General features: G+C 57.0%; 28 protein-coding genes (2 of these 28 only partly in view). 25 read left to right on the forward strand and 3 right to left on the reverse strand.

The genetic code is table 11. The annotated features are described in order from the left end of the window. The 3 genes from V8J88_RS01230 to V8J88_RS01240 all read left to right on the forward strand — a co-directional run. Positions 1 to 3399, forward strand: the 3' portion of a protein-coding gene (locus tag V8J88_RS01230; RefSeq protein WP_338847323.1) for a response regulator. It extends 933 nt beyond the left edge of the window; only the last 3399 of its 4332 coding nucleotides appear in the window; the start codon falls outside the window, past its left edge; it ends in the stop codon at positions 3397 to 3399. Then, a complete protein-coding gene (locus tag V8J88_RS01235) occupies positions 3396 to 10835 on the forward strand; it encodes an AAA family ATPase (RefSeq protein WP_338847324.1) in 7440 nt (2479 codons plus the stop codon). Before V8J88_RS01230 ends, V8J88_RS01235 begins: the two co-directional genes overlap by 4 nt. 207 nt (positions 10836 to 11042) lie before the next feature. Continuing rightward, complete coding sequence (locus V8J88_RS01240; protein WP_338847325.1) at positions 11043 to 11924, forward strand: DUF2071 domain-containing protein; 882 nt, start codon at positions 11043 to 11045, stop codon at positions 11922 to 11924. Here the strand turns inward: V8J88_RS01240 and V8J88_RS01245 are convergent. Beyond that, a complete protein-coding gene (locus V8J88_RS01245; RefSeq protein WP_338847326.1) occupies positions 11911 to 13173 on the reverse strand; it encodes an MFS transporter in 1263 nt (420 codons plus the stop codon). The two genes, V8J88_RS01240 and V8J88_RS01245, sit on opposite strands and share 14 nt — an antisense overlap. A 439-nt stretch (positions 13174 to 13612) precedes the next feature. On the opposite strand from V8J88_RS01245, the gene V8J88_RS01250 reads away from it, so the two are divergent. Then, entirely contained in the window at positions 13613 to 14323 is a 711-nt protein-coding gene (locus tag V8J88_RS01250; RefSeq protein ID WP_338847327.1) for a transposase, read from the forward strand. A 168-nt stretch (positions 14324 to 14491) separates the two neighbouring features. Beyond that, positions 14492 to 15493 carry an alpha/beta hydrolase gene (locus tag V8J88_RS01255; RefSeq protein ID WP_338847328.1) on the forward strand — a complete coding sequence of 334 codons (1002 nt, stop codon included), beginning with the start codon at positions 14492 to 14494 and terminating at the stop codon, positions 15491 to 15493. A 47-nt stretch (positions 15494 to 15540) separates the two neighbouring features. Here V8J88_RS01255 and V8J88_RS01260 read toward each other — a convergent pair whose 3' ends face one another. Beyond that, positions 15541 to 16683: a glycerophosphodiester phosphodiesterase gene (locus tag V8J88_RS01260; protein WP_338847329.1), complete on the reverse strand. Its 1143-nt coding sequence runs from the start codon at positions 16681 to 16683 to the stop codon at positions 15541 to 15543. Between the two features lie 252 nt (positions 16684 to 16935). Between V8J88_RS01260 and V8J88_RS01265 the strand changes: the two genes are divergently transcribed. The 5 genes from V8J88_RS01265 to V8J88_RS01285 all read left to right on the forward strand — a co-directional run bounded on the left by V8J88_RS01265 (position 16936) and on the right by V8J88_RS01285 (position 22312). Further along, positions 16936 to 18726, forward strand: a complete 1791-nt coding sequence (locus tag V8J88_RS01265) for a metallophosphoesterase family protein (protein WP_338847330.1) — start codon at positions 16936 to 16938, stop codon at positions 18724 to 18726. Beyond that, entirely contained in the window at positions 18723 to 20267 is a 1545-nt protein-coding gene (locus V8J88_RS01270) for an ethylbenzene dehydrogenase-related protein (RefSeq protein WP_338847331.1), read from the forward strand. Before V8J88_RS01265 ends, V8J88_RS01270 begins: the two co-directional genes overlap by 4 nt. Further along, the gene (locus tag V8J88_RS01275; RefSeq protein WP_338847332.1) at positions 20264 to 20893 is read left to right on the forward strand and encodes a DUF1566 domain-containing protein; all 630 of its coding nucleotides are present in this window, start codon (positions 20264 to 20266) and stop codon (positions 20891 to 20893) included. Before V8J88_RS01270 ends, V8J88_RS01275 begins: the two co-directional genes overlap by 4 nt. A gap of 238 nt (positions 20894 to 21131) precedes the next feature. Further along, a complete protein-coding gene (locus V8J88_RS01280) occupies positions 21132 to 21539 on the forward strand; it encodes a hypothetical protein (protein WP_338847333.1) in 408 nt (135 codons plus the stop codon). 17 nt (positions 21540 to 21556) lie between these two features. Further along, on the forward strand, positions 21557 to 22312 hold the full coding sequence (locus V8J88_RS01285) for a zeta toxin family protein (RefSeq protein WP_338847334.1): 756 nt from the start codon (positions 21557 to 21559) through the stop codon (positions 22310 to 22312). On the opposite strand, the gene V8J88_RS01290 is transcribed toward V8J88_RS01285, so the two are convergent. Beyond that, entirely contained in the window at positions 22278 to 22919 is a 642-nt protein-coding gene (locus tag V8J88_RS01290) for a trimeric intracellular cation channel family protein (protein ID WP_338847335.1), read from the reverse strand. The two genes, V8J88_RS01285 and V8J88_RS01290, sit on opposite strands and share 35 nt — an antisense overlap. 278 nt (positions 22920 to 23197) lie before the next feature. On the opposite strand from V8J88_RS01290, the gene V8J88_RS01295 reads away from it, so the two are divergent. From V8J88_RS01295 to V8J88_RS01365, 15 genes are all read left to right on the forward strand, one after another. Further along, complete coding sequence (locus V8J88_RS01295) at positions 23198 to 26098, forward strand: hypothetical protein (RefSeq protein WP_338847336.1); 2901 nt, start codon at positions 23198 to 23200, stop codon at positions 26096 to 26098. Between the two features lie 72 nt (positions 26099 to 26170). After that, positions 26171 to 27298, forward strand: coding sequence for a hypothetical protein (locus V8J88_RS01300; RefSeq protein WP_338847337.1), 1128 nt, complete (start codon positions 26171 to 26173; stop codon positions 27296 to 27298). A gap of 300 nt (positions 27299 to 27598) precedes the next feature. Beyond that, positions 27599 to 28330 carry an AzlC family ABC transporter permease gene (locus tag V8J88_RS01305; RefSeq protein ID WP_338847338.1) on the forward strand — a complete coding sequence of 244 codons (732 nt, stop codon included), beginning with the start codon at positions 27599 to 27601 and terminating at the stop codon, positions 28328 to 28330. Next, entirely contained in the window at positions 28323 to 28649 is a 327-nt protein-coding gene (locus tag V8J88_RS01310) for an AzlD domain-containing protein (RefSeq protein WP_338847339.1), read from the forward strand. The genes V8J88_RS01305 and V8J88_RS01310 overlap by 8 nt, the downstream gene beginning before the upstream one ends. Before the next feature lie 76 nt (positions 28650 to 28725). Next, the gene (locus V8J88_RS01315) at positions 28726 to 29934 is read left to right on the forward strand and encodes a phosphoglycerate kinase (protein ID WP_338847340.1); all 1209 of its coding nucleotides are present in this window, start codon (positions 28726 to 28728) and stop codon (positions 29932 to 29934) included. A 70-nt stretch (positions 29935 to 30004) separates the two neighbouring features. Continuing rightward, positions 30005 to 31450, forward strand: coding sequence for a pyruvate kinase (gene pyk / locus V8J88_RS01320; RefSeq protein ID WP_338847341.1), 1446 nt, complete (start codon positions 30005 to 30007; stop codon positions 31448 to 31450). Positions 31451 to 31525: 75 nt separating this feature from the next. Further along, positions 31526 to 32590 (forward strand): class II fructose-bisphosphate aldolase, encoded by a 1065-nt coding sequence (fba, locus tag V8J88_RS01325; protein ID WP_338847342.1) that lies wholly within the window; start codon positions 31526 to 31528, stop codon positions 32588 to 32590. A gap of 78 nt (positions 32591 to 32668) precedes the next feature. After that, a complete protein-coding gene (locus V8J88_RS01330; RefSeq protein ID WP_338847343.1) occupies positions 32669 to 33547 on the forward strand; it encodes a phosphoribosylaminoimidazolesuccinocarboxamide synthase in 879 nt (292 codons plus the stop codon). Next, the gene (locus V8J88_RS01335) at positions 33544 to 34593 is read left to right on the forward strand and encodes an L-threonylcarbamoyladenylate synthase (RefSeq protein WP_338847344.1); all 1050 of its coding nucleotides are present in this window, start codon (positions 33544 to 33546) and stop codon (positions 34591 to 34593) included. The genes V8J88_RS01330 and V8J88_RS01335 overlap by 4 nt, the downstream gene beginning before the upstream one ends. A gap of 167 nt (positions 34594 to 34760) precedes the next feature. After that, a complete protein-coding gene (locus V8J88_RS01340) occupies positions 34761 to 36149 on the forward strand; it encodes an SGNH/GDSL hydrolase family protein (protein ID WP_338847345.1) in 1389 nt (462 codons plus the stop codon). Positions 36150 to 36182: 33 nt separating this feature from the next. Continuing rightward, complete coding sequence (locus V8J88_RS01345; RefSeq protein WP_338847346.1) at positions 36183 to 36857, forward strand: OmpW family outer membrane protein; 675 nt, start codon at positions 36183 to 36185, stop codon at positions 36855 to 36857. Positions 36858 to 37130: 273 nt separating this feature from the next. Further along, positions 37131 to 37412: a hypothetical protein gene (locus tag V8J88_RS01350; protein ID WP_338847347.1), complete on the forward strand. Its 282-nt coding sequence runs from the start codon at positions 37131 to 37133 to the stop codon at positions 37410 to 37412. A 323-nt stretch (positions 37413 to 37735) separates the two neighbouring features. Beyond that, positions 37736 to 46009 carry a calcium-binding protein gene (locus V8J88_RS01355; protein WP_338847348.1) on the forward strand — a complete coding sequence of 2758 codons (8274 nt, stop codon included), beginning with the start codon at positions 37736 to 37738 and terminating at the stop codon, positions 46007 to 46009. Positions 46010 to 46352: 343 nt separating this feature from the next. Further along, the gene (locus V8J88_RS01360; protein WP_338847349.1) at positions 46353 to 55967 is read left to right on the forward strand and encodes a calcium-binding protein; all 9615 of its coding nucleotides are present in this window, start codon (positions 46353 to 46355) and stop codon (positions 55965 to 55967) included. A gap of 386 nt (positions 55968 to 56353) precedes the next feature. Beyond that, positions 56354 to 57671, forward strand: partial view of a calcium-binding protein gene (locus V8J88_RS01365; protein ID WP_338847350.1) — the start only. The gene runs 9671 nt beyond the window's last position; the window shows 1318 of its 10989 coding nt (coding positions 1-1318); it begins with the start codon at positions 56354 to 56356; its stop codon lies off the right edge, out of view.

Raw genomic sequence — 57671 nt, forward strand, 5'->3', positions numbered from 1 at the left:
CTGGCATTGAACTATGCCGGGCAACTCGCGCTGGATCGTAAAAACTGGCAGGGCGCACATGAATATTTTTGCCAATTGCTGACCCGCGCCACCGCGCTCTCGCAGCGCGATTTTATTTGTGAAGCCTGGCGCGGTCAGGCCCGCGCGCTGTCACATCTGGCGCGGCCTGAAGACGCCTTGAAGGCGGCGCGCGAAGCGCTGGCGATTGCGCGCCAGCAAAATGCGGCGATGCGTCAGGTGCTCGCATTGTGGGGCATGGCGGAATTGCATGCGGCCTGGCCTTTGCCGCCGGATGAGCCGATCAGCGCGCCCAGTCCGGCCTTGCACTATTTGCAACTGGCCTTGCAAGACGCCGCCAAAATCGACGGCTTTTTGCCGCCGGCGGAACTGTATGAGGATCTGGGGCGGGCCTGGGCTGCCGTCGGCGCGTGGAAAGAAGCATATGAAGCCGGCTTGCTGGCGATTCAAGCGCGCCAGAAAATGCAAAGCCAGTACGCCAGCAAACGCGCGCTGGCGATTCAGATACGGCAGCAGACCGAGCGCGAGCGCACCGAAAGCGTGCACCACAAGCAATTGGCGCAAGCCGAGGCGCGCCGCGCCGAAGTGCTGCAGCAAACCAACGCCACCCTGGCCAATCTGGGCGCGATCGGACAGGAAATCACGGCCCAGCTGAATTTGAATGCGGTGCTCGATGCGCTCAACCGCCATGTGCACAGCCTGCTGGACGCCACCGCATTCGCGATTTATCTGATGGAGCCGGATGGCGAACGCTTGGTCAGCGCAATTGATATTGAAGCCGGCGAAACCCTGGCCGCCTCGATTTTGCAATTAAGCCATCCCACTTCGCTCACCGTGCGCTGTGTGCGCGAGCGCAGCGAGATTTTGATTGACGCCGACAGCATGCAGGAAACCCATATTCCGGGCACCCTGATTTGCCTGTCCGCCCTGTTTGCGCCGCTGATGGTGGGCGAACGCGTGCTGGGCGTGATGACGATTCAATCACCGCGCCGGCATGCTTATGGCGAACGGGAACGCATGATTTTCCGCAGCCTGTGCGCATACGGCGCGATTGCGCTCGACAATGCGCACGCGTATCAGCAATTGGCCGATACGCTGGACGCTCTGCGCCAGACCGAAAGCAAATTGATGGCGCAAGAGCGGCAAGTGCGCCAGCACGCGGAAAAGCTGTCGCAAGCCAATCGCGCGCTGCAGGAAAATGCCGAAAAACTGCGCCAGGCCAAGCAAAAAGCGGAAGAGGCTACCCGCCTCAAATCGGAATTCCTGGCGAATATGAGCCATGAGATCCGCACCCCGATGAATGCGGTGATCGGCATGGCGCATCTGGCCCTGCGCACCGGCCTGACCCCCAAGCAACAGGATTATCTGAACAAAATCCACACCGCCGGCCTGTCCCTGCTGGGGATTATTAACGACATTCTGGATTTTTCCAAAATCGAAGCCGGCCATCTGGAAATCGACGCCAGCCCGTTTTCGCTCGACGACGTGCTGGCCAATGTGGCCAGCGTATCAAGCCAGAAAGCGGCGGAAAAAGGCTTGGAATATCTGTTTGACGTGGCCCCGGATGTGGTGCGCCAATTGCAGGGCGATCCCTTGCGGCTGGGACAGGTGCTGATCAATTTGACGAATAACGCGATCAAATTCACGCACAGCGGCGAAGTGCGCCTGGCGATCCGGCAGCGCAGCCGCAGTGAAGACCGGGTGGAATTGCAATTTGTGGTGCATGACACCGGAATCGGCATGAGCAGCGAGCAATTGGCGCGTCTGTTTCAGCCATTCTCCCAGGCCGATGGCTCGACCACGCGCAAATATGGCGGCACCGGGCTGGGTTTGTCGATTTCCCAGCATCTGGTGCAATTAATGGGCGGCATGATCAGCGTGCGCAGCACGCCGGGACGCGGCTCCAGTTTTGAATTCACCCTGCGCTTTGCCGTCAGCGGCAGTCAGCTGCGGGTCTTGCCGGCAGGCTTAGCCGGCTTGCGTGCGCTGGTGGTGGATGATAATGAAGCGGCGCGCGAAATTCTGTGCCAGAACCTGCAAGCCATGCTGGGACAGGCCGATGCGGTGGAAGACGCCGAGAGCGCCTTGCTGGCGCTGGCGCGCGCCGATCAGTCCGGCCAGCCATATGACCTGGTGTTGACCGATTACCGTTTGCGCGACCAGGACGGGATTGCGCTGGCGCGCGAGATCCGCGAAGACCAAAGTTTGCAGCGCAAGCCGGAAGTGATGCTGGTGACGGCTTTCGGGCGCGAAGAAGTGCAGGGCGAAGCGGAAGCCGCCGGCGTGGCCGCCTGCATTTTCAAGCCGCTCAATTTCTCACTCTTGCAACAGGCCTTGGCCTCGGTGTTTGCGCCGCACCAGCGCGGGGCGAATCACCCGGCCCCGGCGCGCCTGGCCCCGGCCAGCGTCTTGCTGGCGGAAGACAATGAAATCAATCAGCAAATCGCCGTCGAACTGCTCGAAGGCATGGGCTTGAGCACGGTGCTGGCGAATAATGGCAAAGAAGCGCTGGAAAAATTGCGCGCCGCCGGGCCGCACGCTTTCAAACTGGTCTTGATGGATTTGGAAATGCCGGAAATGGACGGCCACGCCGCCACCCTGGCGATCCGGCGCGACCCCGAATACAGCGCGCTGCCCATCATCGCCATGACCGCGCATGCGCTGACCGAAGTGCGCGAGCGCTGTTTGCAAGAGGGCATGCAAGACTATTTATCCAAGCCGGTGGATCCGGAACAACTCTACGCCACCCTGGCGCGCTGGCTGTCAGCCGCACCGCTCAGTCTGCCGCAGAGCGCGCCGGCGCCGCACTGCGCGCAAGATTTGCCGGACTTGCCAGGGTTCGATCGCCAGGCCGGTTTGCAGCAAGTCGGCGGCAATCAAAAACTGTATCGTCAATTATTGCGCCGCTTCGCTGACAGCCATCAGGGCACGATGGCGCAACTCGGCATGCTGTTCGCCGCCGGCCAGTTAAGCCAGGTGCGCAGCCTGTTGCACAGCCTGCGCGGGGTGGCGGCGAATCTGGGCGCCTTGCAAGTGGCGCAAGCCGCCGGCGTGCTGGAGCATAGTCTGGAAGACCCCTCACATCTGGAAGGCAGCGGCGGCTTGATGCGCCAATTGCGCGAAGCCATGCAGCAGGCGCTGCAGGGGTTGGCCAATCTGCCGCCCGAAGCCTGTGAATGCGACCCGCAACAAGCGCGTGTGGAAATGTTGCGCCTGCTGCACGAAGGCAGCAGCGATGCGCTGGCCTGCTTTGAACGCCTGCGCCCGCAACTGGCGCAGATCATGGAGCACACGCATTTGAGCCAATGCGCGCAAATGTTGCGCAGCTACCGCTTTGAAGATGCGGCGCGTTTGCTTGGCCCGGACCGGGAATGCGCATGAGCGCCGAATACACGCTTTTGCAAGTCTTGGCGGAAGAGGGCGGCGTGCGTCTTCTGCGCGCGCTCGGCAATGACGCCGCACAGCAGCCGATTAATACCGTGCTGCTGTTGCAAGACCGCAATAGCGGCGATGCGCTGCTGCAAATCGATCAATTGCGCCAGCAGATCGGCTTATGCGCCGGCTTGCCGGAAAAAAGCGTCGCCCTGCCGCGCGCCGTCTGCCTGTATGAAGGCGCGCCCACGCTGGTGTTGCAAGACCCCGGTCTGCCGACCCTGGAATCCCTGCTGCAAGAAGCGCTGCCATTGGAACAGTCATTACGCATCGCCTGCGGCATCGCCAAAGCATTGCGCAGCGTGCATCAGGCTGACATCGTGCACAAAAGCCTGTGTCCGGCGCATATTCTGGTGGATCAGCGCAGCGGCCAGGCCTGTCTGCTCGGCTTTCACCTGGCCAGCCGCCTGCCGCGCGAACGGCAGGAATATTTACCGCTGCAGGAATTGCCCGGCAATTTCGCGTATATGGCGCCGGAGCAAAGCGGACGCATGAACCGCTGCATTGATGCGCGCAGCGACTTATATGCCCTGGGCGTGATTTTTTACCGCATGTTGAGCGGCAGCCTGCCGTTTGAAGCCGGCGATGCGCTGGAATGGGTGCATTGCCATGTCGCGCGCAGCCCCGTGCCGCCGCATAAACGGCAAGCCGTGTTGCCGCTGGCGCTTTCGCAAATCGTCATGAAATTGCTGGAAAAAGACGCCCAGCAACGCTACCAGAGCGCAGCCGGACTGTTATACGACTTGCGCCGCTGCCTGCAAGAGTGGCAGACGCGCGGCGCGATTCCAATGTTTGCGCCGGGACAGCACGATGCGCCGCTGCGGCTGTGCGTGGCGGAAAATCTGGTTGGCCGGCAGCAGCAAAGCCGCCAGCTGCAGCAATCCCTGCAGCGCGTCTTAAACAGCGGCAACCCCGAGCTGTTGCTCGTCTCAGGCAGTTCGGGCAGCGGCAAATCTTCCTTGATCAATGAATTGCACAAAGTCGCGCTGCAACCGCGCGTCTGGTTTTTGGAAGGCAAATTCGAGCAATTCCAGCGCAGCATTCCGTATGCGATTCTGGGACAGGCGTTCAGCGTGCTGGTGCGCCAATTGCTGTGCATGAGCGAAGACGAGGTGCAGCACTACCGCCTGCAATTGCAACAAAGACTTGGATCGAACCTGGGCCTGATGCTGGAGCTGGCGCCGGAACTGCGCTTTATTTGCGGCGAACTGCCGGCCCCGCCGGCCTTGCCGCCGGTGGAAGCGGAAAACCGCTTTCAAAATGTGTTCCGCCAGTTTTTAAGCGTTTTTGCCACCCCGCACCATCCCTTGCTGCTGTTTTTGGATGATTTGCAATGGGTCGATGGCGCCACCCTGAAATTGCTGGCCGACATCGTGGCCCACAATACGCCGCGCCATGTGCTGCTGATCGGCGCGTTTCGCGAAGAAGAGGCCGGGCCGGCCCATCCGCTCAGTCTGACCTTGGCGCGCATGCGCCATGCGCGCCGCCAGGGCGCCCGCCTGAGCCATGTGCGCCTAAGCCCGCTCAGCTTGCAAGAAGTGCAGGAACTCATCGCCGCCAGCCTGCATTGCCCGCACAACGCATGCGCCCCGCTGGCGCAACTGGTGTATGGCAAAAGCGCCGGCAATCCGTATTTCACGATTGAATTTTTGCGCACCCTGGACGAAGAAAAGCTCCTGTATTACGAAGCTGAACTGGCCTGCTGGCGCTGGGATCTGAGCGCAATTGAGCAACGCTATCCGCCGCCGCGCAATGTGGATGAAGCGGCCGGCGCGCGCCAATTATTGAGTGAAAAACTGGCGCGCCTGGGGCCGCCGCAAGCGCGCCTGCTGGCGCTGGCCGCCTGCATTGGCCATCAAGTCCCGCATGCCCTGCTGGCGCGATTGAGCGGCATGAGCCTGGAGCGCGTGCGCCATTGCGCGCAGGCGCTGGAGCAGGCCGGTTTGCTGCTGCGCCAGCGCAATCAGTATGTGTTTGCGCATGACCGCGTGCAAGAGGCGGCGGTGCAATTATTATCGCCGCAGGAATTGCCCGGCCTGCACTTGCAAATCGGACGCCTCCTGGCCGGCGCCGGCAGCACGCAGCAAATCGAAGAAGAAATCTTCCACATCGTCAACCACTGCAATGCCGGCTTGGAGCTGGTCAGCGCGGAACAGGAAAAAAGACTGTTATGCCAGCTCAATTTCCTGGCTGGCAAAAAAGCGCGCGACGCCATCGCCTACGCCGCCGCCGTCGATTATCTGCGCCTGGCCGCCAGTCTGATGCCGCCTGATCCATGGAGCCAGGCGTATGACGATCAGATGGCGCTTTTATTCCTGCGCTGCGAATGTGAATACCAGCTCGGCCACACCGGGCTGGTGGAACAGTTTTTCCATGAGATGCACGCGCATGCGCCCGACCGCTTGCAGCGGGTGCGCATCGCCACCTTGCGCGTCAAGCTGTACCAGCTCTCGGCGCGCTTTGCCGAAGCGCTGCAAGTCGCCTTGCAAATCCTGCAGGAATTTGAGATTGGCTGCATGGCGGGACAGGATAGCGTGCTCGCCCAGGCGCTCGCGCACGAACAGGCCGCGCTGGACGCGCAACTGGCCGATTGCGATATCGCCAGCCTGGCCGCCTTGCCGCAAATGCAGGATGAGGAAATCCGCATGGTGCTGGAATTGCTGGCGGAAGTGCGCGCCATCGCCTGGAACGTCAGCCCCATGCTGTATCAATATTTGAGCGTGAAAGCGATGGCCCTGCTGCTGCAATACGGCAACAGCGAAGCCGGTTGTTCAGCCTATATGGGATATGGCATTTTACTGGTGCAGCGCGGCCAGATTGAGCAGGCGGTGGCGCTGGCGGATATGGCGCTGGCGCTGTATCAGCGCTATCCGGAACAAGTGCGCAGCGGACGCCTGCTGTTTACCCACGGCGCATTTTTCAGCAGCTGGCGCAAACCGCTGGCCAACAGCATCGAGCTGCTGGAGCAAGCCTATATCCGCTGCATGGAAGCCGGGAATATGGCGATGGCCGGCTATTGTGCGCCGCATATCCTGGTGATGCTGCTGGAACAAACCGATAACCTGGAACACTGCCGCCAGATCTGCGAAAAATACATCGCATCGGAAAAACACAATCAAAGCCGCTGGCCCGACCGCCTGCTGCGCATGTACCGCCAATTATGCAAAGCGCTGGCCGGCGCCACTGACAGCCCGGGCGGCTTGGATGATGCGCAATATGACAGCCAGCGCGCGCTGCGCGAATTCACCGAAGCCGCCTACGGCCCCGGACTGACCTTGTTTTATCTGGTGCAGCAGGTTTTGCATTATCACTTCGGGCGCTATCAGCAATCGCTGGAAGCGGCGCGCCAGGCGGCGCAAGGCATGCATTTTTTACGCGCCACTTATTCAGAAACCACCCATTATTCCTATCTGGCGCTGGCTTTGTGCGCCTGCCAGGAGCAGCGCGGGACAGATCCGCAAACGCTGGCGCAATTGCATGAGATTGAAGCGCGCCTGGGCGTCTGGGCGCAACACTGTCCGCACAATTTCCAAGCCCGCCACCTGCTGCTGCAAGCTGAAATCGCACGCCTGGAAGGGCGTCAACTGCCCGCCATGCGCGCCTATGACGCCGCGATTGACGCCGCGCAAAGCGCTAAATTTCATGTGGTGGAAGCGCTGACGTATGAGCGGGCGGCGGTGTATTACCACCAGCTTGATCACGAAAAAATCGCCCACAATTATTTGCGCGAAGCACGCGCCGCCTGGCAGCATCTGGGCGCGGATGGCAAGGTGCGCGAATTGGGCGCGCGCTTTCCCTGGCTGGAGGCGCGCGCCGCCCTGAGCGCGCAACAAGCCGCCGGCACCGCTGCCGGCACCCGCTTAGCCCAGCTCGATATGCTGTCTGTGCTGAAAGCATCGCAAGTGGTGTCCGGCGTGATGGAATTGGACGCGCTGATTCAATCCCTGCTCAAAATCGTGCTGGAAAACGCCGGAGCCGGGCGCGGCCTGCTGATTTTGCCGCAGGCCGGCAGCTGTCAGATTGTGGCCGAAGCCAGCACCACGCAAGAAGGACTGAGCGTACAGAACCTGCATTTGCCGCTGCAGCAAAGCGATAAATTGCCGCTCAGCCTGATTCAATATGTGATGCGCACCAGTGAACGCGTGTTGCTTGATGACGCCTCGGAACACAGCCAGTTTTCCGAAGACAGTTATTTGTACCGCATGCGTCCCAAATCTGTGCTCTGCCTGCCCCTGCTCAAACAAATGAAGCTGGTCGGCCTGCTGTATCTGGAAAACCGTTTGACTCCCGGCGTGTTCACCCCGGGCCGGCTGGAAGTGCTGGAACTGCTCGCCTCACAAGCCGCCATCTCGATTGAAAACGCCACCCTGTACCGCAATCTGCAACTCGAAAACGCCGACCGCAAACGCGCCGAAGCCGCCTTGCAGGAACACCGCGACCAGCTGGAAGTGACCATACACGAGCGCACCCTGGAAATGCTGCGGCAAAAGCAGGAAGTCGAACAGCAAAAAGAATCAGTCGAATTGGCGCACAAAAATATTTCGGTAATGTCGGAAATCGGCCGCGAACTGACCGCCAGCCTGCATCGCGCCGATATCGTCAAAACCCTGTACCGCCATGTGAATGACTTGATGGAAGCCTCGAATTTCGTGGTCGGCTTTGTGCAGGAAGAACAAAACCGCCTCGAATTTCCTTTCAATATCCACCTCGGCAATTTTCTGCCGGCCTACAGCTGCAGCATGGAAGATGATTTGCCGGCGGTCTGGTGCGTGCGTGAGCGCGGCGTGGTGTTTGTGAATGACATCGAACAGGAAGCCAAGCTGTATGTGCGCGACCCGGAAGCGGCCTGGCAGCGCGCGCAAAAACTCGGCGTGCGCTCGATGCCGCAAGCCCTGCTGCTGGTGCCGATGGTGTTGCAAGAACGGGTGCTGGGCATGATCGGGGTGCAGAGCTACAGCAAGCATGTGTACCGCCGCATCCATATCGATATGCTGCAAACCCTGTCCGCCTATGCCGCCGTGGCGCTGGATAACGCCCTGGCGTATTCGCAAGTCGAGCAGGCGCTGGCGGCTTTACGCGAAACCGAAGCGCAATTGCGCTTGCAGGAACAGCAAGTGCGGCAACAGACCGGCGAACTGGCGCGCGCCAATAAAACCCTGCAGGAAAACGAAGAGCGCTTGCGCCAGGCCAAACAAAAAGCGGAAGACGCAACCCGCCTGAAATCGGAATTCCTGGCCAATATGAGCCACGAGATCCGCACCCCGATGAATGCGATTATCGGCATGGCGCATCTGGCCCTGCGCACCGAACTCAATCCCAAGCAACAGGATTATTTAGGCAAAATTCATCGCGCCGGCCTGTCCCTGCTGGGAATCATTAACGACATTCTGGATTTTTCCAAAATCGAAGCGGGCCGCCTGGAAATCGAGCAAACCGGGTTTGAACTCGATGATGTGCTGGCGAATGTGGCCAGCGTCACCAGCCAGCGCGCCGGTGAAAAAGGCCTCAGCTATCTGTTTCATATCGAACGCCATGTGCCGCAGCGGCTGCAGGGCGATCCCTTACGTTTGGGACAGGTATTGATTAATCTGGTAAACAATGCGATCAAATTCACCGAGCGCGGCGAAGTCTGGCTGGAAGTGCGCATGAGCGGACTGGCGGCGGCGGCGCAGCAGCAGGCCGGCCAGGTCTTGCAGCTGCGCTTTGCGGTGCGCGACACCGGGATTGGCATCAGCGCGGAACAACAGGCGCGCCTGTTCCAAGCCTTTTCCCAGGCCGACGGTTCAACCACCCGCAAATATGGCGGCACCGGCTTGGGTTTGTCGATTTCGCGCCATCTGGTGCAATTAATGGGCGGCAGCATCGGCGTGCAAAGCAATCCCGGCCATGGTTCGACCTTTTATTTCACCTTGCCGTTGCAGACGGTGGATAGCGTCAGCCATGTGCAATTGCCGCCCGATTTGCATGGTGCGCGGGTCTTGCTGGCCGACCCCAATCCGCGTTCTTGCGGCGCCTTGCAAGAAGCCTTATCCGCCTGGCCCTTGCGGGTGGAGGCGGCGGACAATCTGAGCGCCGCCTTGCTGGCGCTGCGCGTGGCCAGCGCCAGCGGCGACCCGTTTCAATTGCTGCTGTGCGATGTCTGTCTGGGCGAAGACAGCGGCTTGCAACTGGCGCAGGCGGCGCAGGCGCAAGAAGCGAGTCCGCCGCGCATTTTGATGCTGGCCTGCGCCGGCCAGGAACAGGCTTTGCGCGCCGCCGAGCAAGCCGGCCTGCTGAGTTTGTGCAAACCGTTTGCGCGCAAACAATTGCAAGACGCCTTGCTCAGTTTGCTGGCGCCACGCCCGCGACTGCGCAGCGGCGCGCGCAGCCCAAGCCAGCACTATTTCGGCGGCGCGCGCATTCTGCTGGCGGAAGACAATGAAATCAATCAGCAAATTGCGCTTGAACTCTTGCAAGAAGTCGGGGTCGAGGTCAGGGTGGCGGAAAATGGCCGCATCGCGCTGGATTGCCTGCTGGCCGCCGGGCCGCAAGGCTTTGATCTGGTCTTGATGGATTTGGAAATGCCGGAAATGGATGGCCACCAGGCTATCCTGGCCCTGCGCCAGGAAACCGCATTCCAGGATGTGCCGGTGCTGGCGATGACCGCGCATGCAGTGGCGGAAGTGCGCGAGCGCTGTCTGCGCGAAGGTATGCAAGACTATTTCACCAAGCCGATTGACCCGGAGCAATTGTATGCATTGCTGGCGCGCTGGTTGCCGGCGGCGGTGCCGCGCGGCGCCAAACCTGTGCGCGCGTCAAAAGCCGTGGCCCCGCCCTGGCCGGACTTACGCGGCATTGATTTGCAAGCCGGCCTGTCCCGCGTGGCGGGGCGGCGCAGTCTGTATCTGCAATTATTGCGCCGCTTTGCCGACAGTCAGCGTGGTTGTATTGACGAGTTGCGCGCCGAACTGGCGCAAGGCCACCGCGCCGAAGCCGCGCGCCTGGCGCACAGCCTGCGCGGGGTGGCCGGCAATATCGGCGCCGACGCCCTGTCCGCCGCTGCGCGGCAACTGGAATACCGCTTACAAGCCCCGCATTTGGATGAGCATGAGATTGCCGACGATGTGCAAGCTTTGGCGGCGCAATTGCAAGATTTGCTGCCGCAGATTGACGCCTGGCTGGCCGCGCAGCAACCGCCGGTCAGCGCTGAGGCTGTCGCTCAGAGCATTGCGCCGGCGCAAGCGCAAGCCGAGTTGCGCCGCCTCTTGCAAGAAGGCAGCGCAGACGCGCCAGCCTATTTCACCGAACAGCGCAGCGCCTTCGCCACCTTGCCGCAATGCGCCGCATTGGAAGCAGCTTTACAGCAATTTGATTTTGATGCGGCGCTGGCATGTTTGGCGCCATGACGCGCGGCAGCAGCGACCAAAATCAATGGGGTCACAAAATCAATGGGGTCAGACTCGATTGATTTCTCAACAAAATCAATGGGGTCAGACTCGATTGATTTCTCAAGCCTCAAAATCAAAATCAACAAAATCAATGGGGTCAGACTTGATTGATTTCTCAAGCCTAACCGTCAGATAATCTAAATCCCTTTATCCCTGCTTTGACATATGTTCCATAATCAATTACGCCTGCCATGGCAGGGTTTTGCGGCGCGCTGGCTTGAACGGTTGGCGAATAGCGCCGCGCTGGCGGGATGGCGGCGTCGCCTCTTGTCCAAACTGCCATTTCTGCAACTGCGCAGCGATGTGGTGGATGTGGTGTACGCCAACTGGGTCGTGCCGCTGGATGCCGTGCGTCACCTTTTACCGGATCAGCTGCGCTTACAGGAAGCGGCGCAACACACCATTCTCACCGTGCTGACGTATCGACATGGGCATTTCGGCCCGGCTTTGCTTGGCCCTCTGCGCCACATGCTGCCTTCGCCATTGCAAAGCAATTGGCGTTTATATGTGCAAGAGATGCCAGATGGTTCCGGCGTGGGCAAGGTGGTGCTGTTTATTAAAAATATTTTTGATAGCGCTATGTATGGCATCGGCTCGCGTCTGTTCAGCGACGCCTTGCCTTCACATGTGGCGCAGACTTTTGTGCATCAGAAAACGGCGCAGGGATTTCAGATTCAGATCAATGGCGGCAGCGGTAGCGCCCCTTCGTTCGCGCTTGAAGTTGCGCTGGGCGGCGGCAAACAATTACCACCATCCATGCAGGCGTTTTTTCCGACCTGGGAACATGCGGTGGACGCCCTGACGCAGCAAGACTCCGCCTTGTCGCCAGTGGCTGGCGCAGCGCTGATTGCGCATGCCGGGATTGATTTGCCGATTCCTTTGCCGCAGGTGCAGCCGGCTGTCATGAGCGCGGCCGATCCGGGCGATTTTTTGCGCCAGCTTGGCGTTAAGGGGCCGGCGTTTTGCTTTGTCGTGCCACAAGTGCCATTTCGTGTGCTTTGGGAGCGTTGCCTTCGTCTGGAATCAAGAGAAATCAATCGAGTCTGACCCCATTGATTTTGACCCCATTGATTCGATACCTTCTCAATAAGAGATATGCGCAAAGTTTCAGCAAGCATGGTACGGCGGCATAGACAATAGACAAGCCAATGGTTTCTTTGCCGCCTTGTTGATAGCCGAGCGCGGCAAGCAGGGGCAGGGCCAGTCCGGCGCATGCCAGCGCCAGTTTGCCAAGCAAACTCCATACCCCGTAATAACTGGCGGCGCTGGCGTCTTGCGGGATTGCCGCAGCCAGCATGACGGGCGGCAAGGCCAGGTCAGAACCCAGGGCCAGTCCGCAGATCAGGCAAACCATGGCATACGGCCAGATATCGCCAGCCTCTAAAAACACAGCGCCGATGAAGCCCGACATCGCCAATAACATACCTGCTTGCCACGCGCGTTGCGAGCCATATTGCCGCGCCAACCTGACCCAGGCTGGCAGGCCGATGGCGGCGGCGACAAAATACAAGGCGAGAAACAAGCCGCCATATTTTTCTGCGACGATACGGTCGGCAATAAAAAACAGGGCGAGCGTGGCGGGAATCGCCGCAGCTAAGCTGTTCAGGAAATAGATAGGCAATAAGCCGGTGAACCCGGGATTCGCAAACGCCACGCGCCAGGCGATACTGTGTTCCTCCGCTTGGCTTTGCCAACGTGGCGCAAAATTCCACAGCATCAGCAGGGCGAGCAGCAAAATCAGCGCGAAGCCTCCGGTGTAAGCCAGCAAACTGCCGCGTATCTGTCCCGCAGCGCCTTGCAAAATAAAGAAGGGCATCAGGCTGGCGCTGATTACTCCCAGCAGACCCAAGCCCTCACGCCAGGCGCTGGCGCGCAATTGCATCTGCGTTTCCCCAAGCCTGGCGCCCCAGGCGAGATAGGCAATATTGAGCATGCTGTGCCCGGTGTAGGCGATGATGAGCATCAAGCCCAGCCATGCCAGCAAGCTGCTGTCAGCCGCCAAGCGGGGCGGTAACCATAGACCGAAGAAGGCGCCAGCCAGGATGCAGCCTGCGCAAATCAGCCATGCTTTGAGGTGTTGCGGGTAGCGGTCGATTAAACGCCCGAGCCAGGGATCTTGCACGGTATCAATCAGGCGCGCAAAAAAGAGCAGCAAGCCAGTGGCGGCCAGTGGTGCGCCAAGTTGCGTGGTGTAGTACGCAGGAATCTGTACATATACCGGCAGCGCGGCCATCGCCAGCGGCAGGCCAAGCAAGCCGTAACTGGCATGGGCGAAATGGCGCGTGTCCTGCTTCATATTACGCGCGCCATGCCTTGGCTGATTGCCGCCATTGCTGACCCCTAGCGGTTTAACGGACTTGCACTGCGATGGCGGCCCAAGCAAGAAGCGGCTTCATTCAGAACGCCAGCATGGTGATGCATCACAACATAGGCGCTGTTCAGACCGGAAATTCCTGTCGCTGTGAAGGCGATGCGCTGGCGCTTGGCAAAGAGCATGGCGTTTTTTCCTATATTGAAGATGGTAAGCGTTAAGTGCGGCTAACTCTGTCGCTCATGCTAATACCATTTTGAAAAAAATTCTACTGAAGAGTAGCGAAATACACCGGGCAGTATTTTAATCAGATCGATCAATGGGGTCAGACTCGATTGATTTTGGATCAATGGGGTCAGACTCGATTGATTTTGCAGCACGCTTGTCATAAGATTTCCATACCCATACATTCGCGAGGTCAACCATGGCGCGATTGCCCCGATTTGTTCTTCCTGGCGTTCCTCAGCATGTCATTTTGCGCGGCAATAACCGTTCCCCCATTTTTGCCGCACCGGACGATTACCGATTTTTTCTTGAAAAATTGAAAGCTGCCTGCGAGAAGCACGGCTGTGCGCTGCATGCTTATGTTTTGATGACCAACCACGTCCATTTCTTGCTGTCACCCGGCAACTCAAGCGCTTTTTCGAAAGCAATGCAGATGCTGGGGCGGTATTACGTTCAGTACTTCAACTTTCGTCACAAGCGCACCGGCACGCTGTTTGAAGGCAGGTATCGCGCAACGATGATCGATACAGAGCAATACTTCTTGATCTGTATGCGTTACATAGAAATGAATCCGGTGCGCGCAAACATGGTTGCCAATCCGGGAGAGTATCCATGGTCTAGCTATGCATGTAACGCATTGGGAAGCGCAAACGATTTGCTGACGCCGCACGATGAATATCTCCGCTTGGGAAAAACAGTCAACAAGCGCCTGTCAGCGTATCAGGAATTGTTTGACAGTCACTTATCCGAAGCGAATTTGACTGCAATTCGCGAAGCCGGCAATAAAGGATGGCCGATCGGTTCTGAGCAGTTCAAGCAAATGATCCAATCGAATTTGGGCTTGCGCGCTATGCCAAGCCCAAGAGGCGGCGACAGAAAATCAAAGGAATTTCAAATCAATCGAGTCTGACCCCATTGATTCTGATGTATTGATTATTCCATTGATTGGAATAGTTAATTGAATTGAATGATGATTCATTCTAAAAGTGGAATTTGGAATAATGCACTCACTCGCCGCACAACACAAAACGCGGCAAGCAAGAAAGCCAAATCAACCACATATGACAGGAGTCTCATCATGCAACACATTTCTCGCCGTCAAGGCATCAAAACCATGCTCGCCGCCAGCTTGGCTGCTTTAAGTTTCGGTGCGATAGTCAGCAACGCCAGCGCCACAATCGCCACCACCTTGCCGCCAGGCGAAGCGCCCATTGTAAGCAAGACTTCTGTATTGCATAAAAACATCAAAGTGGGCGATGTGGATGTGTTTTACCGTGAAGCCGGTGACAAAAACGCGCCAACCATTGTGCTGCTGCACGGATTCCCGACCTCGTCGCAAATGTTCCGCAACCTGATCCCGCAATTAGCCAGGCAATACCATGTGATTGCTCCCGACTTCCCTGGCTTTGGCAAAACCCAAACACCGGCGGGTTATGTGCACAGCTTTGACAATATCGCCAAAGTGGTGGAGGGCCTGTTGCAAGCCAAAGGTGTGGCGCGTTACAGCATGTATGTGTTTGATTACGGCGCGCCGGTGGGATGGCGTCTGGCCCTGGCCAACCCCAGCCGTGTGGATTCCTTCATCATCCAAAACGGCAACGCCTATGAAGAAGGGCTGCGTGAATTTTGGGACCCGTTCCGCACTTATTGGAAAAACAACGACGCCGCGTCCCGTAATGCCTTGGCCGGTTTCTTGAACCTGGGCGCCACTCAGTGGCAATACACGCATGGCCAGCCAGTACAAGCCTTGATCAGCCCCGATCCTGCTGTGACAGACCAGTATTATCTGGATCAGGGTAATAACAAGCAGGTGCAACTCGATTTGTTTTACGACTACCGCACCAATCTGGCCGTGTATCCGCGTGTGCAAGCGTATTTCCGCAGCTATCAGCCGAAAACCTTGATCGTCTGGGGCCGCAATGACCAGATCTTTCCGTTCCAGGGCGCCGAAGCCTACAAGAAAGATTTGGTGCGTCCTAATATCCACTACCTCGACGGCGGCCATTTCGTACTCGAATCGCATGGAGCGCAAGTGGCGAAGTTGAGTATGGACTTTTTGAAGTCGGTGTACGGTAAATAAGCCTGTCACCAGTGGCGGCCTGGTTTTGCCAGCGCCGCCAAGCTGCCTTACTTTGTGCGCAAGTAAGCATCCAGCGCGGCCCGTCCCACTGCTGGATCATCGGTGAAAAAGCCATCAATCCCGGCTTGCAAAAACAGCTTGAGTTCCGCCGCCATGTCGCCGCGCGTGGAGGGGGAAGCTGGATCGCCGCTGCGCAGATCGGCTGGCAGGAAAGGGTTTTCCGGGCGGAAGGTGTATGGGTGCAATAACAGGCCGGCAGCATGCGCATTGGCGACCAGGGCGCTGGGCGCGCCCAGACGGTTTTGCGCCGTGCGCGCAATAATCATGTCTTTGGATGGGCCGATGCCATTGGCGTAACGCGCAATTTCACGCAAGCCGGCGGGCTGCGCCAGGTCGGCATACTTGCGTGTGTCCCCGCGTAAGCGGAAGTCCTCGGGCTGGCCGTTGGCGGACAGCAATTGCACTATCGGCAGATCCGTCATTTGCCGGATTTCTTGTAGATTGCTGACTTCAAACGACTGGATAAACACCGCTGCTTTGGGGCCGCGATAACCCGCCGCGTGCAAGGCATCGACCAGGCGTTTTTCCAGCGGGAGTCCGATCGATTTGAAATAACTTGGATGCTTGGTTTCCGGATAGATGCCGATGACACGTCCCTTAGCCTTGCTTTGCGCCTGCGCCAGCGCAATCACTTCTTGCAGTGTGGGAATCTCGAACTGGCCATCGTATTGCGTATTGCCAGGACGGTTTTGCGGAATCCGCTCTTTGGCGCGCAGCGTCTTCAATTCGGCCAGCGTGAAGTCTTCGGTGAACCAGCCGGTGACGCTCACATTGTCGATCAGTTTAGTTGTTTTACGCGCCGCGAATTCCGGTTTGTCAGCCACATTGGTGGTGCCGGAAATTTCATTTTCATGGCGCGCCACCAGGAAGCCATCCTTGCTGGGGACAAGATCCGGCTCAATGATGTCTGCCCCGTCTTCAATTGCTTTGGTATAGGCGGCCAAGGTGTGTTCCGGGCGCAAGGCAGAGGCGCCGCGATGGCCGATCACCACCATGGCGGGCAGATTTTGGGTGTTTTGGCTGGCGACTTGAATCTGTTCGCCACCGCAAGCGCTCAGAATGAGCAATGCGCCGCCAAACAGCGCTGTTTTCAAGGCGCGCTGCAAACCCGATGGACTTCTGTTTTTCATAAGCAAAAAACGGCAAGCGTAAAGCCTTGCTGTGACAGCCTGATGTCAGGTGACGGGGCTGGCTGATATGCAGGAGGGCAGACTATCGGGCAGGCGCGCGGGCAATCAAGATTTTCTGTCATCGCAAAGTCATACGGCCTGCTTAATATTTTGCTTTTGTATTCATTCATCGGGGATGGTCTGAGCTAAAATGCAAGCTTCATAAAAAGTGCGAGCATCCCCTGCATCGCCGTAAAATCCATGGAGACTGAAATGAGACTGACCCGCCTTGCTGCGGCATGTGCTTGCGCATGCCTGTTTTCCAGCTTTTCCCAAGCCGCGACGCAATATACCCGCGTACTGTGGGATGCGGACCCTTCGCAAACGATTACCATCGGCTTTTCCGCCAGCGCGGCCAATCCCTATGTCAAATTCGGTACGGGCACTGATGAAAGCCTGTGGACAAGGGTGAATCCGGCGCGTAGCGCCACCTTTAATTCTTCACTGGTCAGCCATTTTTCCATTCTGCGCAATCTGACCCCGAATACCGCCTATTATTTCCGCGCTTGCGATGATTCCGGCTGCGGCAGCCCGTATTGGTTTAAAACCATGAGCAATGCGCCGGCGAATATGACCTTCATTTCCGGCGGCGACTCGCGCACCAATCGCGGCGAGCGCCAGCAGGCGAATCAAATGGTGGCCAAGATCCGTCCCGCTTTCATCGACTTTGGCGGCGACTTGACCGACAACAACACCGCATCGCAAATGATGGAATGGTTGTCGGACTGGCAGATGACCTATTCCAAAGACACCATCAATGGCATTGCCTATCAATACATTCCCGGCCTGGTGGTGAATGTCGGCAACCATGAAGACAATGATGTGCAGTTTGTCTGCAAAGTATTCGGCGCCGACAGCGACCGCAATGGCGTCTGCAGCAATCGCGACACCTATAACGCCTTCAATATCAATGGCAATCAAATCCGCCTGTATAACCTGAATTCGCAATTCGACTGGGCCGGCGCTGACTTCAGCGCGCAAACCACCTGGCTGAAAAACGACCTCAGCAGCGCCGGCGCCAGCGCGCAATGGCGTATCGGCGGTTACCACCGCCCGGCGCTGCCGCGCACCTCATCCAAGCCCACTGTCAACAGCGGCTTGTTCTCCTGGGCGCAGCCGTTTTATGACTTGAAAATGAATATCGTGTTCGAGTCTGATTCACACATCCTGAAGATGAGCACCCCGGTCAAACCGGCGGCCAGCGGCAGCAATTATGAAGTCGCCAGCGCCGGCACCGTGTATTTGGGAGAAGGCGCCTGGGGCGCGCCGAAGCGTCCCGCTGACCGCTCTGCCAACTGGCTGGTGGATCTTGATAGCCTGTCCCATTTCAATGTGCTGCAAACTTCCGGCGAAAACATCATCGTGCGCACCGTGTTGTTTAATAACGGCAGTGCCACCGCCTTGACGCGCGAACAGCGCGCCGCCGATCCGCTTGCGCTGCCGGCTGATTTGCCGTTGCGCAGCCTGCCGGTATTGGGCACGAGCTATAAATTGGGACGTGACGCCAATGGCCGCACCACCCGCGTCGATGGCGGTGGCACGCCACCCGGCAACGATGCGATTCTGGTGCAATCCACCAGCGGCGGCGGCAAGCGCGACTTCACCACCTCGACTGTCTCGCAAAGCTTTAAATACGGCAGCAGCGGCACATACACCGTCTCAAAAGTCGGCTTCAATCTGTCCCGCACCACCTCGCAAAGCGCTAACGGCAGCGTCAGTGTGTACCTCAGCACCAGCTTGAGCAGCAGTGGTGAAGTGGCCGGTTCGCGCCTCAGCCTGCCGGCCAGCTCGGTCAGCGGCACGATGCAAAGCTTCACCTTGAGTCTGCCGCAAGCGGTTACGCTGAAACAAGGCGTGACTTATTATTTGCGCATCACGCCGAGCAACAGCACCCACACTTGGTATGCAGAAACCTCCAGCGGCGACGCGTATGCCGGCGGCAAACTGTATAAAAACAGCACCTCCGAAAGCCGCGATATGCGCTTTGCCATCACTGGTAAATGAGTGATGCGGCAGGATGGCGCGTCAGTTGGCGGCGCGCCTGTCTAACGGCGGCGCATTGGTGGGCCGCGCTGGCATTGTTATTGTGCGCCTGGAGCGGCATGCTCTCGGCGCGCGACCAACTGCCGGCCTTGCGTCCCTTGCTGGCCTGGTGGCCGGGCATGGATGCGCCCCTGTTTTGGCATGTGCTGGCGGCGGCGGCTTTGCTGCCGCTGGCGCTGGCCTGGCTGTTTTGGCGCGCGCGCCATGCCGGCCCGGTGCATGCCGCCTTCAGCCTCTTGCGCTGGGCCATGAGCGGCTTGGCGGCGACTGGCCTCTTGCTGTGGAGCGGCGCAGCAGATGGCGCGCTCTGGCGTCTGGCGCATCTGGGCGGCGCGCTGGTGTTGCTGGCCGGTGTGGCTTGGCACAGCTGCAATCAACTTGGCGCCGCCGGGCGCTGGCGGCGTCTGCAAGCGATCTGGCTGGCCCTGCCGGCGCGCCTGTGGCAAAGCGCGGGCGCAATCCTGTTGTGCGCCGGCGTGGCGCTGGTGGGCCTGCATGGGTGGCAGGGCGCGCGCAGCGTGCGCGTGCCTTATGTGCAGCAGGAAATCATCATTGATGGCCAGCCGGATGAGGCAGCCTGGCAGCGCGCGGCCTCAGTCGAAATCGAAACCTGGTATGGCGCCCCGCAGCGCCAGCGTGTGCCGCTGCAAATCAAACTTTTGCACGACGGCTATTCCCTTTTCATGCAAATCTCCTGGCCGGACGCCACGCGCAGCCGCAATCATTTACCGCTGCGCAAAACGGCGCACGGCTGGCAGATGCTGCAAGACGGCTGGACGCAAAATGATGAGCTGACTTACTACGAAGACAAGCTGGCGGTGATGCTGGGGACGGGCCGTTGGGACGCCCTGCGCAGCGTGTTTTTGCACAATGGCGCGGATGGCAAGATGCGCGGCGGCCATCATGGCCCGGATGGGCGCCTGCTCGATCTCTGGCATTGGAAATCGGTGCGCAATCATGGTTTTGCGAATCTGGATGATGCTTACTTCGGCTCCTTGCTGCCGCATTTGCCCGGCAGCCGGCGTTATGCCTGGGGTTATGCGTCTGACCCGATCAGCGCGGGCGGCTTTAAAGAAAACTTCCGTGGCCACGGCATGCGCGGCGCGCTGCAGCCCCTGCGCCTGCCGCGCGATCCGGCGGCGCTGGCGCAATTTCAGCAGATGACAGGAGGTGCGGCGGATGCGGTGTTCGCGCTGGATTGGCACGACAGCCAACCCTGGCATGCCAGTCTGGATCACTATCCCCTGGGCACGCTTTTGCCCTCGGTGGTGCAAGTGCATGCAAACGAGGGCGACCGCGCCGACGTGCGCGCCGCCGGCGCCTGGCGCGATGGACGCTGGACACTGGAAACCGTGCGCGCCTTAAACACCGGCAGCAATTACGATGTGGCGCTGCAAGATGGCGTCAATCTGTGGTTTGCCGTATTTGACCATACGCAAACGCGGCATGCCTGGCATCTGCGCCCGCTGCGTCTGGAATTCGCCGCCGTGGAGAAAAAATGAAAGCGCCCCAGCTGCCATCCCTCAGCGCCTTGCTGTGCGCGCTTTGCCTGAGCGCCTGCGCGCCGGACATGCCGCCGCCGGCCTATCCGGCGCAACGTTTTGTGCTGCTGCGCGCCGACGGCCAGCCGGCTACGCCGGGACAGGGCGCCTGGCAATGCGTGTGGGATAAACAAAGCGGTTTGTTGTGGGAAGTGAAAGATGTGAATGAAGGGCTGCGTTCTGCGCTCTCATCGTATTCCTGGTATGACGGCAAACAGGGACGGGCCAAAGGCGGCTCCTGCGCCAAAGACGAACCCGGAATGCCCTTTGTCGGCTATGTCCCTTGCGATACAAGCGAATTGCAAGCCGCCTTACGCGCGCAAAACTTTTGCGGCGCGCGCGACTGGCGCCTGCCCAACGTGGCCGAATGGCGCAGCCTCTTGCTGCAACACGGCTACGGCGGCGAAACCCGGCTGCCATTCCCGCTCTTTCCCGGCAATGTGTGGGGGCCGTATTGGACTTCCGAGCAGGGCGAAATCCAGGGCCAGCATATTGCGCAAACCATGCATATCGGCACCGGCGAAGTGCAGCCGCTGCGCAGCGCCTCGGTGGCGTATGTGATGTTGGTGGCGGGGAAAAAAGAATAAACCGCAAAAAACAAAAGCCGAAAAACCTCCACCCGCATTCCGGCAAAGGCCGTAGAAGGCTGAGTTGAGCGAAGCGATAACCCGGCGTCCGACACCGTTGGCGCCGCAAAGGAATATGCGCCGGCCACGCCATCTGCTATCGCTGAAATGCGTAAGCGGCATATTGTCACAAGTCATTTCAGTCTTGTTCATGGCAGTGCTAAAATGATTGCATTGAAGTGATGGCAAGAGGCGGCTTATGTCCGGGTGGAAAAAAAATGATCAGCAAGAGCGGCAAAATGCCGTTTTGGCGACTGCCGGACGGGGTTTTTCGCCGCCATTCTTTAATCCGGCTGAAGATGGATCGCAATTTTTATCTTATCAGTTGGATCATGATGAAATCAAAGCCCGCATTGTGCAGAAAGTAGATGAATTGCGCCGCACGGGGGAAATGCAGCGTACCGCCATGGCGTACTCTCTTGAACGCGAAGCTGCAGCGGCATTTACACAAGCCCGCGAACAAGCCTTACAAGCCGGCTTGAGCGTACACGAAGTTGTTGATGGTCAGCTTGTCGAAACCCATGCCGATGGCAGCCAAACTGTCATCAAACCCATGCCGGCGCCGCTCGCAGTCACACCCGGCGCCCGTAGAAGATTGCTTCCTTAACCCATCTCAATTCCTGCATGGCGCAAATACCGCAATTGCACATGTTCGCCGGGCCAAACGGCTCCGGCAAAAGCTGTCTCAAAGCGTACCTGTTGCGAGCAAATCTTGGCGTATATGTCAACCCCGATGAAATCGAAAAAAGCTTGAAAGCCCAGGGAGGCTTGCATTTTGCTGACTTCAAAATAAGCGCAGATACCCAGGCATTGAACGATTTTTTCAAGCAATCCACCTTGTTGGGAGCGGAAAGAGCGCAAACCATCATTGCCAACTTGCAGTGTAATGACAATTATCTGAGTTGTGGCGGCTTGGCGATTGATTCTTATATCGCCTCGGTGCTGTCTGACTTTTTACGCCATTGCTTGCTGGCTCAAGGCATTACCTTCAGTTTTGAAACGGTGATGTCCAGCCCGGATAAGGTGAAATTTCTGGAGAAGGCGCAGCAAGCTGGATTTCACACCACCCTGTATTTTGTCGCCACGGCTGATGTGGAAATCAATGTGGCCCGCGTGGCCAACCGTGTCAAACTGGGTGGCCACCCTGTGCCGGAAGATAAAATCCGCGAACGCTATCAGCGCAGCCTGGGTTTGCTGCTGCCAGCGCTGCGGCATTGCGATGAGGCCTATATTTTTGATAATTCCGGCACAGATAAAATTCTGCTGGTTGATTTTGCCGATGGCGAATTGATTGCGCGCACTGATCAATTCCCGGTCTGGTTTGTTGAGGCGGTGTGGTGCAAACTCAATCCTTTTCCGGATCAGGCAAAATCAGATTAAAGCGCACCGCCAAAATGCGCATGATAAAGGTGCTGGCCACGCCTGCCGCCAGCGCGGCAGATTGCCCGGCTTGCAGCCAATTCAATAATAAAAACACCCAGCAACCGGCAAAGCTGCAAGTGGCGTAAAGCTGTCCGCGCCGGAACACCATGGGAATCTGGTTGCACAGCACATCGCGCAGCACGCCGCCGAAAATGCCGGTGATCACGCCCATCATGGCCGAGACAAACATCGGCATCCCCATTTCAAGCGCCAATGAAGCGCCATTCACGCTGAACAAACCCAGGCCGAGCGCATCAGCCACAATAATGGTTTTTTCCGCCGCAACCGGCAGAATGCGCCGGCGCAAAGGGAAGGCCAGCAGCGTCAGAACAAAAATCATGATCGGGTATTCCTGGTGCTCCACCCAAAACAGCGGGCGGCGGTCGAGCAAAATATCGCGCAAGGCGCCGCCGCCAAATGCGGTGATGAAGGCGACCGTAAACACCCCAACCCAATCCATCTCCTTGTTGCGCGCTTCGACAAAGCCGGAGACGGCAAACGCCAAAATGCCAGCCACTTCCGCAACGTGCAAAACCGTGCTTAAGCTCAGGTGTGAAAGCGCCATGGGGTCTCCTTGCGTGGGCGGGTGTGTGGTGCGGTGCGGTTCGGATGCCGCTGCCGGTATTGTAGCCGGGCAGGCGCAGCATGTATTCTCGTGCGCCCTTGGCGTGCGCCTTGCCAAGAGCTGGTTTGCCCTGGCGCCGCGCCCTGGCCCCAAGCGCAGCAATGATGCAGAAACAAGACAGCCTTGGCGCCGCCGCCTCCTGCAGGCATTAGAATAGCTGCAACAACTGCCCGTCAGCTTGCAGACGTGACGGAAAACGGCAAACAGGAGAGCAGACCATGCAAGAGCAGGCGACAGTCGCAAACAGCAGCAATCCGGGCGCCGCAGCCAAGGCGGCCGGCGCCAGCCCGCCAGGCTTGCGCATTGTGTGCACCCGCTTGCCCTGCCAGCAAGCGGAATTGCGCGCCGCGCGTGCGCTGGTGCAGCCGTCGATCAAGCCGCAACTGCCATCCGCGCTGTGGGTCGCCAGCTTGCGCGGCTTGTATCTGCGCAATGCGGTGCAAGGCGCCTGGCTGGATGCGCGCGGTAAAGACGCAGCCTGGCTGCGCAAATTGTGCAGCCAATTGCATCATGAATTACAGCCCGCCAGAGATTTTTTAATCTGCCTGTACAGCGATGCGCCAGACGCGGACTTGCAAGCGCTGCCATGGTTGGAGCCGCAACTCAACCTTTTGCCTCGGCCCGCGCCGGATTCCGGCTTCGCGCTCTGGCGCGGCGATGAAGAAGCGGCGGAAGACGCGCTGGCCCGGCTGCTGTGGCGCCAGCATGATTACAACAACCGCTGGCACGATAATCAGGGGCGGCAACTTTACTATCCGCGCCCGCAGCTGGAAAACGAATTGCACGGCGCCCTGCAGCAGAGCGCTCCCTTTCTGCTGGTCGGCATGCCGCTGGCCGGCAAAACCCGGCTCTTATTGCGCGCCCTGTGCACACGCGGCGAAGCGCTGTTGGTGGCGCGCCCGGACAGCGGACAATTCCAGTTTCCCGCCGATTGGCCGGAGTCGCTGTGGCTGGTGTGCGATGACTTGGATTTGTTATTGGATCAGCCCGGATTCAAAGCGGGTTTTCTCGACTTTATTGCGCGCCATGGGCGCTGGCTGGCGACATGCCGCAGCGGCGAAGCCTATGAAAAAATCTGCGCCGCGCTGCCGCCGCGCAGCCAGGGCGAATATCTGCACAACATCCTGGTTGGCCGCCTCACCCCGCAAGACGCGGAAAAACTGGCCGCGCAATTGCAATTGCAGCCCAAGGCCGGGCAGCGCCAATTGCCGCAAAACATCGGCTTTTATTTCATGCAAAAGGCGGTCAATCTCTGGCGCAATGTGTATCAGGGCTTGAGCCAGGCGCAAAAAAGCGCGCTGCGCGCCGCCACACTGTGCATGCGCTTTGGCGCCAGCAGTGACTTGGACAATCTGCAACTTAGCCTGGTGCGGAATTGCGCCAGCCAGGGTTTGCCAGCCAGTTTGGCGCCAGCGGATTTTGACGCCGCCTGCCATGCCCTGGACCAAATCGCCGAGGGGCGCGGCTGGTGGCAGCATGAGGCGGTGAATGGGCGCTTGCGCCTGGAGCCGGTCTTTGCCGACCAGGTGATCGACCCCGGCGGCGAGTTATTGCATGTGGATTGGCTGGCGCGCTTGCAAAGCGCCTTGCCGCAGCAGCGCTGGTTGCAAGAACCGGCTGCGATTGCGCGCTGGGCCGAGCAAGCCGCGCGCCATGGCTGGCGCTTAGACCGGGACAGCATGGCGCAACTGCAAGCGCAATGCGCATGCTTGCAAAGCGCAGTGCAAGAAACGGGCTTGCCTGCCCGCGCCGCGCAGCGCGCACTGCTGTTTTTATATTTTTGCGCCACGCCGGACTTGCGTGCAGAGATATTGGCCCTGCTGCCGCCGCAACAGGGCGGCGCGGGCTTGCAAATCAGCTTGAATCAATTATTGGCGGATTTTCATGGCATGCCGCTGGCGCAAGTGCTGGGCTTGTATCAGCATTTGGGCTTGAGGGCGGACAGCTATACTTTCAACACCCTGCTGGCGCAATCTGCGCCGGGCGCCGCCGGCGCCAGCCAGCGCCAGCTTATTTTGCAGCACATGCAAGCGGCGGGCGTGGCGGCGGATGTGTTCACCTATACGATTTTGCTGGAAAAAGCCGGCAATGCGCAGGAGAGGCGGGAGCTGCTTGGGCAAATGCAAGCGGCGGGCGTGGCGGCGGATGTGGTGACGTATAACAGTCTGCTGGAAAAAGCCGGCAATGCGCAGGAGAGGCGGGAGCTGCTTGGGCAAATGCAAGCGGCGGGCGTGGCGGAGGATGTGATTACTTACAATATTCTGCTCGAAAAAGCCGGCAATGCGCAGGAGAGGCGGGAGCTGCTTGGGCAAATGCAAGCGGCGGGCGTGGCGGCGGATGTGGTGACGTTTACGACCTTGCTGGAAAAAGCCGGCAATGCGCAGGAGAGGCGGGAGCTGCTTGGGCAAATGCAAGCGGCGGGCGTGGCGCCGAATGTGGTGACGTTTACGACCTTGCTGGAAAAAGCCGGCAATGCGCAGGAGAGGCGGGAGCTGCTTGGGCAAATGCAAGCGGCGGGCGTGGCGCCGAATGTGGTGACGTATAACAGTCTGCTGGAAAAAGCCGGCAATGCGCAGGAGAGGCGGGAGCTGCTTGGGCAAATGCAAGCGGCGGGCGTGGCGCCGAATGTGGTGACGTTTACGACCTTGTTGGAAAAAGCCGGCAATGCGCAGGAGAGGCGGGAGCTGCTTGGGCAAATGCAAGCGGCGGGCGTGGTGGCGGATGTGACGACCTTTGGCACATTGATCAAGCATGCTGAAAGCTGGGCGGAATGTGAAGGTTTACGCCAAACCATGCGGCGCGACAATGTGGCGCCGAACTTGATTTGCTTTAATTCCTTGATCAGCCATTGCCTGGATTTTCGCCAGGCGCAAGCTTTGCTGGATGAATTGCTGGCGGCGCAACTCAAACCGGATCATTACACCATGCCCGCGCTGGTCAAAAAAGCCCCGGATTTCGCCACCGCGCTGCTCATGGTTGAGCAATGCACTGCGCTGGGTGCGCGCTTGAATGAGCATGTATTCAAAGCCTGGCGACGCCATGCCCGCAGTGCAGCAGAAGAACAGATATTGCGCGAATGGGAAGAGCGGGCGGGTAGGAGCGGCTTCAGCCGCGAATAGCGTCGCTGGCAAGGGGCCGCTGTGGCTAAGGCTTGCCCTTGCTTGAAAAAACACAAAACAGGAGGGCTGGGCATGGGGTTTCCAATCAAGGTTTTGCGCCGCAATGGCCCGAATACTGTGTTTAACAGCCTGGCGGAATTGCAGGCTTGGCTGCAAGAGGAGTTGCAAGCCTGGACCTGGCTGGCGGAGATGGATTTGTCTCAGAATGCATTATGGGAAGCCGCTTTGGCGCGCCAATTGCAACCCTTGTATCTTCTGCAAAACATGTTGCCGGCGCAAGACGAAACGTTGGATGAGGCGCAAGAGCGCGTCTTGCGCGCGGAATTAAACCGCGCCATGTTTGAGCAAGACCGTTATGCATTCAAGGATGTGGCGGCGCATCACATCGTCCGCGCTGCGCAGGAAGAAGCGAACCCGCTGAAAGCCTTGGGCATGTTGGCGCAGGCTTTGCATTTTCCCGTGCAAGCTGCGGAGGCGCCGCAAATCAGCGCGGGCCGCGAGGCCTGGCAAAAGCGGATGGAGGAACTTGGCGAATTGGCTCAAGCCACTGAACATCTGTCAGAGCTGTTTCTCTCAGATCAGGAAAAATCCCGGCGCGCCTGGACTGATATGCAAATCATGCAAGCGCAGCAACAAGAGCAGCAAGCCTTCAAACGCTGGCAGGAAAGCCAGGGCAGCAGCCATCACTTGCTGCAGGCGCTGCACAATGAAGCGGCGCGTAACCAGGCTTTGCTTTGGAAAATCGGCACAATGTTATTGGCCTGGTTGGCCTTGTTTGTGGCGGCTTGGCTGGCGGCGCACAGTCACTACGGCCCGCTCAGTCAGGGCAAAGAGATCAACTGGGCCACCTGGCTGGAGCGTGCGCCGCTGTATCTGCTTCTATTCACTGCCTTTTTTTGGGGCTTGCGCTGGTTTACGCGCTGGTTTGCTGAAAGCTGGGCGGCGCAGCAATCCTGTCACCGCCGCATCACGAGTCTGGAATTGGTGATTGCCGACCGGGGCGCGCAATTGCTCTTGAATTACGACGAAAAAGACCGCGAATATATCCGCCAGCAAGTGTTTTGGCAAACCGCCCTGCCGGAATCGGGCGCGGCAAAAAGCGAAGAAAGCTTGCCGCTGGATGCCTTGGATAAATTCCTCGATATTCTTAAAAAAATGCGCGAAGCGGGTTTGGATGAGAAACCCAAACCGGGTAAATAAGACAAGCGGTCAGGCGCGTTGATGCTGCCGATTGCGACGGCATTTTCCTGACTATTCAGTCCCGCCATCGCCATTTCCTTTCACAAGCACACTGCAGCCGGTGGCAAAGGCGCAGCCGCATTTTCATTGTGGGGCGAATTCAGTCGCGAATCAGGTCTGGCCACAGCGCAAGCGCCATTCGTGGCTAAAGCCGCTCCCACAAGTTGGGCTGTATTGACCATGTGTGGCCCCATATCCGCTCTTGCCGCAAAGGCAAGTCTTTAAAATCCCCGGTAAAATACGCGTTTTCGCGCAGCCGCCATGACAGACCACACTCCAAGCCCAAGCCGCCAGACTGAACGCCAATTTTTCAATGAGGCGTTCCGCGACAGCCTGCCTGCGCTGTTCGGCTTTGCCGCCTGGGGGCTGGTGGTGGGGGTGGCGATGATCAAGAGCCAGCTCAGCATTCCGCAAGCCCTGGCCATGAGTTTTCTGGTGTATGCCGGGTCGGCCCAGCTGGCCGCCTTGCCGCTGATGATGGCGCATACCCCGGTGTGGGTGATTTTCGCCACCGCCCTGGTGGTGAATTTGCGTTTCGTGATTTTTTCCGCTTTGCTGGCCCCGCATTTCCGCCATTTGTCCTGGCGCAGCCGTCTGGTGTATGGCTTTTATTCCGGCGATATGACGGTGGCCCTGTTTATGCAGCGCTTCCCGGATGGCAGCCCGGATACCGGCAAGCTGTCTTATCTGCGCGGTTTGCTCTTGCCCAGCTGGGTGGCGTGGCAGGCCGGCACCCTGATCGGCATTTTCGCCGGCAGCCAGGTGCCGATGGAGTGGGGTTTGAGCTTCGCCGGCACGCTGGCGATTATTTGCGTCGCAGTGCCGCTGGTGGCCGGGCGCGCGGCGCAGATCGGCTGCGCGGTTGCGGCGGTGATTGCGCTGGCGGCGCACAGTCTGCCGTATAAGCTCGGCTTGCTGCTGGCGATGCTGGGCGGCATGCTGGTGGCGCTGGCGGCGGAAGAATATTGGCAAGGCAAGGGCAAGCATGAGTGATGGTTATGTGTATTTGACGATTGCGCTGCTGACCGTGGCCACGCTGCTCACGCGCAGCGGCTTTTGGTTGTTCGGGCGCGATGTCGAGTTTTCGCCGCGCGTGCGCGCTGCGCTGCGCTTTGCCCCGGCTTGCGCGCTGGTGGCGATTGTTGTGCCCGATTTATTGCTGGATGGGCAACAGCAGATTTACTTAAGTTTTCAGAATCATCAACTGCTGGCGGCGATTCCGGCTGCTGTGTTTTTCCATTACAAACGGAATATGCTGGGCGCGATTTTGCTCGGCATGCTGCTGTTTACCGTGCTCAGGTTGTATGCATAAGGCCGGCGGGCTTGGTCAGATGCGCGGATTTCGGTAAAATAGCGCACTTTCTTCCACCCACTCCACTGGCGATTCCATGCAAGCTGAACTGAATTTCAAACGCCTCTCCGATCTGCTCGGACAGTTGGCGGGTAAACGTGTGTTCATTCGCGCTGACCTGAACGTGCCGCAAGACGATGCCGGCAATATTACTGAAGATACGCGCATCCGCGCATCGATCCCGGCGATCCGCATGGCGCGCGACGCCGGCGCCATCGTGCTGGTGACTTCGCATCTGGGCCGCCCGACCGAGGGCGAGTTCAAGCCGGAAGACAGCCTGGCCCCGGTGGCCGCGCGCATGAGCGAGTTGCTCGGCGCGCCGGTGCTGCTCAAGCAGGATTGGGTGGACGGCGCCTGTTTGCAAGATCTGCAAGCCGGTCAGGTGGCTTTGCTGGAAAACTGCCGCGTGAATAAGGGCGAAAAGAAAAACAGCGATGAACTGGCGCAAAAAATGGCTGCGCTGTGCGATGTGTATGTAAATGATGCTTTCGGCACCGCGCACCGTGCTGAAGCCAGCACCCACGGCATCGCCAAATTCGCCAAAATCGCTTGCGCCGGCCCCTTGCTGGCCGCCGAGCTTGATGCGCTGGGCCGTGCGCTGGGCGCGCCGAAGCGTCCGCTGGCCGCCATCGTGGCCGGTTCCAAAGTTTCAACCAAACTCACTATTCTCAAATCGCTGGCCGACAAAGTCGATCAACTGATCGTCGGCGGCGGCATCGCCAATACCTTCATGCTGGCCCGTGGCATGCCGATCGGCAAATCGCTGGCCGAAGCCGATCTGGTGGAAGAAGCGCGCGCCATTTTGCAAGCCATGGAAGCGCGCGGCGCCAGTGTGCCGCTGCCTGTCGATGTGGTGTGCGCCACCGAGTTTTCCGCCAGCGCCGCCGCCATCACCAAGCCGGCCACGGAAGTCGCTGAAAATGAAATGATTCTGGATATCGGCCCGCAAAGCGCGGCCGCGCTGGCGCAGCAATTGCACGCCGCCGGCACGATTGTCTGGAATGGCCCGGTCGGCGTATTTGAATTTGACCAGTTCGGCAATGGCACCAAGGTGCTGGCGCAAGCAATTGCCGATTCCGCCGCGTTTTCGATTGCCGGCGGGGGCGACACCCTGGCGGCGATTGCCAAATACGGCATCGCTGAGAAGGTCGGTTATATCTCGACCGGCGGCGGGGCCTTCCTTGAATTCCTGGAGGGCAAAACGCTGCCGGCAGTGGAAGTGCTGCTGCAGCGCGCCAACGACTGAAAACGCCAGCCGGGGCTGGCGTGGCCGGCCCCGGTGGCAGCACAACCCAATAACCACCGGAAGGAAACGCATGTCTCGCGGCACAAAAATCGTGGCCACTATCGGCCCGGCTTCAAGCGATCTGGCAACCCTGGTGCGGATGATTTCCGCTGGCGTCGATGTGGTGCGCCTGAACTTTTCGCATGGCAAGGCGCAAGACCATATCGAACGCGCGCGCTTAATCCGTCAGGCCGCCGCCGAATGCGGGCGCGAAGTGGCGATCATGGCCGATATGCAAGGCCCCAAGATCCGCATTGGCAAATTTGAAAACGGCAAGATTGAGCTGGCCAAGGGCGATTCCTTCATCCTCGATGCGGCCTGGGGCGCCAACGGCGAACTGGGCAATCAAGAGCGCGTCGGCCTGGACTACAAAGCGCTGCCGCGCGATGTCAAAGCGGACGATATTTTGCTGTTGAACGATGGCTTGATCGTGCTGACGGTGGATAAAATCCGCGAAAATGAAATCTTCACCACCGTCAAAATCGGTGGCGAACTCTCGAATAACAAGGGCATCAACCGTCAGGGCGGCGGCCTGACCGCGCCGGCCTTGACCGCCAAGGACATGGAAGACATCAAAACCGCGATGAGCTTCCAGGCCGATTATCTGGCGATTTCCTTCCCCAAGAGCGCAACCGATATGGAAATGGCGCGCCAATTGGCGAATATCGCCGGCGAGCCGTGGGGCCATAAGCCGATGATGATCGCCAAGATTGAGCGTGCGGAAGCGATTCCGGTGCTGCAAGAGATTTTGAACGCCTCGGACGGCATCATGGTGGCGCGCGGCGATTTGGCGGTGGAAGTCGGCAACGCTGCCGTGCCGGCCTTGCAAAAACGCATGATCAAGATGGCGCGCGCTTCCAATAAGCTGGCCATTACCGCGACCCAGATGATGGAGTCGATGATTGTCAACGCGGTGCCGACCCGCGCCGAAGTGTCGGACGTGGCCAACGCTGTGTTGGATGGCACCGACGCGGTGATGGCTTCGGCGGAAACCGCTTCCGGCAAATATCCGGTTGAGACGGTGGAAATGATGGCGGCGATTTGCTCCGCCGCCGAGCAATCCGAGCGCAGCGAGCTGGATGCCGATTTCATGAATGTGCAATTCACCCGGATTGATCAGTCCATCGCCTATGCCGCGCTGTTTACCGCGCACCATTTGCCGGTGAAGGCGATTGTGGCGCTGACCGAGTCCGGCTCCACCGCGCTGTGGATGAGCCGGCACAATATCGACACGCCGATTTTTGCTTTGACCCCATCTGTGGCGACGCAGCGCAAAGTGGCGCTGTTCCGCAATGTGCGCGGCTATAACCTGGCGCAGTCGAATGACAGTGAAGCGGTGTTGCGCGAAGTGGAAACGGTGCTGACAGAGCGCGGCATGGTGCAAAAAGGCGACATGATGGTAGTCACTTGGGGCGAACCAATGGGACAGGTGGGCGGCACGAATGCGATGAAGATCGTGAAAGTGGGCCAAATCTGATGAGATCAAGGCCGGCCTGCTGGCTGCATGGCGCCGCAGGCGGCACACAGTTTTTTTATTGTTAGGGAGAAAACCATGGCACTCGTATCGATGCGTCAACTGCTCGACCACGCCGCTGAAAACGGCTACGGTTTGCCGGCATTCAATGTCAACAATCTGGAACAGGTGCAAGCCATCATGGCCGCCGCTGACGAAGTCGGCGCGCCGGTGATCATGCAGGCTTCCGCCGGCGCCCGCAAGTATGCCGGCGAAGCTTTCCTGCGCCACCTGATCGACGCCGCAGTCGAAGCGTATCCGCATATCCCGGTGGTGATGCACCAGGATCACGGCCAGTCGCCGGCGATTTGCATGGGCGCAATCCGCTCCGGCTTCACCTCGGTGATGATGGATGGCTCGCTGATGGAAGACGGCAAGAGCGTGGCCAGCTATGAATACAATGTCGAAGTGTCGCGCGAAGTGGTGAAATTTTCGCACGCCATCGGCGTCACCGTTGAAGCTGAATTGGGCGTGCTCGGTTCGCTCGAAACCATGATGGGCGACAAGGAAGACGGCCACGGCGCGGATGGCAAGATGACGCGCGAACAGCTCTTGACCGATGTCAATCAAGCTGCCGAATTCGTCAAGCTGACCCAGTGCGATGCGCTGGCGATTGCGATTGGCACTTCGCACGGCGCCTACAAATTCTCGCGCAAGCCGACCGGCGATATTCTGGCGATTGAGCGTATCAAGGAAATCCACGCACGCATTCCGAACACCCATCTGGTGATGCACGGTTCTTCTTCCGTGCCGCAGGAATTGCTGGCCGAGATCCGTCAATTCGGCGGCGACATGAAAGAAACCTATGGCGTGCCGGTGGAAGAAATCCAGGAAGGCATCCGTCATGGCGTGCGCAAGATCAATATCGACACCGACATCCGTTTGGCGATGACGGCTGCGATCCGCCGCTTTATGTTTGAAAATCCGTCCAAGTTCGACCCGCGCGAATACCTCAAGCCGGCGCGCGAAGCCGCCAAGGGCATTTGTAAAGCGCGTTTCCTGTCCTTCGGCTGCGAAGGCCAGGCCGCGAAAATCAAAGCCATGCCGCTGGAAAAAATGGCAGAGCGTTACAAGAAGGGCGAGCTGGCGCAAATCGTCAAGTAAGCCGTGCATGCGCGCCGCCCTTTGCGGCGGCGCGCTGCTTTGCCGGCTGCGCCCGGCATCCATTTTGAAGGAAAAAGCATGACTGGTTTGCTGCAAACCGATATCAAATCCCTGCCGTTTTTACATCGCGGCAAGGTGCGCGACATTTACGCTGTGGGCGAGGACAAATTGCTGGTGGTGCAAACCGACCGCCTGTCCGCATTCGATGTGATTTTGGATGATCCCATCCCCAACAAGGGCAAGATCCTGACTGCGATGTCGAATTTCTGGTTCAAGAAATTCGGCCATCTGATGCCGAATCACGAAACCGGGATTGCGCCGGAAGATGTGGTGGCGGCGGATGAGCGCGGGCAGGTCGCCGGACGCGCGATTGTCGCCAAAAAATTCACCCCGCTGAAAATCGAGGCGATTGTGCGCGGTTATCTGATCGGCTCCGGCTGGAAGGATTACCAGAAAACCGGCAGTCTGTGCGGCATTCCCCTGCCGGCTGGCATGCAGGAAGCGCAAAAGCTGCCCGAAGTGCTGTTTACGCCTTCCACCAAGGCGCCGGTGGGCGAGCATGATGAAAACATTTCCTTTGCCCAGGCTGAGCAAATCGTGGGGGCGGAAATCGCCGCGCAAGTGCGCGATTACGCGATCCAGCTCTACACCGCCGCCGCCGATTTCGCCGCCAGCAAGGGCATTATCATTGCCGACACCAAGTTTGAATTCGGCATTGATGACAAGGGCGTGGTGCATCTGATTGATGAAATTCTGACCCCGGACTCTTCGCGTTTCTGGCCGGCGGCAAGCTATGCCGTGGGCTGTTCGCCGCCTTCGTTTGACAAGCAATTTGTGCGCGATTGGCTGGAAACCCAGCCCTGGAACAAGACCGCGCCGGCGCCGCGCCTGCCGCTCGAAGTCGCGCAGCAAACCGCCGCCAAGTATGAACAAGCTTTGCAGATGTTGACCGCATGAGTTCAGACTTGAATGCGCAGGAAATCGCGCATGCCGCCCGCCTGCTCGAAGCAGGCGGGTTGGTCGCTTTTCCTACTGAAACAGTGTATGGATTGGGCGCGGATGCGGAAAACCCGCAGGCTGTCGCCAAGATTTACGCCGCCAAAGGCCGTCCCTCCGGCCACCCCGTGATTGTGCATCTGGCGCCGCAGGCCGACCCCGGTTACTGGGTCAGCCAATTGCCGGCGCAGGCGGAAAAATTGATCGCCGCTTTTTGGCCGGGGCCGCTGACCCTGATTTTGCCGCGTGCGCCGCATATTCCTGATGCGGTGGCGGGCGGCCAGGATACGATAGGGGTGCGCTGTCCCTCGCATCCGGTGGCGCAGGCTTTATTGCAGGAATTTAAACATGGACGCGGCGGCGTGGCCGCGCCCTCCGCGAATAAATTCGGCCAGGTCAGCCCGACCGCGAGCGAACATGTGCGGCAGGAATTCACCGAAGCCGATGGCGGCTTGCACCCTCTGCTGGACTTGATTTTGGAAGGCGGGCAGAGTGAAGTCGGCATTGAATCCACCATTCTCGACCTGTCGCGCCTGGATTATCTCGGCCCGGTATTGCTGCGTCCCGGCCATATCAGCGCCGAAGAATTGGCGCTGCATCTGGAGCACATGCCGCTGCCAGCCGATGAGGCTGCGCCGCGCGTTTCGGGTGCGCTGGCGTCGCATTACGCGCCGCGCAGTCCCTTGGCCCTGATTGACAGCGCCAGCTTGCCGGCCACGCTGCAAGCGCTGCTGCAATCCGGGCGCCGCATCGCACTGCTGCATCACAGCAATCATTTGGATACTGCTTTGCAGGAAAGCTTGTGCGCGCGCATTCATTTGCCGCCAAGACCGCATGGCTTTGCACATGGTTTGTACGCCGCATTGCGCCGGCTGGATAACGCAAAACCGGAGCTGATTCTGGTCGAGCAAGCGCCCGATACCCATGCCTGGCATGGCGTGAATGACAGACTGCGGCGCGCTGCACATGATTCGATTGGAATTTTGTCAAATCTGTTGCGTAAATAACCCGGTTTTATGCAATCCGCTATACAAAGCATTTGTTCGGTGGCATATTATTCCGGTTGCGAATAGCACGCCCGTTCGATTATTCGGTCAAATTCTGCTGGAAACAGTCTTTGCCGAGTGGATTTTTTCCGGCGCCAGGCTGGATAACCAACCCCTCAGGAGACAAAATGCGTCATATTAAATTTGCGCTTTCGCTGCTCGCTGCTGCTGCACTGACAGCTTGTGGCGGCGGTGGCGGCGCTGGCGATCAAACCCCCAAAATGAAATTCAGCGCCCAGGTGTCGTTTGGCGACAGCTTGAGCGATGTGGGCACCTATGCTGTGGGTACGGTGGCTGCTCTGAAGGGTGGCAAATACAATATCAATGGCGCAACCTCCGATGTCTTGACCGGTAAAAACTGGACCGAATTGATGGCGGCCCAGCTCGGCTTGCCGGCGCCATGTCCGGCCATGACCGGTCTGGACGGCGATGCCGCCAAAGGCTTCTCGGTGCCTGTCACCAATAACGCGAATTGCTTTGGCTATGCCCAGGGCGGCGCGCGCGTCACCAACCCGGTTGGCCCGGGCCATAAGATGACCGGCAGCGCGCTGGGGCAATTGACTGTGCCGGTGGTGACCCAGGTGGCGAACCATCTGGCCAAGGTCGGCGGCAGTTTCAAGGGCGATGAAATGGTGTTCGTGATGGCCGGCGGCAATGATGCGCTGATCGGCCTGGCTGAACTGTCCAAGGGCGCTGAAGCGGCAGGCGCGGCGGAAGGCGCACGGGTTGGCGCAGCCACTTTTGCCCAGAGTCTGGTGACAGACTTGGCGGCAGGCGCCACCAATCCGCAAACTGCAGCGCAAGCTATTGGCTTGGCGCTCGCAACAGAGAATGCGCGCAGCGGCCACACCGATCAAACCGTTGTCGCTGCCGCGGTGCAAGCCGCTGCCAGCCAGCCGGGCAATCAGGCAGTGGGTTCGCCTGCTGTGTATGGTCCAATGGTCGCTTCTGCGCAAGCCAAGGCAACTGCGGCTGGCAAAACCGCCGGGGAAAAAGCCGGTAAAGATTATTTCACCGCGAATGCGCCGCTGAAGGTCGCTGCAATGGCGCAAGCCGGCGCAGAATTGGTGGCCCTGGTGAAAAACCAGATCATCGCCAAGGGCGCCAAGTATGTCGCCGTGGTGAATCTGCCTGATCTGGCCACCACCCCGGGTGGCCGCGCCAGAGGTGCGGAAGTGTCGGCCCTGATTGACACGATGGTCAAAGCCTTTAATTCCCAACTCTCCGCCGGCTTGAGCGGCGATGCGCGGATTGCGCTGGTGGATGCTTACACCGTCAGCCATGACGAATTCGTCAACAAAGACATCTATGGTCTGACGAACGTGATGGAAACCGCGTGTGATTTGAGCGAAGCCAAGAACCCCTTCGGTTCGTCGCTGATCTGTAACGCATCGAATGTCAAATCGGGCGATATCAGCCATTACCAATTCGCCGACGATGTGCACCCGACCCCTTACGGCTATTGGCTGTTGGCGCGCTATGTCTCCAGGGACTTGGCAATGAAGGGCTGGCTGTAAGCCGCTGCAACATTTAACAGGATTGGAGACCTCATGAAAACCCTGACTTCTGTCAAATTGCTGTCGGCCTTGTGTCTGCTGTTTGCAGGCAATGCCGCATTGGCGCAACAAGCCGGCAGCTGGACGCTGGCTGGCGGCATTAACTACATCAAGCCGAATGTGGACAGCGGCACCTTGTCCGCACCGACCATTCCCGGCGTGAAAAATGCCGTCGGCACGGATACCCAGCCGGTGCTGGCGATTAATTATGCCTTGACCGACAATATCCAGCTGGCCACCTTCATCGGTACGCCGTACAAGCATGATCAGATCGGCGATGGCACGCTGAACGGCGTCGGTAAGCTCGGCTCAGTGGACGCTTTGCCGGCCACGCTGCTGGTGCAATATCATTTCTTTGAAGCGAAAGCAAAATTCCGTCCGTATATCGGTCTCGGGATTACCTATGCCTATCTGAATAATGAAACCGGCTCCAGCACCCTGACCGCACTGGCAGACACCGGCGGCAAGCCGACGACCTTCAAGGCTGACTCCGCATGGGGGCACACCTTCAAGCTCGGCGCGACTTACTCCTTGAATGAAAAATGGTTCGTCGGTTTGTCTTATGCCAAGACATATGTGAAGACCACCTCCCATTTCTCGACCGGCCAGAAGATCTCGATGCGCCTGGACCCCTCCTCGGTGATGGCGACAGTGGGATATCACTTCTGAGGTAAGTCTGTCCCAGTAAAAACCCGGCTGCGCGCCGGGTTTTTTATTTCTTTCATGTAACTCACATATCAGTTTGGCAGGCAAGGATGTGTCGGGCGGCTGCATTATCTGCACAAACCGGTCAAAAAAGTGGGGCGTGAGCTTTGATAGACAGGCGTATATCGGCAAATGCGCTGCTATGGCGCCAGCCTTGGTTTAGATCAGGAATTTAAGCTGGCATGTTTGATGAGGCTTTGCATATGCGTCAGTGCTTTAAGAAGCGACGTTTTTTAATTGAACATAGAAAACGTGTGCGGCTCAGCTTTTGGCGACACCCTGGTTGGCAACAGCACAGCCAACAAACTCGAAGGCATGGACGGCAATGACACGCTGATCGGCGAAGGCGGGGCCGACGTGTACAGCTTCAGCGCGGCATCCGGTCAGGATGTCATCAGTGACTTCAACCGCGCACAAGGCGACAAGATCTGGCTCAAGAGCAATTTGAACAGTTCCGGCATTTGTGAACGCGGCGGATGTCTTAAGCCGCGCCAGCGGCGTCACGAATGCCGTGATTGATCTGGGCGGTGGCGGGCAGTTTGATTGCGAGTGATTTTGTGATTTTCTGATGTAAAAAATCAGCGGTAGTATCTGTTCAAGCCGGTATTATTGATGCCGGCTTTTTCACATGTGAACATTTTTGGTTATTAAATTTATTTAAAAAATAATCATTAGTACATATAGTGTAAATGCGGCATTAAATATTTATTTCTTTTTAGAAATTTTTTTGACATTTTTCAGTTGCGTAGGTTTAATTCTGTGATTTTTATTGTGGACTTGCGATGCGTGCAGTTTGCGCCGCAACATGCAGGCGTCAGCCCTAAACTCTTAAAAGGAAAGTTATGCCAATCTATAACCCCGGCCCCCGTTTTTCCCTGATCAATGGTTTCGGCGCCTGGCAAGACCCGGTCAGCGGTCAGGTGCGTCAGCATGAAGCGCAAACATACCGGGTGGAAGCCGGCACGCCCGTGCCTGCGGCAGCGGATGGGATGGTGGTGGCGGCGGCCTGGAATAAAGAATATGGCAATCACATTGTGCTTGAGCACTATTTGGGCGGGAAAAAGATCTACACCTTGTATGGCAATTTGGATTCGGTTTCGCTCACTGTCGGGACTCAGGTCAGCCTTGGCAGCGCACTTGGTCTGGTGAGCAACAGCGTTGTAAGCGGTGCGCCGCAATTGCAATTCAAAGTGATGAGCGGGGTCAGCTTTAACTATGCCAATCCGGCGCTTGATCCTGCCAGCGTGGCGCTTTTTCCGCCACCTGCGCCAGCAGAGCTTAGCGCCAGCGCACTTCCCGCCGCGCACACGGCTGGCGCCGCTGGCATGTCAAGCGAAGCCGGGGCCATGCAAGTCAGTGTGGAAAACGCCAGCCAGCAAGCATCTTCCGCATTCAATGGCAGCCTGCATCGTTGGGCGGACTTGATTCAAAGCAAAGTCATAGATGGCAAGCAGGTGAAGGATTTCAGTTTGATGGAAAAGGCGATCAGTGCAGATTTGCGCTTTGATCCAAAACAGACTTTGCCTGATCTGATTGCGTTTGCACAGGATATGACAGGAAAGCAAGCATCACCCTGGCCTGCACATGACTTCATCAGTCACGAATTAACCCTTTTGCCATATTTGGGGGCGCATCAATTTCAGACTGCAACTCACTTGGTGCAGTATTTAGCTGAAGATGTCATTCAAGTCAGCGGTAATGAGCAAGCGGATGTCATCATTGGCGGATCTACGGTTAATCGATTGCATGGTATGGGGGGCGATGACTGGCTGTTTGGTTGCCTTGGCAGCGACACATTATTTGGCGATAATGGAAATGATGTATTGGTTGGTGGCACTGGTGACAATGACAACTTATACGGTGGAGGAGGCTCCGATATCTATGTGTTTGGTTACGGCGATGGTTACGACGTTATTGGCGATGGAGAGTCTGATCTGGCCCTGGGGCAAGATTGGGTGCAATTGTCCGCAGGTATTAAGCCAAGCGATTTGATTATCTCACATGTCGTGAATGGTTTGAATATTAACATTCGAGGCACACAAGACAATCTGCTTATTTCGGGCTTCAATACCGGCAATGGCGCATCCGGTGTGCAGGGACTGCGTTTTGCCGATGGCAGTGCGCTCAGCCGTGCAGAATTGCTTGCTATCTCAATACAATCCACTCACTTGAATGACAAACTGCAGGGGTGGAATGGTAGTGAGAAAATTTTTGGCGGCTTGGGCAATGATGTAATTACAGGCGGCGGTGGCAATGACACCTTGGAAGGCGGCCCTGGCTTCGATTTATTGGAAGGAGGAGGCGGTGCGAATGTGTTGATCGGAGGTCCCGGAAATGATGTGTATCGTATTTATAGCGGCCTCGATACAGTGTATTTGGAAAAGGATTGGGGACTGGATGTCGTTGAGCAATACGCGCAGGACTTGGTGTTGAGTATGGGGGCTGGCATCACTGCTGCAGATTTGCGCTTTACCAGGTTGCCCAATAATTATCACCCTGATTTTAGAATATCTACCACGGATGGTCAGAGTCAAATCAGTATTGACCGCGTTTTTCAAAGCTATGACACCAATGAAATCCAGGGCATAAAGCATATCCAATTTGCTGATGGTACTGTCATGACCCGGCAGCAAATTCAAGACCGGATCCAGATGGGAAATGATGACATTAATTACAGAGTAGGAACCGATCAAGCAGATTTGCTGCAAGGGTTTGGCGGTGGCGACGTTTTGAGTGGTGGTGGTGGCAACGATACGCTGGATGGTGGCGCTGGCAAAGATTTTATTTTTGGGGGCGATGGCGCGGATCAATTGCGGGGCGGTCCGGGTAATGATCTGATAGACGGCGGTAATGGTGCGGATGTCTACTTTTTTGGGCGTGGCGATGGACAAGACGATATCCCTTTTCCGTTTTTTTTCGGAGCTAAACGGGAAGACATCTTGCAGTTGGATGCAGGGGTGAGCGGCTCGGATATTATTTTTGAATTCGGTAATGATGACTATAAAGCTGATTTGAAAATAAAAATTGCTGGCTCCACGGATAGTTTTATGCTTACCTCCTTATTTTGGGAGGGCTACTCCAGTATCCGTGGCATTCGTTTTGCAGATGGTGAATTTTGGGATGTTGATAATATTCGTGAACGTTATCTCACTGGTACTGATGGGAGTAATGTACTAAGAGGGACGAATATGAATGATATTTTTCATGCGGGCGGCGGTAATGATAGCTTAACCGGCGAGCGTGGTGACGATACCATGGATGGTGGCTTTGGCAATGATTATCTTGTCGGTGATCTGGGGGCTGATGTCTATCTGTTTGGACGTGGCTACGGGCAAGACACGATTTCAAACTATGATTATTTATCATCTACGCTAAACCCAGATACCTTGCAACTCAAAGATGGAATCACGCCCAATGATGTATTGCTATGGCGTAGTGCAGATGATTTCATGCTGCAAATAAAAGATACTAACGACAATGTCCGCATCAGAAATTTCTTTTCACAAAATGATAGTGGAACCGAAGCGCTTGAGTACATCAGTTTTGCCAATGGGCAAAAGTGGGATTTTGCCGATATATTGGCGCGCACCGTAACAATTCAGAACCAAACCTTGGCAGGAGGCGATGGCAATGATGATATTAAGGGGGGCGTCGGGCATGACTCGCTCACCGGTGGAGCTGGCAAAGATATTTTGACAGGGCTGCAAGGAGATGACTCGATAAAAGGCAATAGCGGCGACGACACCTTGGAAGGAGGTGGAGGAACAGATCAACTTGATGGCGGCGACGGTAATGATGTGTATCGTTTTAAGCTGGGTGATGGGCAGGATGTTATTGTCAATAGTGATACATCGGCCAGTGCCATCGATGTTCTGGAGTTTGGCCCAGGCATCAGTCTGGGCAATCTGCATATGGTTCGTGATAATCTGAATCTTGTACTGAGCGTGAATGATAGCAGCGACCAAGTGATGGTCTCTAAATTTTTCCTTCAAGATGCAGCAGAAGGGAATGCATATCGGATGGACGCAATCCGTTTTGCCGATGGCAGCACCATGACCGCAGAACAAATTAAGCATCATTTGTTGCAGGCCAGTGCGCAAGATGATGTTTTGGTCGGCTATTCCCAAGATGATGTGATGCAAGGTTTAGGCGGGGATGACATCTTGGTTGCATGGGCGGGCAATGACACCTTGGAAGGCGGCGCCGGGAATGATCTGTATTATCCTGGCGCGGGCGAGAATGTGATTTTATTTAATTTAGGCGATGGGCAGGATGCTATCGCCAATCAAAGTCAGGCCGGGCTTGCTTACACAGGGAAAAATACCCTCGTTCTTGGCGCCGGTATTGCACCGGAAGATTTGCGCTTGTCCATGGAAAATGAAAACTTGCGCATCGCAATTAAGGGACACTCCGAAAGCATCGTCGTTTATGAATATATTAATTATGAAGACAAGCAATCGTTGAATTATGGATTATTGGAGTCGATCAAATTCTTTAATGGTCAAAGCTGGGGGCTGAATGATATCTTCCAGGTTTTCAAAACGGGAGGCTCTGGTGGCGATCTGTTGTTTGGAAGGGAGTCAGATGATTTGCTGAGTGGTTTTGATGGCGCAGATACGATTATCGGGTTTAGCGGCAATGACACCCTTAATGGTGGTAGTGATAATGATGAGTTGACAGGCGGTGATGGTAATGATGTGCTGATCGGCGGTTCTGGGAGGGATTTTTTGCATGGTGATGATGGTAATGATACGTTGATAGGTGGCGCGGGGGACGATTGGTTTTATGGTGATGGTGGCGTAGATACTTACCGCTTTGGTCTGGGTTCGGGGTGCGATACTGTAAGGTGGTCATTAAGCAATGGTTTGGATGTGATTGAGCTTGGCGACGGAATTACACCACAAGATGTGCATCTTAGGTTCAATTCGGAGATAATGACGCTGAGTTTTGCTGAAGATGTTTTGTACTGGAACTGGATTTCTGTCAAACAATTACCAGCCATGATACGTTTTGCCGATGGCACAATTTGGGATCAGGCGCTGTTGCAGCAAAAATTTTTCCAGAGCGCCGAAAACGAGGGCACAAGATTGGAAGGTTTAGAGGGGCCGGATTTAATTCTTGGTGGCGGCGGTGCGGATGAAATCTACGGACGCACCGGCAACGATACGCTGGATGGCGGTGTTGACAATGACAACCTGTATGGCCAGGAGGGAGATGATTCGCTGTTTGGTCAGTCTGGCCACGATAACCTTGGCGGCGGCGAAGGTAATGACACGCTGGAAGGCGGCCCCGGTAATGACATGCTGCTCGGATATTTGGGTAATGATGTGTACAAATTTAAACCTGGCTTTGGACAGGATAACATCGACCATGGAATTTTTGACGCTCAAGCACCAGGCGATCAGGATGTCGTGCTGTTTGCAGGCGGAATCCACCCAGGTCAATTGAATCTCATAAAAAGTTTCAATGACTTGATTGTGAAAATTGGGATTGATCAAATAACTATTAGTAAATATTTCTGGTATTCTGGAAATCAGGAATATAACCCTGAGATGCTGCGTTTTGAAAATGGCTTTACGCTCGACCGTGCAGCGGTGTTGACGCGCCTGATCGATAGCAGCAATAAAAATGGTGCAGACATTATTTATGGTACAGCCGCATCTGAAACGCTGGACGCAGGCGGGGGTGAGAACATCATCAATGCCGGCGCCGGCAACGATACATTGAAATCCGGCTTTGGCGATGAAGCCTTGGATGGCGGCGACGGGCAGGATAGCGCAGTATACAGCGGCAAATTCAATGCTTACAGCTTCGATGTTTTTAATGGCGTGATTACGATCAGCAGTGACGCTGATGGTAAAGATTTGCTGCGCAATATCGAAACCTTGCAATTTACCGACCGTAACGTGAGTGTTCCAGATGGCTTGCGCTACATCGCCTCATATGGCGATTTGATGAATGTCTTTAAAACCGATGGTGACGCCGGTTTGAATCATTATCTGAATCGGGGCGCAAACGAGGGCCGCAAAGCCAGCTTTAACCCACAAGTGTATTTGGATAAATACGCCGATGTGCGCGCGTTGGCGGGGACGGATTTGCAAACGGCGACACTGCACTTCATTCAAACCGGCTTTGCCCAGGGACGTACAGACAGCATGAGCAGCGCGGATGCGCTGAATGGTACGGCGGGCAATGACAGTATCCTGTCCTACGGCGGCAATGACACTCTGTATGGCGGCCTGGGCAATGACGTGCTGGAGGGCGGCGACGGTGTGGATATCGCACGTTATGACGGCAAACAAAGCGAGTATTTATACAGCGTGAAAGCCGGCGTCATCAGCGTGGGCGACCTCAATGGCGCGAACGGCAATGAAGGCGTGGACGCGCTACGCAATATCGAAACCCTGCGTTTCTCAGACCGCGACATGAGTGTCACGACTTTGAACGCATTGCGCTATGTGGCTTCGCACGCCGATTTGATCGGCGCCTTTGGCGTGAACACCGATAGCGCCACCGCGCATTACCTGAACAGCTCGGTGAAAGAAAACCGGGGCGTCACGTTTGATGCGCAGGCGTATATCGACAAATACGCCGATGTGCGCGCAGCGGTTGGCGGCGATCTGGAAGCGGCCACGCGTCACTTCATTACCACCGGTTTTGGGCAAGGCCGCAATGACAGCAAACTCAGCGCTGATAATTTGAGTGGAACCACCGGCAATGACAGCGTGCTGTCCTACGGCGGCAATGACACGCTGTGGGGTGGTTTGGGCAATGATGTGCTGGACGGCGGCGACGGGACGGACATCGCGCGTTATGACGGCAAACAGGGCGAATATTTGTACAGCGTGAAAGCCGGCGTCATCAGCATCACCGACAACAACGGCGCGAACGGCAATGAAGGCGTGGACGCGCTGCGCAATATCGAAACCCTGCGTTTCTCAGACCGCGACATGAGTGTCACGACTTTGAACGTCTTGCGCTATGTCGCTTCGCACGCTGACTTGATCGGCGCCTTTGGCGTGAATACCGACAGCGGCATGACACACTTCCTGAACAGCTCGGTCAAAGAAAACCGCGCCGTGGTGTTTGACCCGCAAACCTACATCGACAAATACGCCGATGTGCGCGCAGCGGTGGGCAGCGATCTGGAAGCGGCCACGCGCCATTTCATCAGCACCGGTTTTGGCCAGGGGCGCAATGACAGCAAACTCAGCGCGGACAATTTGAGTGGCACGAGCGGCAACGACAGCGTGCTGTCCTATGGCGGCAATGACACGCTGTGGGGTGGTTTGGGCAATGACGTGCTGGACGGCGGCGACGGCACAGACATTGCGCGCTATGACGGCAAACAGGGCGAATATTTATACAGCGTGAAAGCCGGCGTCATCAGCATCAGCGACAACAACGGCGCCAACGGCAATGAAGGCGTGGACAGCTTGCGCAATATGGAAACCCTGCGCTTTGCTGATCGCGACATGAATGTCACGACTTTGCATGCCTTGCGTTACGTTGCTTCGCACGCCGACTTGATCGGCGCTTTTGGAGTTAATACTGACAATGGCATGGCGCATTACCTGAACAGCTCAGTCAAAGAAAACCGCGCCGTGGTGTTTGACCCGCAAACCTACATCGACAAATACGCCGATGTGCGCGCAGCGGTGGGCAGCGATTTGGAAGCCGCCACGCGCCACTTCATCAGCACCGGCTTTGGCCAGGGCCGCAATGACAGCAAACTCAGCGCCGACAATTTGAGTGGCACGAACGGCAACGACAGCATCATGTCGTATGGCGGCAATGACACCCTGTATGGCGGCCTGGGTAATGACGTGCTGAACGGTGGCGACGGGGCAGATATCGCACGTTATGACGGCAAACAGGGCGAATATTTATACAGCGTGAAAGCCGGCGTCATCAGCATCAGCGACAACAACGGCGCCAACGGCAATGAAGGCGTGGATGCTTTGCGCAATATGGAAACCCTGCGCTTTGCTGATCGCGACATGAGTGTCACGACTTTGAACGTGTTGCGCTATGTGGCCTCGCATGCCGACTTGATCGGCGCCTTTGGCGTAAACACCGACAATGGTATGGCGCATTACCTGAACAGCTCGGTGAAAGAAAACCGCGCCGTGGTGTTTGATCCGCAAACCTATATCGACAAATACGCCGATGTGCGCGCGGCAGTCGGCAGCGATCTGGAAGCGGCTACGCGCCACTTCATCAGCACCGGCTTTGGCCAGGGCCGCAGCGACAATAAATTCAGCGCTGATAATCTCAGCGGCACGAGCGGCAATGACAGCGTGTTGTCGTATGGCGGCAATGACACCTTGTGGGGCGGCCTGGGCAATGACGTGCTGGACGGCGGCGACGGGGTGGATATTGCACGTTACGACGGTAAAAACTCGGAATACATCTTCAACGTCAAAGCCGGCGTCATCAGCATCACCGACAACAACGGCGCGAACGGCAATGAAGGCGTGGACACCCTGCGCAATATCGAAACCCTGCGCTTTGCCGACCGCGATATGAGCGTCACCAGCGTGCAAGGCTTGCGCTACATCGCCTCGCATGCTGACTTGATCGGCGCCTTTGGCGCGAATGCAGATGCCGGCCTCACTCACTACCTGAACAATGCTGTGCGTGAAGGGCGCGGCGTGACATTTGACCCGGATATTTATCTGGCCAAATACGCCGATGTGCGCAGCGCGCATGGCGTGGATCAGGAAGCGGCGACGCGCCACTTCATCAGCACCGGCTTTGGCGCCGGGCGCAACACCAGCCTGGCCGGTAATGACGTGCTGGGCGGCAGCAGCGGGGCCGATGTGTTGGACGGCGGGGCCGGCAATGACAGCCTCAGCGGGGCCGGCGGGGCTGATGTATTCCGCTTCCAGGCCGCTTCAGGTCAGGACGTGGTGACAGACTACAACCGCGCGCAAGGCGACAAGATCTGGTTGAAGAGCAATCTGAACAGTTCCGGCATTTTGACTGCGGCGGATGTGTTAAGCCGTGTCAGCGGCGCGAGCGACGCCGTGGTTGATCTGGGTGGTGGCAACAAAATCACCTTGACCGGGGTGGCTGCGGCTAACTTACAAGCCACAGACTTTGTGATTTTCTGAAGCCGCCATTAACCCTTGGAGCGCCGCTTGCAAGCCAGGCGGCGTTTTTTTGCATGCAAAAACGTGATGCGCGGGAAGCCTGCGCAGCATGAGAAGCGCTATCGCATAATTCAATGCCAATAATCAATAAAAAATATATAAAATTGTTATTCTAGGTGGTGAATTGTTTTGACATTGCTGAGTTGCTCATGTGTAATATCGGGTTGACATGGAAACAGAATCAGGCGTTTGCTCACAAGGTAAATGCATGTTTCCAAATATATTTTTTGCGCTTTCATAGAGGATGGGCATGCCGATATACAACCCAGGGCCACAATTCACTTTGATGAATAAATTTGGTGTGATGCAAAATGTACACACTGGTGAGCAAACCCCGCAACAAGCAGATATTTACAGCGCATCAGCCGGAACCCCGATACCAGCTGCTGCAGACGGGGTGGTGGTGGCCAGTGGTTGGCATAAAGCGTATGGCAACCACATTGTGCTGGAACATAATCTGGGCGGGCAAAAGACATTCACCCTGTATGGCAATCTCGAAAAGGCGGATTTGGCGGTGGGCGTCCAGGTCAAACTGGGCAGCGCCATCGGTTTGGCCGGCAACAGCGGCACCGGCGCCGCGCCGCAACTGCAATTCAAAGTCATGAGCGGCAACGGTTTTGATTACAGCAATGCGGCGCTGAATCCGGCCAATTTCGATCAATTTCCGCTGCGTGAGCAAAGCGATTTGGGCGGGCCTGATTCCCTGCACGCGCGGGTTGCTGTGTCCCCCGGTATGGTGAGTGAACATGCCGCCATCCTGGCTTTGCAGGGCAGCATCAAGCCACAACTGGGCGTCCTGGTGCTGAACCTGAAAGATGCCAATCTGGATGGTATTCAAGTCAATACCATTGATAATGGCGGCGGCATGGCCTTTGATCGCGATGGCGATGGCAATAAAGAGTTTGGCGCATGGTACGGGCCGGAAAATTACTTTCTGGTGCGCGATCTGAACGGCAATGGCCTGATTGATTCCGGGCGCGAAATGTTTGGCGCGCACACGATGTTGGCTAACGGCAAACTGGCTGTGGATGCCTATCAGGCGCTCAGTGATTTGGATGCCAATCAAGATGGGAAGGTCAATGCACATGACCCGGCTTTCCGCGAATTAATATTGTGGAGCGACTACAACCAGGACGGTATCAGCCAAGCCGACGAACAGGCTTCAATTTATAACTTCAATATCAGCAATTTGCTGACTGATAAAAAAACGGTGGACTACCGCCTGCCGAATGGTGAAATGCTCGGCCTGCACGCTCCAGTGTTGGTGGAGACTTGGTGGAGTCCGCAGTATACGCGCATCTCCGCGCAGGCCTATGAAAGCACGATCGACCTGCGGCAGCTGAAGGACAGCTGGGGGCATCGTTTTAATGACAGCATCGAACTCAGCCAGCAAGCGCGTCATTTACCCAATTTGCTGGGTTCCGGTCAGGTGCGTGATTTGAATCAGGCAATCAGTCTGGCCCCGGAACTCGGACAAACCCTGATTTCCTATCTGAAGTCCGGCAGCCGCGCAGCGGAAATGACGCAGCTCGATACTTTGCTGGAAAAGTGGGCCGACACCTCCAGCATGAAGTCGCTGCAAAAACAGGCGCAGGCCTTGGCCGGGCAGGGCGTGACGCTGAGCTACAACCTGGAAGGGTTGAGCACGCAAGAGGCGCAACAGGCGTTTTTGCGCAAGTTGGGCGTGCTGGAGCGCTTCATGGGCTTTACCTATGCCGGCCCGGATGGCGCAATGCGCAGCAGTCCCTTGAGCGCCAACGAAGGCGCGCTGCTGGTGAATTTCAGCGCACAGCAAATTGCCAGCATTGAGCAAGCGTATCAAAGGATGAAGCTGGATATCCATGAGTCCCTTTTGACGCAGGGGCGCTTACATCTTTGGACCGATGCGATTCAGAGCAAAGTGGTGGATGGCAAACTGGTCAATGATTTCAGTTTGATGGAAAAACAGATCAGCGCCGAATTACGTCTGGACCCGAAGCAGACGTTGCCGGATTTGCTGGAATTTGTCAGCAATATGGGCGGCGAGCGCGCCGCCTGGCAAGCCATGAATTTCATGAACCGCGAGCTGTCGGCCCTGCCTGAATGGGATGTGCAGCAATATCAAACCACCACCCATACCGTGCGTTTTGCCAGCACGCAGACGCCGGGGGCAAGCATCAACGCTGTCAATTTGAATGATGCGATGATTGGCGGCAATAATGGTGACACACTGCAAGGCAAAGCTGGCGATAACTGGCTGTTTGGCCGTGGCGGCAATGATACCTTGTACGGTGGCGGCGGGAATGATGTGCTGGCGGGCGGCGCAGGCAATGATTCGCTGAATGGCGGCAAGGGGAATGACACCTATATTTTTGATCGCGGCGATGGTCAGGATACGATCAGCTATAGCACCGTGGAGCAAATGGGCGAAGAAGATTGGGTGCAATTCGGCAAGGGCGTTTTGCAATCCGATGTGCTGGTGAAGCGCGAATATCAAAATTTGCTCATCAGCTTCAAAAACAGCCAGGATAAATTGGTGCTGGATGGATTTTTCCCGTGGAACCCATCGGCCAGAATCATGGGGCTGCGCTTTGCCGATGGCTCGCAGCTGAGCGCGGCTGAACTCGATCAGCTGGTGTTGCGCGGCACAGGGGAGGGCGAGCGCATCTACGGTTACGATGGCGATGAACGGATCGACGCGCTGGATGGCAATGACACCGTCGAAGGACAGGGCGGTAAAGATTGGCTTTCGGGTGGCAATGGCTACGATGTGCTGAATGGCGGCGCCGATAATGACACCTTGGAAGGCGGCAGCGGCAATGATTTGCTGAGCGGCGGCGAAGGTAATGATTTCATGGCTGGCGGCGCGGGCAATGACACTTATTCAGCCGACTCAGGCAACGACACCGTGTACCTGGAGGCGGATTGGGGCGTAGATCAAATTGATCCGTCTTCCAGCAATTTGGTGCTCAGAATGGGGCCGGGAATCAGTGCCGCCGATTTAAGCTTCGCACGCACCCTGTCCAATTATTTTTACGATAATAATGCTTTGCTCATCGCCAGTTCAAATGGCGCAAATCAAATCCGCATCAACAATTTCTTTTCCTATCAGCAACAGCTTCCGGTTAATCTGAGTCGCATTATTTTCAGCGACGGGACGGAGCTGACGGGTGAACAAGTCCGTCAACTGACCTTGCACGGGAATGCGCTGGACAATGTTCTATACGGAACGGATGCCGCTGAGCTGATGGCCGGTTTGGAGGGGAATGATGAATTGCATGGCGCGGCGGGCGCGGATACCTTGGAAGGCAGCGTCGGCAACGACACGCTGGAAGGCGGCGCCGGGGCCGATCTTGTGCTGGGCGGTGAAGATAATGACGTATTGCGCGGGGAGGATGGCGATGACGTTTTACAAGCGGGCAAGGGCAATGATTCCCTGTATGGCGACGCAGGTGCAGACACCTTATCGGGCGGCGCCGGGAATGATCTCATCAGCGGCGGCGGCGGTGCAGATGTGTACCTGTTTGGGCGGGGGGACGGGCAGGACACTATCCTCTGGAATGGTTCCAGCACTGAAATGCGGGAAGGCGTTTTACAGTTTGGCGCAGGCATCAGCAGCACTGAACTGGACTTCTCGATTTATTACGGCGTTTTAAATGTCAAGATACATGGCACGGAAGACAGCGTGCAGATTTCTGGCGTCAATGCGAATTCATTGGGCGAGCTTAAGGGCTTTCGTTTTGCCGATGGCGAATACCTGGATTGGGCTGGACTGAAACAACGCATGCTCACCGGGAGCGATGCGAATGACTACATCCACGACTTTGAAACAGATGATGTATTGAGCGGCGGCGCTGGCAACGATAGGCTGTCGGCGGCCTATGGCGCCGACAGCCTGTCGGGTGGTAGCGGCGATGACGTACTGAGCGGTGGCTTTGACAACGATACATTGCACGGCGGCGCCGGCAATGATTCGCTGGTGGGGAATGAAGGTGCAGACCTCTACCTGTTTGAACGGGGCGCTGGGCAGGACAGCATTAACAATGCTGAGTATGAAAGCGCGCTAAGTAACCAGGACACCTTGCAATTCGGCGCCGGCATTTTGCCAACCGATCTGCTGCTGCTGCGTGATCAGAATGACTTGTTGTTGCGTATCAAGGACAGTGGCGATAGCGTCAGAATTTTTTACTATTTCAGTCAAAACGCCAGCAGCAATTATGCCGTGAGGAACATCAAGTTTGCCGACGGACAGATCTGGCAAATTTCCGATGTGGTGTCACGTGCTGTGTCACTTTATAACCAGAATATGTCGGGCAGTACGGGTGCTGATTTTTTACAAGGCGGGTTTGGCAACGACACCTTGAACGCGCTGGACGGCAATGATTTGCTTAAAGGACTGGAAGGCAACGACTCTTTGACCGCCGGGGCTGGCAATGACACCCTGGAAGGCGGACTGGGCAATGACATTTTATTTGGCAACGATGGCAATGATGTGTATCGCTTCAATTTGGGCGATGGCTTCGATCAAATCATTAATGCCGACGGCACAGACAGCACGGATATTCTTGAATTTGGCGCCGGCATCAATGCCGACAATTTAGTGTTGCGCCGTATGGGATCGGATCTTTGGCTGAGTGTGTCAGGTCAAGAAGACCGCCTGGAAATTGTAGGATTTTTCTACCTGGATGCGTCTGCCGCCAACCGGAGCCGCATTGACATGATCCGTTTTGCGGATAACAGCCAATTGAGCGTGGCGCAAATCATCAGCCGCATCTTACAAGCCAGCAATGGCGCCGATGCCATAACCGGCATGGATGCCGGCGAATTGATTGCCGCGCTGGATGGCAATGACACGGTGGACGGCGGCGCGGGCAATGACACATTGCAGGGCGGCGCCGGCGACGATTCCTTGCTGGGTGGGGATGGCAATGACTTGCTGCAGGGAGGCGCCGGCGCTGATATTCTGAACGGTGGCAATGGCAATGACACCATGGAAGGCGGCAGTGGGAATGACACCATTTATCCGATGGAGGGCGAAAATGTCTATAAGTTTGGCCGAGGCGATGGGCAGGATATCGTGGCGCCTGACCCGGATCACTATCCCTACTACAATCAGAACAATATGTTGCAATTGGGGGCGGGCATTGTCCCTGATGATATTGACATCAAAAAAATTGGCAACTCACTGACGCTGGAAATCAAAGGCACGACTGACAGCATTCTGTTTCAGCGTTTTTTTGAACCGAACATCTATTCCGGCCCGCAATACACAGATTTGCTGAAGTCGATTCAGTTCGCCACGGGCGAAGTGTGGAATAGCGCTGAAATTTTTCAGAAACTGCTGATCGGCACTGCCGCGCATGACGACCTGATAAGCCGGGAGTTTGGCGATGTGATGAATGGCTTGGCTGGCGATGATACGCTGCGGGGCTACGGCGGCAACGACAGTCTTGATGGCGGAACCGGCAATGACAACCTGGATGGTGGCCTTGGCAATGACCTGGTGCTCGGCTCCGCAGGGCGCGACAGCCTGCTGGGCAGCGAGGGCGATGACACGCTGTATGGCGGCCCGGGCGATGACACCATGATTGGCGGCGAAGGCGCTGACATCTATAGGTTCGGGCTGGGCGATGGGCGCGATCTGGTGCAGCCTGAGTACGCCAATAATATCGGCGATGTGCTGCAACTCGGCCCCGGCATTTTGCCGCAAGATGTGAGTTTGCAGCTCAATGGCGACGCCCTGGTCGTGAAGCTCAAGGGGAATGAAGCAGATGTATTATCGTGGCGCATGTCAACTGCCAATATTGGCAATCAAGCGCCGACTGAAATCCGGTTTGCCGATGGCGCTGTGTTGAGTCAGGCCGCAATCCTGAAAACAATCCTGCAGGCCGCTGATCCTGGGGTAATGAATCTAAGGACTGGCGACGAATCCGAGCTGATTTTTGCTGGCGCGGGCAATGACACTGTTTATGGCGGCGGCGGCAACGATACCATTCATGGTGGCGAGGATGATGACACCTTATCTGGCGATACCGGGGCTGACTTTTTGCTTGGCGCTGAAGGCAGCGATTTCCTGGCAGGCAATGAAGGGGGTGATACGCTGGAAGGCGGTGCGGGCAACGATGTATTGCACGGCGGCCCAGGTAATGATGTGTTTATCTATACTGCCGGCGATGGCTTGGACACCATTGATCGATATTACTGGCAGTTGCAAGCAGCCGGCGAGCAGGATGTGCTTTTACTCAAAGGCGGCATCCAGCCTGGCCAGCTGAAGTTCGTGCGTGATATCAGCAGCTTGCAGATAATGATGCCGACAGGTCAAGTCACCATTCATGGCTATTTCGACTTTGAAACAAATCAAGGCAGTATGCCTGCGCTCTTGCGCTTTGAGGATGGCTTCACGCTGGATAAAAACGCTGTACTGGCGCGTATGGTCAGTAAAGACAATAAAAATGGCCCGGATATAGTGTATGGAACGGATGGCTCAGATTTTCTGGAAGCCGGCGGCGGAGTCAACACCCTGAATGGCGCTGCAGGCAACGACACCCTGCAATCAGGCTACAACGCTGACGCGATGGATGGCGGGGCCGGGCAGGATGTTGCGCTGTTCAAGGGCAATTACAGCCATTTCAGATTTGAAGTCTTCAACGGCATTGTCACCACCCGCAGCAATCTGGATGGCCAGGACATTTTGCGCAATGTCGAGACCTTGCAATTTGCCGACCGCAGCATCAGTGTGCCGGATGGTCTGCGCTATCTCGCCAGCCATAACGATTTGATGGATGCCTTCAAGACCGACGCGGACGCCGCTTTGCTGCATTATTTAACAACCGGCGCCAAAGAAGGACGCAACGCCAGTTTTGATGCGCAAACCTATGTGGACAAATACGCCGATGTGCGCGCAATCTTTGGGGCCGACTTGCAAGGCGCCACCATGCATTTCATCGCCCAGGGGCGGGGGCTGGGACGCAGCGACAGCAAAACCAGCGCGGATAATCTGCGCGGCACGGATGGCAATGACAGCGTGTTGTCGTTTGGCGGTAATGACAAATTGTGGGGCGGCGCGGGCAATGACGTGCTGGATGGCGGCGAGGGCTTGGATATGGCGCTGTATGACGGTAAGAATACCGATTACCGTTTTAGCGTGAAGTCCGGCGAGATCAGCGTCAGCGACGCCAACAGCGCCAACGGCAATGAGGGCGTGGATACTTTGCGCAATATCGAAATCCTGAGCTTTGCCGAGCGTGATATGTCTGTCACCAATTTGAATGTGTTGCGCTACGTGGCGTCGCATGCCGATTTGATCGGCGCCTTTGGCGTGAATTACGATAACGCGGCTACCCACTACCTGAACAGCGCAGTCAGAGAAAACCGAGGCGTTACGTTCGACCCGCAAGTCTATATCGATAAATATGCTGATGTGCGCGCAGCAGTAGGTGGCGACCTGGAAGCCGCCACGCGCCACTTCATCAGCAGCGGCTTTGGGTTAAGCCGCAGCGACAGCAAACTCAGCGCCGATAATTTGAGCGGCACGAGCGGCAATGACAGCGTGTTGTCGTTTGGTGGCAATGACACCCTGTGGGGCGGCCTGGGCGATGATGTGCTGGACGGCGGCGACGGTGTGGACATCGCACGCTTTGACGGCAAACAGGGCGAATATTTATACAGCGTGAAAGGCGGCGTCATCAGCGTGGGCGACCTCAATGGCGCGAACGGCAATGAAGGCGTGGACAGCTTGCGCAATATGGAAACCCTGCGTTTCGCTGACCGCGACATGAATGTCACCACCCTGAACGCCTTGCGTTACGTCGCGTCGCATGCTGACTTGATCGGCGCGTTTGGCGTGAACACCGATAACGCCACCACGCATTTCCTGAACAGCTCAGTCAAAGAAAACCGCGCCGTCACGTTTGACCCGCAGGTTTATATCGACAAATACGCCGATGTGCGCACTGCAGTCGGTAGCGACCTGGAAGCGGCCACGCGCCACTTCATCAGCACCGGGTTTGGCCAGGGACGCAACGACAGCAAACTCAGCGCTGATAATTTGACAGGCAGCACCGGCAACGACAGCATCTTGTCGTATGGCGGCAATGACACCCTGTATGGCGGCTTGGGCAATGACGTGCTGGACGGCGGCGACGGCGCCGACATTGCACGTTATGACGGCAAACAGGGCGAGTATTTATACAGCGTGAAAGCCGGCGTCATCAGCGTCAGTGACATCAATGGCGCGAACGGCAATGAGGGCGTGGACAGCTTGCGCAATATGGAAACCCTGCGTTTCTCTGACCGCGACATGAATGTCACGACTTTGAACGTGCTGCGCTATGTGGCCTCGCATGCCGACTTGATCGGCGCGTTTGGTGTGAACACCGACAGCGGCATGACACACTTCCTGAACAGCTCGGTCAAAGAAAACCGCGCCGTGGTGTTTGACCCGCAAACCTACATCGACAAATACGCCGATGTGCGTGCAGCGGTGGGCGGCGATCTGGAAGCGGCCACGCGCCATTTCATCAGCACCGGCTTTGGTCAGGGCCGCAATGATAGCAAACTCAGCGCTGACAATTTGAGTGGCACGAGCGGCAACGACAGCGTGCTGTCTTTTGGCGGCAATGACACCCTGTATGGCGGCCTGGGCAATGACGTGCTGGACGGTGGCGACGGCGCAGATATCGCACGTTATGACGGCAAACAGGGCGAATATTTATACAGCGTGAAAGCCGGCGTCATCAGCATCAGCGACAACAACGGCGCCAACGGCAATGAAGGCGTGGACAGCTTGCGCAATATGGAAACCCTGCGCTTTGCTGATCGCGACATGAATGTCACGACTTTGAACGCCTTGCGTTACGTTGCTTCGCACGCCGACTTGATCGGCGCCTTTGGCGTGAATACCGACAGCGGCATGACACACTTCCTGAACAGCTCGGTCAAAGAAAACCGCGCCGTGGTGTTTGATCCGCAAACCTATATCGACAAATACGCCGATGTGCGCGCGGCAGTCGGCAGCGATCTGGAAGCGGCTACGCGCCACTTCATCAGCACCGGCTTTGGCCTGGGCCGTAGCGACAATAAATTCAGCGCCGACAATTTGACAGGCACCACCGGCAACGACAGCGTGCTGTCATTCGGCGGCAATGACACCCTGTATGGCGGTTTGGGTAATGACGTGCTGGACGGCGGCGACGGTGTGGACATCGCACGTTATGACGGTAAAAACTCGGAATACATCTTCAACGTCAAAGCCGGCGTCATCAGCATCACCGACAACAACGGCGCCAACGGCAATGAAGGCGTGGACATCCTGCGCAATATCGAAACCCTGCGCTTTTCTGACCGCGATATGAGTGCCACCAGCGTGCAAGGCTTGCGCTACATCGCCTCGCATGCTGACTTGATCGGCGCCTTTGGCGCGAATGCAGATGCCGGCCTCACGCACTACCTGAACAATGCTGTGCGTGAAGGGCGCGGCGTGACGTTTGATCCGGATATTTATCTGGCCAAATACGCCGATGTGCGCAGCGCACATGGCGTGGATCAGGAAGCGGCGACGCGCCACTTCATCAGCACCGGCTTTGGCGCCGGGCGCAACACCAGCCTGGCCGGCAATGACGTGCTGGGCGGCAGCAGCGGGGCCGATGTGTTGGACGGCGGGGCCGGCAATGACAGCCTCAGCGGCGCCGGCGGGGCCGATGTGTTCCGCTTCCAGGCCGCATCAGGTCAGGACGTGGTGACAGACTACAACCGCGCGCAAGGCGACAAGATCTGGTTGAAGAGCAATCTGAACAGTTCCGGCATTTTGACTGCGGCGGATGTGTTAATCCGTGTCAGCGGCGCGAGCGACGCCGTGGTTGATCTGGGTGGCGGGCATAAGATCACTTTAACCGGGGTGGCGGCGGCGAATCTGCTGGTCTCCGATTTCGTGATCTTCTGACAGCACAGCACTCGGGGTGCGCTCAGGGCCGGCATGCATTTGCCGGCCCTTTTTATTGGCGCTGTCATAACTCCTCTGCCTGCATTAAGGCTGGGGATTTCTGATGGATGGCAGGCACACTTTGCCTCGTGCGTACGGTTCGCCACCGGGCGCAGCGGCATCAAATGGATGCCAGGAATCGGGGAAAATAAGGGGATATAAATGAAATGAAAAAAAAGGCCGAAAATATGTTTCTTCAGGGAAAAATCTTTGACATTTCAAGGTGAATCCGATTAAATATTCACCTCAAATATGAATATGACTAAATGTATTGAAAAATTTGGTCGAATTGATTCTTAACGCAATTTTCTGAGCATTCCCCCCCGGAGCTGATCGAAAGGACATGTATGCCGACTTACCATCCTGGCCCACGTTTTGAAATGACGACCGCATATGGCGGGTGGCAAGATCCGGTCAGCAATAGCGCACGCCAACATACGGGCAATACCTACCGGGCCGAAGCCGGAACCCTCGTGCCAGCTGCCGCCGACGGGGTGGTGGTCAGCAGCGGGTGGCATAAAGATTTTGGCAATCATGTGGTGTTGCAGCACACCTTCAATAATCAAAAAGCCTACACCCTGTATGGCAGCCTGGATGGCGCCATGCCGGAAGTTGGCGCCCAGATCAGCCTTGGCGCAGCGCTGGGCACAGTTGGCAACAGCAGCACGGGCGCCGCACCGCAACTCCTGTTCCAGGTATATGGCGACGCAGAGAATTTTAATTACAGCCTGCCTGCGCTTAACCCGGAGAATGCAAACCAGTTTCCAACGCGCGCCCAGGCCGATATTGGCGCATCTGAATATGTCGAGCATGGCGGCGCAGGCAGCGGCAGCCTGCAAGGCGCAGCCGGCATGCCGGGTGAGCGCATGGCGCAACTGGCCCTGTCCGCCGCTCAGCCTGCAAAAGTGATCGGTCTGGTGTTTGATGTTCAGCCTTCGTATTACAGCAGTGTGTTCAATACTTCCAGCTTGCTTGAAGGCAGCAGGGTTGAATTTGATTTGGATGGCGACGGCAATAAAGAGCTGACCCCCTGGATTGGCGCCGGCAACAACTGGCTGGTGTATGACAGGAATCAGAATGACGTGATCGACTCCGGGCGCGAATTGTTTGGCGCCTACACCTTATTGAAAAATGGCAGCCCGGCCGGCAATGGCATGCTGGCGTTGCAGGAGCTGGATACGACAAAAGATGGCAAGTTGACCAGCGCCGACGTGGATTTTAACAAGCTGCAACGCTGGTATGACCGGAATGGCGATGGCGTCAGCCAGCCGTCAGAACTGGGCAAAGTGGGCGACTGGATCCGCAGCATCGATTTAAGCGCACAGAAAACCAATGTTACTTTGGCTAATGGCAACTCGATGGCGCAAATAGGCGGGGTGGAGGATTTTTACTTTTCCGCATCCACCTACGGCATGTTGCAAGGGCTGTCCATGCAAGACGCGCAATTACAGCAAACCTACCGCCACCAGTTTACTGACAGCATCAGCTTGAGCGAGCAGGCGCGCAGCCTGCCGAATTTACATGGCTCCGGCATGGTGCGCGATTTGAATCAAGCCGTCAGCCTGTCGCCGGAATTGGGCAATCTGCTGACCAGCTATCTGCAGCAAAGCACGCGCGCCGATGAAATCGCCATGCTCGACAACCTGGTGGAAAAATGGGCCGACA

Origin of the sequence: Massilia sp. W12 (assembly GCF_037300705.1) — a bacterium.
Taxonomy (GTDB): domain Bacteria; phylum Pseudomonadota; class Gammaproteobacteria; order Burkholderiales; family Burkholderiaceae_D; genus JACPVY01.

What these genes read in the sequence shown, in the direction of transcription:
- V8J88_RS01235 (WP_338847324.1), top strand. Translation starts at nt 3,396, where the DNA reads ATGAGCGCCGAATACACGCTTTTGCAAGTCTTGGCGGAAGAGGGCGGC.
- V8J88_RS01240 (WP_338847325.1), top strand. Translation starts at nt 11,043, where the DNA reads ATGTTCCATAATCAATTACGCCTGCCATGGCAGGGTTTTGCGGCGCGC.
- V8J88_RS01245 (WP_338847326.1), bottom strand. Translation starts at nt 13,173, where the DNA reads ATGAAGCAGGACACGCGCCATTTCGCCCATGCCAGTTACGGCTTGCTT.
- V8J88_RS01250 (WP_338847327.1), top strand. Translation starts at nt 13,613, where the DNA reads ATGGCGCGATTGCCCCGATTTGTTCTTCCTGGCGTTCCTCAGCATGTC.
- V8J88_RS01255 (WP_338847328.1), top strand. Translation starts at nt 14,492, where the DNA reads ATGCAACACATTTCTCGCCGTCAAGGCATCAAAACCATGCTCGCCGCC.
- V8J88_RS01260 (WP_338847329.1), bottom strand. Translation starts at nt 16,683, where the DNA reads ATGAAAAACAGAAGTCCATCGGGTTTGCAGCGCGCCTTGAAAACAGCG.
- V8J88_RS01265 (WP_338847330.1), top strand. Translation starts at nt 16,936, where the DNA reads ATGAGACTGACCCGCCTTGCTGCGGCATGTGCTTGCGCATGCCTGTTT.
- V8J88_RS01270 (WP_338847331.1), top strand. Translation starts at nt 18,723, where the DNA reads ATGAGTGATGCGGCAGGATGGCGCGTCAGTTGGCGGCGCGCCTGTCTA.
- V8J88_RS01275 (WP_338847332.1), top strand. Translation starts at nt 20,264, where the DNA reads ATGAAAGCGCCCCAGCTGCCATCCCTCAGCGCCTTGCTGTGCGCGCTT.
- V8J88_RS01280 (WP_338847333.1), top strand. Translation starts at nt 21,132, where the DNA reads ATGTCCGGGTGGAAAAAAAATGATCAGCAAGAGCGGCAAAATGCCGTT.
- V8J88_RS01285 (WP_338847334.1), top strand. Translation starts at nt 21,557, where the DNA reads ATGGCGCAAATACCGCAATTGCACATGTTCGCCGGGCCAAACGGCTCC.
- V8J88_RS01290 (WP_338847335.1), bottom strand. Translation starts at nt 22,919, where the DNA reads ATGGCGCTTTCACACCTGAGCTTAAGCACGGTTTTGCACGTTGCGGAA.
- V8J88_RS01295 (WP_338847336.1), top strand. Translation starts at nt 23,198, where the DNA reads ATGCAAGAGCAGGCGACAGTCGCAAACAGCAGCAATCCGGGCGCCGCA.
- V8J88_RS01300 (WP_338847337.1), top strand. Translation starts at nt 26,171, where the DNA reads ATGGGGTTTCCAATCAAGGTTTTGCGCCGCAATGGCCCGAATACTGTG.
- V8J88_RS01305 (WP_338847338.1), top strand. Translation starts at nt 27,599, where the DNA reads ATGACAGACCACACTCCAAGCCCAAGCCGCCAGACTGAACGCCAATTT.
- V8J88_RS01310 (WP_338847339.1), top strand. Translation starts at nt 28,323, where the DNA reads ATGAGTGATGGTTATGTGTATTTGACGATTGCGCTGCTGACCGTGGCC.
- V8J88_RS01315 (WP_338847340.1), top strand. Translation starts at nt 28,726, where the DNA reads ATGCAAGCTGAACTGAATTTCAAACGCCTCTCCGATCTGCTCGGACAG.
- pyk (WP_338847341.1), top strand. Translation starts at nt 30,005, where the DNA reads ATGTCTCGCGGCACAAAAATCGTGGCCACTATCGGCCCGGCTTCAAGC.
- fba (WP_338847342.1), top strand. Translation starts at nt 31,526, where the DNA reads ATGGCACTCGTATCGATGCGTCAACTGCTCGACCACGCCGCTGAAAAC.
- V8J88_RS01330 (WP_338847343.1), top strand. Translation starts at nt 32,669, where the DNA reads ATGACTGGTTTGCTGCAAACCGATATCAAATCCCTGCCGTTTTTACAT.
- V8J88_RS01335 (WP_338847344.1), top strand. Translation starts at nt 33,544, where the DNA reads ATGAGTTCAGACTTGAATGCGCAGGAAATCGCGCATGCCGCCCGCCTG.
- V8J88_RS01340 (WP_338847345.1), top strand. Translation starts at nt 34,761, where the DNA reads ATGCGTCATATTAAATTTGCGCTTTCGCTGCTCGCTGCTGCTGCACTG.
- V8J88_RS01345 (WP_338847346.1), top strand. Translation starts at nt 36,183, where the DNA reads ATGAAAACCCTGACTTCTGTCAAATTGCTGTCGGCCTTGTGTCTGCTG.
- V8J88_RS01355 (WP_338847348.1), top strand. Translation starts at nt 37,736, where the DNA reads ATGCCAATCTATAACCCCGGCCCCCGTTTTTCCCTGATCAATGGTTTC.
- V8J88_RS01360 (WP_338847349.1), top strand. Translation starts at nt 46,353, where the DNA reads ATGCAAAATGTACACACTGGTGAGCAAACCCCGCAACAAGCAGATATT.